Source organism: Paraburkholderia sp. 2C (assembly GCF_054589215.1).
Genome location: NZ_BAAILL010000037.1, coordinates 61,620 through 113,030 on the forward strand (window position 1 = coordinate 61,620; position 51,411 = coordinate 113,030).

Below are 51,411 nucleotides of genomic sequence, written 5' to 3' on the forward strand. Positions count from 1 at the left end.
TGTCGCTGTCGCTGTCGCCGCTGCTGCTGCTGCTGCCGCTGCCGCTGCCGCGCGGATAGCAGCCGGCATCGGTGATGATCGCGTCGAGCGGCAGATCATGAGGCTCGCGCGGCAACCCATCCGTCTTGCACGCTTCATATGCGACGCCGATCGCGACCGGCGCCACACCGGCCGCGCGCCATCCCGCGAGCGTGCGGTCGTAATAGCCGCCGCCGTAACCGAGCCGGTAGCCATCCTCATCGAAGCCGACACACGGCACGAAGACGAGATCGGGCATCACGTCGCGCGCCGTGGCCGGCACAGGAATGCGATGCTCGCCGATTGCCATCGGCATGTCGGGCGTCCAGGCGTGAAACGCGAGCGGCGTATGGCGTTCGAGGACGACTGGAACACATGCTTCACGCGCGGCTTCGAGCGCGAGCCATGTCGCGATCGCGGCGCGCGCGTCGAATTCGCCTTCGAGCGGCCAGTAAAAACCGACGCGCCGCGGCGCATGCTTGCGCAACATATCGAGCACGCGCCGGTTCAGCGCGGCGCTGACGCCCGGGTCGCGGCTCGCATGCAGCCGAGCCTCGAACAACATGCGACGCAGTCCCTTTTTCGATGATTTGGCGTCAGGGTTGCATGCTATGCTTTCGTTCAATTCGCGCTCCAGAAACAACGATGTCCACACGCCTTTTCCGAGTATATCGCGCGGTCGGTCTGGCACTTGCCGCGGCGGCGCTCGTCGCTTGCAGCACGGCGTCCGCCGTGAAGCCTATCCCGCTTTCCCAGCTCACCAACGACGACCAGATCTTCGTCCAGTTGCGCGAAGCCGCGCGCAATAACGACCCGGTGCGCGCCGCGCAACTGGCCGCGATGATTCCGGATTACCCGGCGCCGTCGTATCTCGAATACTTCCAGTTGAAGCCGCAACTGTTCGATTCGTCGGGGCATGCGCGCATCGACGCGCCCGATGCGCCGGTGCTCGCGTTTCTGCAGAAGTACGACGGCCAGGCGATCGCGGACCGCATGCGCAACGACTACCTGACCGTGCTCGGCGCGCGGCACGACTGGCGCAACTTCGACGATCAATACGCGCGCTTCGTGCTCAACGACGACACGCAGGTGAAGTGCTACGCGCTCGAATCGCGCGCGGCGCACGGCGAGAATGTCGCCGATGCGGCGCGTGCGCTGCTCGTCGAGCCGCGCTACTACGGCGACGGCTGCGTCGATCTGATCACGGCGCTTGCGATCAACCAGCAGTTCACGAGCGACGACGTCTGGCAGCAGATCCGCCTCGCCTACGAGCAGAACCAGACGAACACCGGCGCGAAGCTCGTCGATGCGCTCGGCAACCAGCGGCCCGACCCGAACCTCTTCAACCAGGCGACCACCACGCCGCCGCTCCTGATCGCGCGCGGCGTCGGCGCCGATCCGCAGTCGCATCAGCTCGCGCTGCTCGCCATCACGCGCATGGCGCGCAACGATCCGGCCATGACGGCGGCCACGTTCACGTCGATTGCGCAGTCGCTCACCACACCCGAGCGCGCGATCGGCTGGGGCACGATCGCCTATCAGGCGGCGTCCAGGCAGATGCCGGGCGCGGTCGACTGGTACCGGCTGTCGGCGAATGCGCCGCTGTCGAATCCCGCTTACGAATGGCGCACGCGCACGGCGCTGCTGGCCGGCGACTGGACCATGGTGCGCTGGTCGATCGAGCAGATGCCCGCCGCACTGCGCAGTCAGCCCGCGTGGGTGTACTGGCATGGGCGCGCGCTGAAGCAGGCCGGCGACACGGCGCAGGCGAACGAGGAATTCGAGCAGATCGCGGCGGGCTTCAACTTCTACGGTCAGCTCGCCAGCGAAGAACTGGGCCGCAAGATCACGGTGCCGCCGAAGACGACGGTGTCCGACGCCGAAGTGCAGCAAGCGGCGAACACACCGGGCTTTGCGCTGGCGCAGCGTTTCTACCAGCTGAATCTGCGGCTCGAAGGCAACCGCGAGTGGAACTGGCCGCTGCGCACGATGAGCGACCGGCAACTGCTGGCGGCGGCCGAGTACGCGCGCCGCATCGAGCTGTACGACCGCACGGTGAACACCGCGGACCGCACGAAAACCGACCACGACTTCTCGCTGCGCTATCTGTCGCCGTTCCGCGATATCGTCGAGCGCGACGCGCAGTCGAACGGGCTCGACATCGAATGGGCTTACGGCCTGATTCGCCAGGAGTCGCGTTTTATCCTGAACGCACGCTCGGAAGTCGGCGCGAGCGGCCTCATGCAATTGATGCCCGGCACCGCGCAACTGGTGGCGAAAAAGATCGGTCTGGGTCCGATCTCGCGCGAGCAGATGAACGACATCAACACGAATATCCTGCTCGGCACGAACTATCTGTCGATGATCTACAATGAATTCGACGGGTCGGCCGTGCTCGCCACCGCCGGTTACAACGCGGGTCCCGGCCGCCCGCGCAACTGGCGCCAGTCGCTGCAGCATCCGGTCGAAGGGGCGATTTTCGCGGAAGCGATTCCCTTCCAGGAAACACGCGACTATGTGAAAAACGTGTTGTCCAACACGGTCTACTACGCGGCGTTGTTCGAAGGCCGTCCGCAATCGCTGAAGGCGCGTTTGGGTTACATCGCACCGTAACAGCGCCATACCCGCCGCGCCACATGCGATTCATGCGCGCGGCGCGGTTTCAGTTTCAGCCATTGCCGCGGCTTCCCTGCTGAATGCGAGCCATCAGCTTGCACAGATTAGTGGAGGTCGGAAATGCGACATCAAACCATCGCGGTGATCGGCGGTTCCGGTTTCGTCGGCAGTCATCTCATCAATGCGCTCGTCGAGCTCGGCAAGACGGTGCGCCTCGCGACCCGCCGCCGCTATAACGCGCGACATCTGACGCTGTTGCCGATCGACGTGCTCGAAGTCGACGTGTTCGATCCCGTGCAGCTCGCGCGCTTTGTCGAGAATGCCGATGCGGTGATCAATCTGGTCGGCACGCTGCATGGCCACCGCGGCAATCCGTACGGCCCGGAGTTCGCGAAGCTCCATGTCGAACTGCCGACCAGGATCGTCGCCGCGTGCGAAGGCAAGGGCGTGCATCGGCTCGTCCATATGAGCGCGCTCGGCGCCGATCCGAACGGCCCAAGCATGTACACGCGTTCGAAAGGCGATGGCGAGAAAGCGGTGCGCGCGTCGTCGATGCTGGCCACAACCATTTTTCGCCCGTCGGTGATATTCGGTCCCGAAGACGCATTGCTGAACAAGTTCGCGTTTCTGCAGCGCATGTTTCCGGTTATTCCGCTTGCGATGCCCGATGCGAAGTTCCAGCCCGTGTTTGTCGGCGATGTCGCGAAGGCGATCGTCAACGTGCTCGATCTCGATGCGGCGAGCGGCCGTGTCTACGAACTTGGCGGGCCGGCCGTCTATACGCTCGAGCAGCTCGTCGAATACTGCGGCGCCGTGATCGGCCGGCAGGCGCGCATCATACGGCTACCCGAAGCATTCGCACGGCTGCAGGCGCTGACCTTCGAAATGGCGCCCGGCGAACCCGTCATTTCGCGCGACAATCTCGATTCGATGAAAGTCGACAACGTGCTGACGGGGCCGCTTGCGCCGGAACTCGATATCGAACCGGCGAGCATCGAGACGATCGCACCCGTGTACCTGACGGGCGCGTCGCTGCGTTCGCGTTTCAATACGTTTCGCGCGAGCGCGGGCCGTTGAAGATCGAAGTCGATGCGGCAAACAAGGTGAGCCTGAGAAGCTCCAACCATAACCAGCCTCTTTCCTGGGACAAGGCATGAAACTCGTTATCGGTGACAAGAACTATTCGTCGTGGTCGATGCGCCCGTGGGTGCTGATGAAGCATTTCGGCATTCCGTTCGAAGAAGTGGCGGTGCGGCTCGGGGAGCCGGACACGCGCGCGTCGATCCTCAAACATTCGCCGTCGGGCAAAGTGCCGTGCCTGATGCTGGACAACGGCGCATCGGTATGGGAATCGGTGGCGATCCTCGAGACGCTCGCCGAGCATTTCCCCGACGTGCCGATGTGGCCGCGCGATGCGGCCGCGCGCGCGCATGCGCGCAGTATCAGCGCGGAAATGCACGCGGGCTTCGCCGAACTTCGCACGAACATGTGGATGAACATCCACGCATCGTTTCCGGGCAAAGGCGCGACGCCCGGCGCGCTCGCCGATGTCGCGCGCGTCGATGCGCTGTGGAGCGCCTGTCTCGACCAGTACGGCGGTCCGTTCCTGTTCGGCGAGTTCGGCATTGCCGACGCGATGTATGCGCCCGTGGTGATGCGCTTCAACACATGGCAGCCGGCCTTGTCCGAAGCGGCTGCCGCTTACGCGCGGCGCCTGACCGATGCGCCCGCGGTGCAGGCCTGGATTGCCGACGCGATGCGCGAAACGCACATCATCGACTACTACGAAACCCCTGCATGAAGATCTACGCAGTCGGCGGCGCCATTCGCGACAAGTTGCTCGGATTGCCGGTGCAGGACCGCGACTACGTAGTGGTCGGCGCGACGCCCGAGCAGATGGCCGCGCAGGGCTTCAGGCCGGTCGGCAAGGACTTTCCGGTGTTCCTGCATCCGGTCACGCACGAGGAGTACGCGCTTGCGCGGACCGAGCGCAAGACCGCGGCCGGCTATCACGGCTTCCAGTTCTTCTATTCGCCGGACGTGACGCTCGAAGAAGACCTCGAGCGCCGCGACCTGACGATCAACGCGATGGCGCAGGAAGTGAGCCCGGACGGCGCGCTGACCGGGCCGATCGTCGATCCGTTCAACGGCCAGGCGGACCTCGAGGCGCGCGTGTTCCGCCATGTCGGCGATGCGTTTGTCGAAGACCCGGTGCGCATTCTGCGTGTCGCGCGTTTCGCCGCGCGCTTTGCCGATTTCACGCTCGCGCCCGAAACGCTCGCGCTGATTCGCTCGATGGTCGCGGCCGGTGAAGTCGATGCGCTCGTGCCCGAGCGCGTCTGGCAGGAAGTGTCGCGCGGCTTGATGGAACAGAAGCCCTCGCGGATGTTCGGCCTGTTGCGCGAAGGCGGTGCGCTGGCGCGCGTGCTGCCGGAAATCGACGCGCTGTACGGTGTGCCGCAGCGCGCCGACTATCACCCCGAGGTGGACACGGGCGTGCATGTGATGATGGTGGTCGACTATGCGGCGAAGCGCGGTTATTCGTTGCCCGTGCGATTCGCGGCGCTCACGCACGATCTCGGCAAGGCGACGACGCCTGATCACGTGTTGCCGCGCCATATCGGTCACGAAGGCCGCAGCGTCGATCTGTTGAAGCCGCTATGCGAGCGGCTGCGCGTGCCGAACGAGTGCCGCGACCTCGCGGTGCTCGTCGCACGCGAGCACGGCAATATTCATCGTGTGATGGAGATGGGGGCGGCCGCGCTCGTGCGGCTTTTCGAGCGCAGCGACGCGTTGCGCAAGCCCGCGCGCTTCGCGGAGGCGCTGCAGGCCTGCGAAGCCGACGCGCGCGGACGGCTCGACTTCGAGACGCGCGACTATCCGCAGGCCGAGCGGCTGCGCGATGCGCTGGTGGCGGCGCGCGGCGTCGATGCGGGCGCGATTGCCGGCGCGCTCGGCGACAAACGCGCAGACAAGCCCACGGCGATCAAGGATGCCGTGCATCGCGCGCGCGTGCGGGCGGTCGCGCAGGCGATCGGTGAGAAAGACGGTGAGAAAGACGAAGAGAAGGACGGCGACTGAAGCAAAGCCGCCATGCAAGACCGCCATGCAAGACCGCCACTAAAGCCGCCACCTCTTACAGAAACCGCGCGATCAACGACAACAGCATCGACAGCACGAGCGTCGACATAAACGGAAACGGGTACTCGCGCCCAAAGATCCGCAACGTGACGTCGCCGGGCATGCGTCCGATGCCGATCTTGCGCAGCCACGGCCAGCATGCCGAGAGCACCGCAACGGCGACGAACGTGGTGAGCAGCCAGCGGATCATCGTTGGTCCTTGGTTCGGAACGTGTCAGAGCGTGTGAGAGCGGTCGCCGCTTGCGAACGCATCGAGCGTGTCGTCGATGCCGCGCGAGAACGCGATCACCTTGAACAGCTCGCCCATTTCCGCTTCGGATAACAGCTTCTGCACCGCGTTTGCCGCCGGCAAAAAGCGCGCGGCATCGGTCGGGTCGAGTGCCGCGAGCGCTTCGGTCATGCCCGCATTCATCAGAAAGCGCGCTTGCGACGTATAGCCGAGCAGATCGGCGCCGGTATCGGTGCCCGCTTCCGCGATGCCGGTGAATTCGACATGCGCGGTGATGTCCTGCAGCCCCGGATACAGAAACGGATCGCCATGCGCGCGATGCCGGTAGTGGCACATCAGCGTGCCTTGCGCGCGCTGCGCATGGTAGTACTCGTGACGCGGAAAGCCGTAGTCGATCAGGAACGCGGCGCCGCGCGTGAGCATTCTGCAGATCGTGCGCGTGAACGCGCATGCGGCTTCGTGCGTTTCGGTCACGTAGTCGCCGCCGTCGGCTTCGATTTCAGCGAGGAAAGCGGCATCGTGCGTGGACTGCAGCGCGCGGTCTTCGAACGCGAAGGCATCGCCGCGATACACGACGCCGCGTTCGCGCCACTCGCCATTCGCGTGCGCGAAGAGGCGCACCGGCATCGCGTCGAGCACTTCGTTGCCGATCACGACGCCCGCGAATTCGTCGGGCAATGCGTCGAGCCACCGCACACGCGCGGCGAGCGCGGGCGCCTGCGCTTCGAGCATCGTCTGCTGGCGCGCGCGCAGTTCGCCGGACAGATCGACGATCGAATAGCTGTCGAGCGGCGCGCCGAGCGCATCGAGCGCATTGAGCAGACCGGCCGCGAGCCGCCCCGTGCCCGCGCCGAATTCGATCACGTCGCGTGTGCCGCTTGCTTCGAGCGCCTGGGCGACGGGCCGCGCGAGTGTCGCCGCGAACAGCGGCGACAGTTCGGGCGCGGTGACGAAGTCGCTGCCGTCTTCGGCGCGCCGGCCGAATTTGATGGCGCCGCCGCTGTAGTAGCCAAGGCGCGGCGCATAGAGCGCGCGGTCCATATAACGGTCGAACGGCAGCCAGCCGCCGCCCGCGTCGATGTCGGCGCGAATCAGCTCGACGAGCGCGGCCGATTGGGCGAGCGCCGCAGCGTCGGGAGCAGGTAAACTATCGGGTTCGTGAGCCTTCGGATTCATTCCCGCATTGTAAATGAGCGACCGTTCCGACAATTCGTCAGCCAGCGAACCAGGCAAGGCCGAGACCGGCGGCGTTGAAGCCGGCCATATCGGCGACCGTGGCGACAAGCACGCCGCACGAGCGGCGCGCGTCGTGCTGATCACCGGCGCCGCGCGCCGCATCGGGCGCGCACTCGCGCTGGGTTTCGCCGCGCACGGCTGGGACGTCGCCGTGCACTACGGCGCATCGCGCACGGAAGCCGATGAACTGGTCGCCGAGATCGAGGCGCTCGGCCGCCGGACCATCGCGTTGCATGCGGATCTGGCCAACGAAGCGGAAGTCGCGCGCCTGATCCCCGCTTGCACGGCCGCGCTCGGGCGCCCGGTCTGCATCGTCAACAACGCATCGCGCTTCGACGAAGACACGGCGCGCGACGTCGCGTACGACAAGCTGCTGCACATGATGTCGATCAACGTCGGCGCGCCGCTCGTGCTGGCGCGGATGCTGCACGACGCCACGCCCGATATCGCGCGGGAAGACGAAACGCAGCGCAGCGTCGTGATCAATATGCTCGACCAGAAGCTGCACAACATGAATCCGGACTACCTGTCGTACACGCTGTCGAAAGCGGCGCTCGAAGCCGCGACAGTGGCGCTCGCCCAGGCGCTCGCGCCGAAGTTGCGGGTAGTCGGACTTTCGCCGGGCCTGACGCTGCAGTCGGCCGAACAGACGCCGGCGAGCTTCGCCGCCGCGCACCGGATGACGCCGCTTGGCCGCGCGTCGCGTCCGGAAGACCTCGTTGCCGCCGCGCTGTATCTGGCCGATGCCGCGGGCGTGACGGGCACGACGCTCGTCGTCGACGGCGGCCAGCACCTCGTGCCGCTGCCGCGCGACGTGATGTTCCTGACCGGCAGCTAACGCGGGCAGCACCTTATTCGGCGTGTTTGCCGCACGCTTATCATCAGATCAGGGACGACCATGCACTCCGCCTTCTTTCATCCGAACCTCGCCGACTGCCGCCGGCTTTTTCTGCGCAACTACGAGGTCTTCATCAACATCGGCGTGCACGATTTCGAAAAGCGCGGCGAACAGCGCGTTGTCATCAACGTCGATCTGTTCGTTCCGCTCGCGCTGTCGACGCCCGTCGAAGACAAATTGCGCGAAGTGGTCGACTACGATTTCATGCGCGCGACGATTGCGCGCCGCGTCGAGCAGGGGCATATCCACCTGCAGGAAACGCTGTGCGACGACCTCGTGAAAATTATGCTCGCGCATCCGCACGTGCGTGCGGCGCGCGTGTCGACGGAAAAGCCCGATGTCTACCCCGACTGCGACGCGGTCGGCGTCGAGGTGTTCCGCATCAAGGACGCGTGAAGGCGGCCCCGGCTTCAGCCAGAGGGCAGGCGGTTCTGCGCGTGGGCTGATGAGAGGCGCGCAGCGGTGGCCGGCCGTTTTCGAGGGCCGCGTTGACGGCAGCATGCGCGCGCACGAGACGCCGCTCCAGCTCGTCCGTCGTCAGGCCCCAGGCCCACGCCGCCTCGCTTGGCGTCAGGCGCTCCGCTTCGATCAGGATGATCGCGATGCGCTGCTCGTCGGGCAGCATCGCCACGACCTGCAGCAGGCGGCGGCTCGTTTCCGAATTCGCTTCGATGCGCGCGGCGGCGCGGGCCGCGCAAGCTTCCGGTCGGCGCACTTTCTGTTGCCAGCGCCGCAACATCGTCGACATCACGTTGACACGCAGCGACATATACGGCGCGCAGTCATAGGTGCCGGCCTCGATGCCGTGACACACGTTATCGAGCAGTTTTTCCGCGTCTTCAGGTGTCGATGCAAGACGCAATGCGAATGTCCATAAATCAGGCAGTAATGCCTGCAATGCCGCGATCGTTCTTCGGCCGCTTCCCATGTTGTAATTCCTTTGACGCTATTGAGCGACTACAAGCGGCGCGACTTGATCAGGGGTAAGAGAGGTAGCGCCGGTACAGCTCGCGTCAAGGTTGCCCGGGTGGGGCAGGGAAAGCCTGGCTATTCGATGGTGAAATGAAAGCAGTCAGGACGGCGCGAGTGCTTCGCCTGTTACTGTATTCAGTGGATACGCCGAAGGGAACCGATTTTTTTCAATGCACCCGATCAGCAATAACAATGGTGCCATTAGGCGCAATCTACATGCGCGGATCGCTCCAATTGATCATGCTGCGGACCGGCAAGGGACAGCCAGTCGCTCAAGGCTTGCATATCACGCAAGGAACGATTGCGCGAATAGATATGCGATTGTGCGGGACTTCGGTGGCTCGGAAGCGTGTCATCACGACTTCATAAGCTCGACGTAAGCCGTTTGTGTGCGCGTCCGCGTTCGGATCGAACATGCATCAAATGTGCATCAAGCGCCAGGGTCCAGGCGCTAGTCACAAGCGCCAGGCTCAAGCGCTGGCCGCACGCTCCGACGGACGGATAAATTCGATCCGGTTTTCGCTCGAATGCGAGAACACGAGCGCCGCCTGGGTGTACGACGAATCGCCGAACAGCGACTCCTCGTCGACCTTCGCGAGACCGGTGGCGAGCCCGCGGAAGTCGAACAGGTTCGTGTCCACCAGATGCGACGGCACGACATCCGATAGCGCGCGGAACACATTGTCGACGCGGCCCGGCGTTTCGCGTTCCCACTGGCGCAGCATGTCCTTCACCTTCTTGCGCTGCAGGTTTTCCTGCGAGCCGCACAGGTCGCACGGGATGATCGGGTATTCCATATCGCGCGCGTAGCTCGCGATATCGCTTTCCTTGCAGTAAGCAAGCGGCCGGATCACGACGTGCGCGCCGTCGTCGGTGGCGAGCTTCGGCGGCATCGCCTTCATCTTGCCGCCGAAGAACAGGTTCAGGAAAAACGTTTCGACGATGTCGTCGCGATGATGGCCGAGCGCGATCTTGTTCGCGCCCAGTTCCTTCGCGGTGCGATAGATGACGCCGCGGCGCAGCCGCGAGCATAGCGAGCACGTGGTTTTGCCCTCGGGCACCTTCTCCTTGACGATCGAATGCGTGTCCGCTTCGACGATGCGGTAGTCGACGCCGATCGATTCGAGGTAGCGCGGCAGCACTTCTTCAGGGAAACCGGGGTGTTTCTGGTCGAGATTCATCGCGATGATCTCGAATTTGACGGGTGCACGCTTTTGCAGTGCCATCAGCACGGAAAGCATCGTGTACGAATCTTTTCCGCCGCTCATGCATGCGAGGATCCGATCGCCGTCCTCGATCATGTTGAAGTCGTGAATGGCCTTGCCGACTTGCGACTGCAGACGGGTTTCGAGGCGGAAAAAGTTGTTTGACGCTTTCATGGCGGGGCTGACACGGAAATCGAATGGCGCGCCGCGTGCGGTAAAAGCGACGGATGACGCGGCGGCTCGTGGGATCAAGCCACGATGATACAACCAAACATGCCACCCAACGCCGGCCGGCCCGGCGCGTCAGGCCGGGAGTTTGACGGTTTGCGGGCGGCTGCTTGGCAGCGCGTGCGTGCCACTCGGGCGGCGCTCGGGCGGCGCTCGGGCGGCGTTCGGGTGGCGTTCGGGTGGCGTTCGGGTGGCGTTCGGGTGGCGTTCGGGTGGCGTTCGGGTAGCGCTCAGCGCTTGCGCGGCTTGAGCCGGAACATCGCCGGCCGGTCGGGCAGCGTCGTCGCGCGGCCGATCGGCCGCACCGGCTCGTCGCTTGCAAGCTGCGTGTCGAACGCCTGCACGAGGCGCGCGAGCGCGAGCGTCGTCTCCGCGAGCGTGAACTGCGCGCCGACGCATACGCGCGGTCCGGTGCCGAACGGCAGATAGGTGAAGCGGGCCGGCGGCGGCGCGCCCGGCAGAAAACGCGTCGGGTCGAAGGCGTCGGGGTTCTGCCAGAAGCCGCGGTGATGATGGAGCACCCACGGGCTGATCATCATCTGCGTGCCGCGCGTGACGGCCAGCCCTTCGAGCGCGTCGGGCTCGACGCAGTGACGCAGGATCACCCATGCGGGCGGATAAACGCGCAACGTCTCATCGATCACGGCACGCGTGTAGGGCAGCGCTTTGAGCGCATCGGCGGCCCGTTCGGGACTCAGATCGACGTCGCGCACTTCGTCGGCGAGCGCGGCCTGCGCATCAGGCGTGTTCGCCAGCAGATACAGCGCCCACAGCAGCGTCAGGCCGCTCGGCTCGTGGCCCGCGACAATCATGGTGCCGACCTGGTCGGCGAGTTCGACGCGGCTGAATGCGGTGCCGGTTTCCGGATCGCGCGCGGCCAGCAGCGCGTCGAAGAGGTCGCGCGGGCCATCTGCGGCGGGCTGGCGTTCGCGCGCATCGATGATGCGCTCGACGAGTGCGTGCCAGCGCCGGCGAAAGCCGTTGCGCGGAATGTCGCGCGGCGTCGGCACCCAGTACGGCAGCACGAGTTCGGCGAGGCTCGCGCGCGTGTGGCGCAGCATGAATTCCTGCACGGCGGCGCGCACGTCCGCGCCGAATTCGTGGATTTCGAGCGAGAACATTGAACGCGCGGCGATCTTCAGCGCAAGCAGGCGCATGACCGGCAGCAAATCGACGGGCGCGCCGTCGAGCGCGGCCAGCGCGTGCACTTCGTCTTCGGTGCACGCGGCGACATGACGCGCAAGCACCGGCAGCATCTTCGGCGCGAGCGTCGGCGTGATCGTGCGGCGCTGATGCTTCCATTGCTCGCCGGTCGCGAGCATCACGCTGTAGCGTCCGATCGGACGGATCAGGCGAACCGCATAGTCGGTGCGCGGGTAATTGCCGGCGTTTTCGACCAGCACGCGGTGAATCATCTCGGGCTTGTTGACAAGCACGCGCTTCTGGTGGAACAGGCGCTCCTCGACGTAATCGGCCTCGTAGGCGTCGCGGGTCCAGAGCCGAAGGCCGTCGTTGCGCATCGCATGAACGAAGCCCGCCGCCGACACCCGCTGCGCCGGCAACTCGGGCATCGGCGGGGTGAATAACGGGGCGCCACGGGAGCCGATGTCGGCCGGCGAGGTCAGCGTGCTACGCGATGGCGCTTGCAAAGGGATTTCTCCGTCAGCGGTTCGGTCGGCCTGGTGAGAGCCAGGGGTACAACCCGAAAGAACGCTCCGCGCGGAGGGTTATTCCAGCGCCTCGAATGAACTCTGCGCGGCAACTGCGCGCTGCGCGGAGTCGGGCGATATGCTTACCTGCGTGTTTAACGTTTGCGATACCGCGGTTGAGCATCGGCAAGACGCGAAGACGTGTTCACGAACACATCGGCACCGCGCATTTGCACACGTCATTTTTTGTCAGAAGGCCCACATAAAACCGCTGTTTTGCCCTTGTTGGCCGTGCTTTTGCGGCGAAGCAACATGTTAGAATTGCGCACCTCAAACTCGACCAACGCCCACGACATGAACATCGTGATTCTGGCGGCAGGCACGGGCAAGCGGATGCGTTCCGCACTGCCCAAAGTGCTACACCCACTGGCCGGTCGGCCACTTCTCTCGCATGTGATCAGCACGGCCCGCACGCTCGAACCGACGCGTCTTGTCGTCGTGATCGGCCATGGCGCGCAAGCGGTGCGCGAGGCGGTCGCCGCCCCCGATGTGCAGTTCGCCGTGCAGGAGCAGCAGCTCGGCACCGGGCACGCGGTGCAGCAGGCGTTGCCGTTGCTCGATCCGTCGGTACCGACGCTCGTGCTGTACGGCGACGTGCCGCTCACGCGCGCGAGCACGCTGCGGCGCCTGTGCGACGGCGCCGGCCAGAACGGCTACGGTGTCCTGACGGTTACGCTGGACGACCCGCAAGGCTACGGCCGCATGGTGCGCAACGCGGCGGGCAAGGTCGAACGCATCGTCGAACAGAAAGATGCGACGCCCGAGCAGCAGAACATTCGCGAGATCAACACGGGCATCGTGGTGATGCCTACCGCGCGTCTGCAGGCGTGGCTCGCCGCGCTGAAGAACGACAACTCGCAAGGTGAGTTCTATCTGACCGACGTCGTCGAACTTGCGATCGAAGCGGGCCTTGAAATCGTCACGGCGCAGCCCGATGAAGAATGGGAGACGCTTGGCGTCAATAGCAAGCAGCAACTCGCCGAGCTCGAGCGGATTCATCAGCGCAACGTTGCCGATGCGTTGCTCGTTGCGGGCGTGACGCTGGCGGACCCGGCGCGCATCGATGTGCGCGGCTCGCTCGACTGCGGGCGCGACGTGTCGATCGATATCAACTGCGTGTTCGAAGGGCAGGTGAAGCTGGCCGACAACGTCACGATCGGCCCGAACTGCGTGATCCGCAACGCGACGATCGGCGCGGGCACGCGAGTCGATGCATTCACGCATATCGAAGGCGCCGAGATCGGCGCGCAGGCCGTGGTGGGGCCCTATGCGCGGCTGCGGCCCGGCGCGGCGCTGGCGGATGAAGTGCATATCGGCAACTTCGTCGAAGTGAAGAACGCGGCGATCGGCCGCGGCTCGAAGGCGAACCATCTGAGCTACGTGGGCGATTCCGATGTCGGCACGCGCGTGAATATCGGCGCCGGCACGATTACCTGCAACTACGATGGCGCGAACAAGCTGCGCACCGTGATCGAAGACGACGTGTTCGTCGGCTCCGATACGCAACTCGTGGCACCTGTGCGCGTCGGTCGCGGCGCGACGATCGCGGCCGGCACGACGGTATGGAAGGACGTCGAAGCTGGCGTTCTCGTGCTTAACGACAAGACACAGACGGGCAAGCAAGGCTATGTGCGCCCGACCAAAAAGAAAAGCTGACCCAGGCTAGCGTATCGACGCAATGCGTCGGCGAAGCGCGTCGGCAAGCGCCTTTCGCTAACGGCGCGGCGTTCAATATGCCGCGCCACTGAACTCAGCAACCCAACTCTGCAAAAAGGATCATCGCTATGTGCGGTATTGTCGGCGCGGTTGCGCAACGTAACATCGTTCCGGTTCTGATCGAAGGGCTGCGGCGGCTCGAATACCGCGGCTACGATTCATGCGGCGTCGCCGTGCTGGCCAATGGCGAGCCGCGCCGCGCGCGCAGCGTCGCCCGCGTTGCCGATCTCGACGATCAGGTACGCGAAACGAAGCTCGGCGGCGAAACGGGTATCGCGCATACGCGCTGGGCGACGCACGGCGCGCCGGTGACGGACAACGCCCATCCGATCTTTTCGCGCGACACGCTCGCGATCGTGCACAACGGCATTATCGAAAACTACGAGACGCTGCGCGAGATGCTGCGCGGCAAGGGTTACGAGTTTGTCTCGCAGACCGATACCGAAGTGATTGCGCATCTGATCCACAGCCTCTATCGAGGCGACCTGTTCGCGGCAGTGCGCGAAACCGTGCAGCAATTGCACGGCGCGTATGCGATCGCGGTGCTGCACAAGGATCAGCCGCATACGGTGGTCGGTGCGCGGCAAGGTTCGCCGCTCGTCGTCGGCCTGGGCGAGGGCGAGAACTTCCTCGCGTCCGATGCGCTTGCGCTTGCGGGCAGCACCGATCGCTTTATCTTCCTTGAGGAAGGCGACGTCTGCGAGCTGCGCCTGGACGGCGTGCGGATTGTCGATCGCGACGGCCAGGCGGCGCCGCGCGACGTGCGGCAGGTGGCGGCGTACGGCGGCGCGGTCGAACTGGGCCCGTATCGCCACTTTATGCAGAAGGAAATCTTCGAGCAGCCGCGCGCGATCAGCGACACGATTCCGGTGGCCGATTCGATCGATGCGACGCTCTTCGGCGAGAACGCGCCGCAGGTGTTCGCGAAGATCGACAGCCTGCTGATTCTCGCGTGCGGCACGAGCTACTACTCGGGGCTTACGGCGAAATACTGGCTCGAATCGATCGCTAAGATTCCGACGCAAGTCGAGATTGCGAGCGAGTACCGGTATCGCGATTCGGTGCCGAACCCGAATGCGCTGGTGGTTGTGATCTCGCAGTCGGGCGAAACGGCCGATACGCTCGCCGCGCTCAAGCATGCGCAGTCGCTCGGCCACCACCATACGCTTGCGATCTGCAACGTCGGCACGAGCGCGATGGTGCGGCAGACCGAATTCGCGTTCCTGACGCATGCGGGGCGCGAGATCGGCGTGGCGTCGACGAAGGCGTTTACGACGCAGCTCGTTTCCCTATTCGTGCTCGCGGTGACCCTGGGCAAACTGCGCGGGCATCTCGGTGCGTCGCAGGAAAGCAACTACATCAAGCAACTGCGGCACCTGCCGGCCGCGTTGAACAGCGTGCTGGCGCTCGAGCCGCAGATTATCGCGTGGTCGGACGAGTTTTCGCGCAAGGAAAATGCGCTGTTCCTTGGCCGCGGGCTGCATTACCCGATCGCACTTGAAGGCGCGCTGAAGCTCAAGGAAATCTCTTATATCCACGCGGAAGCTTATCCCGCCGGCGAGCTGAAGCACGGGCCGCTTGCGCTCGTTACCGAAGCGATGCCGGTCGTGACGGTGGCGCCGAACGATGCGCTGCTTGAGAAGCTCAAGTCGAATATTCAGGAAGTGCGCGCGCGCGGCGGGCAGCTTTATGTGTTTGCCGATGCGGATACACGCATCGTCAATGCCGAAGGGTTGCATGTGATCCGGATGCCTGAACACTACGGCGTGCTTTCGCCGATTCTGCACGTTGTGCCACTGCAGTTGCTGGCGTATCACACGGCGTGTGCGCGTGGGACGGATGTGGATAAGCCGCGGAATCTGGCGAAGTCGGTGACGGTGGAGTGATCTCAAGAGCCCGTTCCGGTCAATTGCACCAACGGCCGAACGGGCATCAACCCCTCCCTAAGCTGCTGCGCCAGCTCCAGCGCAGCCGGCGAATCCTGTCCCTTCGACAGATGCAGGTTGACGGCGAAACTCGGCAATTCCGGCAGCCCGCTTTGCGGCGGCAGCACCTCGAGGCCAGCCGGGACCGTCGACTCCAAAAAAGCCCCGATGGCCAGATCGGATCGCACCGTGGCGATAGTCGCATCGATGCTTCCATTCTCGAACACGGTGCGCCACGCTATGTCATGTTTTCGAAGCGTATCGAGCACCGGCCGCCGGAACACACACGTCTCCACAACCAGCGATATCGGCAGCGGACTCATCTGATGCGCGGTTCCCCCTTTCGCGCCGACCCACACCAAACGGTCGACCGCAAGACATTCACCGCGGGAGGAACCGGGCGGTTCTTCGATCAGCGCGATATCGATTTTGCCTTCCTTGAGCGTACGCAATAGCTCAGGCGACGCGGCACAGACAAGCGACAGCTCCACTTGCGGATGTGCTTGCGTAAAAGCCTTCAAGATCGAGCCGAGATGCGTTCCGACCATATCCGGCGGAGCGCCGAGGCTAATCTTGCCTTCCAGCACGCCGGCCGTCATCTCCGCGAGCATCCCGTCGTGAAGTGCCAACAGGCGCCTCGCCTGTCCCAGCATCCGCTCGCCAAGCGGAGTCAACCGCATGTCGCGATGGTCGCGGAAAAATAACGGGCCGGACACGGCCTCGAGTTTCGCCACCCGCTGGCTGATCGCACCTTGCGTCAGATGAAGCGTGTGCGCGGCCGCCGTCATGCTTCCACGGTCCGCAATGGCGACGAATGCACGCAGTAAGCTGATCTCAAGAGTGCGCGTCATGTTGACATTAGCGAGGCTAATTAAAGGGATCAAAAACTTTCGCTATTGTGATCCAGGTCGGGCAGGTAAGGTACAGCTTCACTTCTACCTCATCAGCGAAGGAAACGCGGCGCTCCACGGCTATCTGCCACGTGTTCCGCGTACCCGGAGATTTCAATGCAAGCTCAAGCTAGCGATGCCGGGCGACGCCCACGGTTCGGCGTCGCCGCGATTCTCGCCGTCGTGTTTATATGGTCCGGCTGGATCATCGTTTCAAGCTGGGGCGTCCATCAGACGCTGACCGCGTGGGACATCAGCTTTTTACGGTTTACCTCGGCCGCGCTGGTCACGTTACCGCTGTTGCTCAGAAAGAGACTTCAGCTTCGCACGGTTTTTAACTGGCGGACATTGGTGTGCAGCCTCGGATGCGGCTTCCCCTATACGATGTTGAGCTTTATCGGGCTTGAACACTCGCCCGCAAGCAACGCGGGCGTCGTGGTCAACGGCCTGATGCCGATACTCGTCGCCTGCCTGTCTTTCGTGCTGCTCAGACAACGCATCGCGCGCGCGAAACTGCTTGGCATTGCGCTGATTGCGATCGCAAACGGCCTGATCCTCGTAGACGGTGGATTGCACCACTTCTTCGGTATGCTGTGTTTTCTGCTGGCGGCTGTCTGCCTCGCGACTTATACGGTCTTCATGAGACGCTGGAACATCACAACCGACGTGATGATCGTCTCCGTACCCTGGATCAACGCGATTCTGTTCTTTCCCGTCTGGCTCTTTCTCGCGCCGTCGACATTGCACGAAGCGGGCGCCCAGGAAATCGTGCTTCAGGTGCTGTTTCAAGGCGTATTGGTGAGCGTCATCGCGCTTTACCTGATGACCCACGCGATCCATGCCTTGGGTTCCGTGACCGCGTCGACGTTCATGGGGCTGGTGCCCGTCGTCGCGGCGGGTCTCGCGCTTGTCGTTCTGCATGAGCCGATCAGTGCGCTGACTATCGTCGCCGTGATCATGTGTTCCGTCGGCATCGTGTTTTACAACCTGTGGGGCACGCGGTTCTCCGGTGCGCCCGCGAGGCCCGGTCAGTCCAGCGCGTGCCGTATCGCCAGTGGACAGGCGTGCAGTGAGTAGCAGCCCGAACCGGACGATCCAGTGCATCTAGCCCACCGGCGATTCCGTTTGTGGCGCGGGGTGCGCGCCCGTCGCCGCGTCGCCGTCCGCATCGACGGCCGCCGCAGGCACTTGCCGCGGAAACACGAGCGTAAATCGCGTCACGCCCTCATCGCTTTGCGCCAGCCAGCGTCCGCCATGCAATTGCATGATGCTGCGCACGATCGAAAGCCCCAGCCCGCTCGATTCCGACGACCGCTGCCGCGACGCATCGGCGCGATAAAACCGGTCGAAGAGCCGCTCGAGATGATGCGGCGGAATTGTCGGGCCGCGGTTTTCCACCTGTAGCGCCACGCTGTCCGCGTGCGTTTCGGCCTTCATCGAAATCGCCGTGCCCGGCTCCGCATAGCGAACCGCGTTGGCGAGCAGATTGCCGAGCGCGCGCCGCAGCAGCAGCGGATCGGCGAACACCGTGCCTTCGCCGTGCGATTCGATGCGCACGCCGCGATCGTCGGCGAGGTCTTCGAAGTATTCGACGATGCGCATGAACTCTTCGGCGACGGGCAGCGCCTTGCGCTCGATGGCGTGGTCGGCATGCTCGGCGCGCGCAAGGAACAGCATGTTGTCGATCATCTTCGACATCCGCTGCAGTTCCTCGAAATTCGAGCCAAGCAGCCGCTGGTAGTACGCGGTGTCGCGCGTCTGGCTCAGTCCCACTTCGGTTTGCCCGAGCAGGTTGCCGATCGGCGTGCGCAGGTCGTGCGCCATATCGGCCGATACCTGCTTCAACTGCGTGAAGCCGCGTTCGAGCCGGTCGAGCATCGCGTTGAACGCGCCGATCAGCGCGTCGAGTTCGGGCGGCGCGTCGCGCTGTTCGATGCGCGTCGACAGATTGCCGATGCCGATCGACGCGGTTTGCGCCGCGAGGCGCCGCAGCGGATTCATGCCGCGCCGCGCGAGGCCGTACGCGAGCAGGGCGGCCAGTATCGCCGCGAGCGACGCGAAGAGCAGGATCTGATCGCGATAGTCGGCCAGCATTTTCGTGCGCTCGGCCATGAGCCGCCCCGAAATGATCTGCAGATCGCGTTGCCCGGTCACGCCCTGCGCCGCGGCCGCGACATAGATGAACGGCGTGCCGTCGTCCTGCGTCGTGTGATGCACCGCCGAAAGCGACAAGGCGGCACTGGCGGGCACCGGCGCGACGTTGGGTACGGGCGTGTGGCCCGGATTGACCGTGATGAGCGGCGTGCCGTCCTGCATGCGCACGACCAGCAGCGACTCGGTATTGCCCAGCATGTTCGCGAAGAGTTGCGGCTTCTCGCGGATCAGATCGCGCACGTCGACGTCGTGCATCAACGTGCGGATCTGGTCGACGCGCGTGACAAGCGCGCCGTCGTCGCGCACCACGAGTTGCGCTTCGAGCTGCCGGTACAGCACGAAGCCGACGATCGCCATCGCGCCGAACGCGATCAGCGCGAACAGCAGCGCAAGCCGTGTGGTCAACGAGAGGCGTTTCACGATTCGTCCTCGCAGCGATAGCCGACGCCATGCACGGTGTGAATCAGGCGCTTCTCGAACGGCTCGTCGATTTTTTGCCGCAGCCGCCGCACCGCGACGTCCACGACGTTGCTGTCGCTATCGAAGTTCATGTCCCACACGCGCGACGCGATCAGCGCGCGCGAAAGCACCTGCCCCTGGTTCTGCATGAAGAACTGCAGCAGGTTGAATTCCTTATTGGTGAGCGAGATGCGCGTGCCGTTGCGTTCGACGCGGCGCTTCGGCACGTCGACGCGCAGATCGCCGAGCGTGAGCACTTCATCCTGCTTCAGCGGCTGCCCGCGCCGCAGAATGATGCGAATGCGGGCGAGCAGCTCGGCAAACGAAAACGGCTTGACGAGGTAGTCGTCGGCGCCGAGGTCGAGGCCCTTCAGGCGGTCTTCGAGCGTGCCGCGCGCACTGAGAAACAGCACGGGCGTATCGGTGCGCGCGCCGAGCTTCTTCATGACGGTCCAGCCGTCCATCTCCGGCATCATCACGTCGAGCAGAATCAGGTCGTAGCGCATTTCCTGCGCGAGATGCAGGCCGTCGATGCCGTTGTTCGCCACGTCGACCACGTACCCGGCTTCGGTGAGTCCGTTCTGCAGATAATCGCCGGTTTTCGTTTCGTCTTCGATGACCAGAATTCGCATATCGCCTACCGTCGATGTTCCGCCTGAATCATGTGTTTGTGCCGCGCGCGCGTCGTAGCTTCCGGCTGACGGCTACGACGCGCGCCGCGGGCAATTACTGCCCCGACTGCTGCGCCGCCTGCTCGATCAGCGCGGCCACTTCCTTCGGATGCGATTCATACACCGAATGGCTCGCGCCGTCGATTTCAACCGTATGCGCATGCGCACGGGCCGCGTACATCCGCTCGAGGTCCGGATTGATGATCTTGTCCGCCTTCGCGACCATATACCACACCGGCTTGTTCTTCCACGCCGGATCGGGAATCTCCGCGGTGAAAACGGCAGCCGCTGTCGGCATCTGCGAGTGCGCTTCGAATTCCGCTTGCGCGCGCGGCAGATCGGCAGCGAAGTCCGACGGAAAGTCGGCCGGGTTCAGATACAGGAAACCGTCTGGCGTCTTGACGACGGCCTTCGTCGAGTTCGGGTACTTCTTGCCGTTGCTCGCCTCGGTTTCGCCGACGTCGAGCGCGTGCGCGGCAATATAGACGAGCGACTTCACGTGCTCGTCGTTGCCCGCTTCCGTGATGATCGCGCCGCCGTAGCTGTGTCCGACCAGCACGACCGGACCGTCGATGCCGTCGATCACGCGCTTCGTTGCGGTGACGTCTTCCTGGAACGAGGTCAGCGGTTCCTGCACGAGCGTCACGTTGTAGCCGTCCTTCGTCAGGATATCGTAGACGGGGCGCCACCCGCTGCCGCCGACGAACGCACCGTGCACAAGCACGATGTTCTTGATGGGCGCGGCGAAGGCCGGCGTGGCGGCCGCGCCGAACAGGCAGACAGCGGCGGCTGCGCCGACCGTGACGGAACGGGAAACTGAGCGAACGAATGAGCTGAACGAGGGGATACGCATGGCTGCTCCTTTGAACCGGATCACGTTGTCGGAAAGGGGTGAAACGTGATGCCAGTCTAGGGAGCCGCCACAAACGGGGCCGTTACCCGATCATTACGAAAAAATGACGAGGCTGTTCGCGCGGCCGGTAAGCAGCCGGTAGGCGGCCGGTAAAAGCGAGGGCGCCTGTGTAAAGGCGCCCTCGCTGCCGTTGGGACCGTGTTTCGGGCCGTCAAGGCCCGATCAGGCCCAGTCAGGCCCATCGGACCTTAGTGCTTGTGCTTCTGGGAATCCTTGACGGCTTCCTTCATGTCGCCGACGTCCTTGCGGGTCTGGCCGACTTCCTGTTGCACATCGCCCTTCAGCTCGCGGGCCGGGTTGTTCGTCGCGCGGCCCACTGCTTCGTTGGCCTTGCCCTTCACCTTCTCGACGGTGCCCTTCACCTGATCCTTATTCATGATGACCTCCTTAAAGACGACAAGGCGTCGCCAGCGTCACTGCAGCATGAAGCGAGCCTGACAGGATGTTGCGCACCGAGCGCGCATTGTGCACAGCAGCAGACGCGATGCGAACACGGCGCGATAGCGAGCCGATACGCGATGCCACGCAAGGACGCATAAAAACTGTCGCGATTGGAATAGCACTTGCTAAAATTCGAAATAGTACGGAGGGCAATATGGCAGACATCCTTATTGTCGATGCCGATGCAGGCGTGCTGAGTACCCTCGGCCTGCTGATCGCCGCGGAGGGCTATGTCGTCCGCACGGCCACCAACGGCAATGACGCGCTCGATCTCGCGCGCGCGAGCCGTCCCGACGTGCTGATTTCCGACACGCGCATGCCGGGCCTTTCCGGCCCCGCGCTCGTGCGAGAAATGCGCAAAGACCCTGTACTCGCTACCGTGCCGGTCATCCTCGCTTTCAACGGCGCCTTGCCGCCGCGTATTCGCGTCTTCAGTTTTTTGCGCAAGCCATTACGGTATGCCAGGCTTCTGAAAGTGCTGCATCGCGCCGAGCGCGCCCGCGCACGACGCGACGCGCGCCATTCGCCGGCGAACTGGAGAGTCGCCCGGCGCCATCTGAAGGGCGAGCCGAAACCGGGCTAACGGGGTTCAGGCGCGTTGAATCAATGCCGCGCTTCCGGCAGGGAAAGCAGCAAAGCGGGCACGCTCATATCTTCGTCGAGCTCAGGCCAATACAACTGCTGACGGTCCAGCGAAATCGCGAAGTGCTCGCGTTCGTCGGTTGTCGCCGCTTCCAGCACCGGAAACCAGCGCAGCGGAAACTCGATATCCCGCCCGTCGGATAGCCGCAAAAACAGGTGCGCGCTATCGAAGCTCACATCGACTGCATCGGCATACATGGCTCACTCCTGAACGAAGACCGCTACACGCCCTCTACACGATAGGTGGCGCGGCAGTCGCGTTCAAGGGAGCTTCGCGCGGCCATGGCGCGCGACGTTCTGCGCGCAAGCGTGGGCGTATGCGCGTGCGTATCCGTTTGCGCAATCGTTTTCCCGGCGTACATGCAACACGCGCGCGTCGCGTTGCACCGGGTTTGTCTTGTTCCGGGCCGCATGCCGACAGTTCCCGATACAATCCCCTGACGAATCGCCAGCGCCCGCATGCATTGCGGGTGTGCCGCTTCGACGCGTCCGTGCCGTCCAAGGCTGTCAAGTCAGTCGTTCGTCGAGCCGTAAACGTAAGGATCAGCGTGCGCAGTAGCCGCATCGATCGGGCTGTTCGACCCACCGCAGGCAGCCGATGCGGAGACAGCGCGGTGACTTCATGCCAGCCAGGCCGTCTATGTTCAATTTTCTTCTCGATACACCGACATCGGGCAACGGTCAGGTAACAGCGTCGATACGCGCGTCGCTGCTGTCCACGCTATTCGAGAACACGCGCCCGCTGCTGATGTCGGGGCTCTCGAGTGCCTTTGTCGCCGTAGTGGCCTGCTTTCGCGTGCATCATGCGTGGGCGCCGTTGTGGCTAGTCGCCGAACTCGTCTTGCTCAGCGCGCGCATGACCATCGCGCACCGGTACGTCGCGCGTAACCGCGCGCGCCCGGTTCATCCGGAACGGTCGGCCTCGCGCTATGCGCCGGTGTCGCTGCTCGCGTGTCTGACCTTCGGCCTCGGCACGATGGCGTCGATCATTTCCGGCGACATGGAGCTGGCCTCGCTTGCGCTGATGGTGACGGCCGGCATACTCGGCGGCATCGCGTCGCGCAACGCCGCGCTGCCGCGCCTCGCGATCATGCAGATTTTTTGCGGCACGATTCCGATCGGCGTCGGCGCGCTGCTCGCGCCGCGCAGCGCGTCATGGATACTCGTGCCGCCGCTTTTCGCTTATCTCGTCGCGATGGTGTCGGTCGTGCGGCGCCATTACGAAGGCCTGGTCGCGCTGATGACCGCCGAGCAACGCCATGCGGAACTGGCGGCTCGCTTCGATGCGGCGCTGACGCATATGCCGCACGGCCTGTGCACGATCGACGGCAGCGGCCGCGTGATCGTCGCGAACCGGCGCGCGGCGGAGTTGTTCGGTGCGACCGTCGAAATGCTGCGTCTGAACGTGCCGTTGCCCGAATTTATCGGGCAGGTGGGCGTGGCGAAGTTCGGCGAGACATTGCGCAAGCAACTCGTCGAGCGCTGCACCGCATGGCTCTCGGACGAGCGCCGGCCGCTCGATCTCGAACTCGGCGACGGGCGCCAGCTCGAAATGACACGCAACCCCGTGCCCGACGGCAGCGCCGTGATCATCATCGAAGACGTCACCGAACGCCGTCAGTCCGAAGCGAAAATCCTGCATCTCGCGCGGCACGATCCGCTGACCGGCTTGCCGAACCGGCGCGATCTGTACGAGCGGCTCGAGCGGATTCTCGCGAGGTCGACGGGCAGCCGCGAACCCGAAGTCGCGCTCATGTATCTCGATCTGGACGGCTTCAAGCAGGTCAACGACCGGCTCGGCCACCATGCCGGCGACGAAGTGCTGACGGCGGTTGCCGGGCGCCTGAAGGAATTGCTGTGGACCGGCGAATTCGTCGCGCGTCTGGGCGGCGACGAATTCGCGGTCGTCGTCGAAAACAGTATGTGTGCGGCGAGCGAGGCGCTTGCGCCGCGCATCATCCGCGAGATCGCCAAGCCGTACATGCTGTCGACGGGCGAAGCGATCAGTATCGGCACGAGTATCGGCATTGCATTCGCCACGCACGGCGAATCGATCGAACAGCTGTTGAAGCGCGCGGACGTCGCGCTGTACGACGCGAAGGAAGCGGGCAAAGGGACCTTCCGCTTCTCGGTGCCGGACGGCAGCCGCAAGGACGGCGCGGTCAGCGAGCCGCGCTGGCCGGCGTCATAGCGGCGGCAGCGGCGGCGGTCGTTGGGGCCGTCGTTGTAGCCGTCGTGACCGGGCTCGCCGAGGTGACGCCAAGGGGCGCATCGGCATCTGCATCTACATCTGCGTTCGCGTTCGCGCCGCGCGGCTCGATGCGGTCCGTCAATCGATAGCCGCGGCCGCGCACGGTTTCGATCAGCTTGTCGTGGCCGAGCGCGCGCAACGCCTTCCTCAAATAGAACACGTGATGATCGACGCTGCGATCGTCGAGGCGGCAGGCCTCGCGACCGTACAGTTCGCCGATGATTTCCCTGCGGCTGTACACGCGGTGGCCATGAGTCAGAAAGAAGTGCAGCAACTGGCATTCGAACGGGCCCAGCGGCAAGGCGGATTCGCCGCAGTCCGCGTCGCTCTCGACGCGCATGGCGGCAAGATCGAGCGTCAAGCCCTTCACCGAAATCCGCATGGAGGTCTGGGCGCGCGGCGTCGGCCGCAGCAGCACGCGCAGGCGCGCCAGCAGTTCGCGCGGCGAGAACGGCTTGCGTACGAAGTCGTCGGCGCCGGCGTCGAGCGCGCGCACGCAGTCGTCCGCATCGTCGCGCGCGCTCAGCATGATGACGGGCAGACGTTCGGTGCGCGAGTCCGCTCGCAAATCGAGCAGAAACGACAGCCCCGAACGGTCGGGCAACGACCAGTCGACGACGAGCGCAAGCGGCGCGCGCGCTGCGATCAGCGCGTCGGCGTCCTGCGCAGTGGGCGCGACGCACGGTAGATAGCCCGCGCCCTGGAACAGCGCCCACAGCGTTTCGCAGACGCGCAGGTCCGCGTCGACAATCAGAATTTCTTTTTCGACGCGGCGCACGCTTTCGCCCGATGCGCGGCTGTGGGCCGTCAGAGGGTTCATTGCGCCGCGACCGGCTGTGCCGTCGGCGAGGCGGTGGCCGCGTGTTGGCCTGGCGGTGTGCCGGGTTGCGCACCTCGTGACGTGCTTGTCGATCCGGCCGGCCGGTAACCGTCGGTCAAGGTGTTCAGGAATGCGATCACATCGGCGATTTCCGCCTCGTTCAACGCCGGCGTCTGGCCCGGTTTGCGATCGAGCGGCGCATCGACGACATCGATATTCGCGCGGTATTGCGGCGGCAGATCGTCGTACTTCTGCACTACGCCGCGACGGTCCGCCGGATACCACTTGCGCGGGTTCGTGTCGCGTTCGACGTACCAGTGCAGCACGTCGTCGAGCGTATGAAAAACGCCATTGTGAAAGAACACCTGGCGCGTCGCGACGTTGCGCAGTGTCGGCGTCTTGAAGAGGCCGCAGTAGTTCTTCTGGTTCCGATAGTCGGCGCGCGCCGGGCCGCAGAGCCCGAGATCGAAGTGGTGCGGATCGCGATTGTGCGCAAGCGCCCGGTTGCGCGGCACACCGAGCGCTTCGAACTGGTAGTCGGTGAAGGCGGCCGGAAAGACGCCGTCGCGCGACGGCTTGTCGATATGGCAGGCCGCGCAGTTGCCTTTGGCCGGGTCTTCGAACAGCTTGAGGCCGTGCATTTCCTGCGCGCTCAACTGCGCCTTGCCGGCGAGATACCAGTCGTATTTGCTGTCGTACGGATGAAACGACACCTCTTCGGCCTGATAGCGGCCGAGCGCGAACAGCGCCTCGCCGATCAGCTGTCCGGAGTTGTTCAGCACATTGGGCCCGAACAGGTCGGTGAAGCGCTTCGCGTAGCGTGCATGGCGCAGTTTGTCCGTCACGACATCGAGATTGCGGTTCGCCATTTCGTGTGCATCGAGGAGCGGGCCGACCGCCTGTTCCTGCAGCGTGTTCGCGCGGCCGTCCCAGTCGAAGCCGCCTTGCGGGACAGGGACGGGCGGCGGCGCCGCTGCCAGCTGCGCGCCGCTTTTCGCGGTGGCCGCCACGGTGCCGCTGACCGCGGCGGGCGGCACGGCGGGCGCATCGGTGTCGGGCATGATGCTCGGCGCGCCGATCGTAAACGTCGGGTTGTGATCGAGATAGCGCAGCGACGGCACCGCACGCGCGCCTTCAAGGTTCATATTGATGCCGCCGAACTGCACGGGGTGACCATCGGGCGGACCGTATGCATGCTCGGGGCTATGGCACGACGCGCACGACTGGCGCCCCGAAGCGGACAGACTTCGATCGAAGAAGATGTCCCTGCCGAGCTGCGCCATTGCCGAGAGCGGCGGGTGATGGCGCGCGGCGGGGTCGACGGCGGCCAGCGGTCGCGCGGCGGCGGCGAGAGGCGAGGCCGGTGACGCGGGTTGCGTGGCGGCACGCGAGCCGTGGGTGCCTGGAGCGGGCGTGCGTGAGCCGGTGAGCCCATCAGTGGGGCCATGCCGCCCGGGCGTCCATGCATCGTCGTGCAAAAGGTGAGCGCCTGACCATCGCCAGGCGCCGACGTGCGGCCTGTCATGACTGAACCAGGCGAGCCCGGCAAACGCGGCAGCCGTCATCACCGCGATCGTCACGCACAGTCTGAAATCGGACCGCGAACTCAATGCTTTCATGTCTTCTGCCAAACGGGTTGCTTCGGTGGCGCTCGTTGCACGAGAAGCGAGCGAGCGCGCGGCCACGAGCGTTACGGCTTGCCCGGCGCCGCGCGCGGCCACAGTGAGGCGCTGCCCTCACTTGCCCTCGAGAGCGGCTTGCGCGCCCGGCAATGCGCCGGAGTTCGGATCGAGAATCAGCGTCGGCGTATTCAACGTGAAGTCGAACAGGTTCGTGAGCGGACCCGACAGCGCGTCGAACGAGCCCTGGCCGATCCGTTGCCCGCTGAGCCAGTTGTCTTCGATGAAGTGAATCAGCGAGGTCTGGTCGGCCAGCGTGTGATCGACGAAGTTCTGCTTCGCGAACGGCGAGATCGCGATCAGCGGCAGGCGCGGGCCGTAGCCGCAGCGCCCGTTTGCGGGCTGGCCGCTGACGCCCGGCAGCGGCGTGGTTGCGCCGCCCGCGACGGTCACGAGGCAGGTATTCGTGCCGCTCAGCGCATCGGACCCCGAACTCGACGGATTGATCACGTGGGACATGTGGTCGTACCAGCCGTCCGAGTCGTCGTACGTGATGAATACCGCGGTGTTCTTCCAGTCCGGCTGCTGCTCGAGGAAGTTCACGGTATTGACGAGGAAGGTCTGCTCGCTGAGCGGATCGGAGGTCGACGAGTGGCCGCTTTGCCACGACGGCGCCTTCAGGAAACTGACCGACGGGAAGTTGCCGGCCGTCACCGCCGCGAAAAAGTCGTCCGTGTCGTACTGGTGATTGGCGCCGCCGTCGTTGTTCGTGCCGATCGCCATCACCGACGACGGCCGCGTGTGCTGCGGATTGCGCGTCGACGCGTAGTACTGGAACGGCGCGTGTTCGGCGTCGTAGTCGGGGATATAGCCGCCGACGACTTCCGAGAAGCTCGAGCGCAGACAGCCGGTCGTGCCGTTCGGGTTCGTCTGCGTCAGATCGAAGCCGCCCTGGAACCAGCCCCACGTGACACCGGCCGTGTTCAGCAGGTCGCCGATGTTTTTGCTCGTCATCGAGCCCGTCGTGCCGGACGGCGAGCAGACGTCGCCGGTCGGGAAGATGTCGCTCATCAGCGTGAACGTATTGGTGCCGCTGCCGTCATCCATCGCGGCGCCGGTGGTGGCGGTCGCGACGACCCCGTTCGTTTGCCCAGACACGAGATTGATCGCGCCTTGCGTCGACGAACCGAACGTGGTGCCGAAGAAGTTGTCGCTCATCGCGAAGCTTTGCGCGTAGTTCCACAGCGCGGTCACCGTGTTGCCGTCGAAGTAGCCCAACACGAGGCCGTTCGTGAAGAACGGTCCGGTGCCGGTCGACAGCGTGACGCCCTTGCCCGTGAATTTGGGGAACAGGTCCATGAGGGGTATGGTCGGGTTGGCGAGCGCATCGAATGCTTCCTGCTCGTTCTTGTAGCCGTGGCTCTGATCGGCAGTCAGCGCCTGCGTGCGATCGAGACGGAAAGGATTGACATTGCCTGGGCTGTTTGCCGTATTGGTCGAATTCGGATTGTCGATCAATAACGGGCTGGTCTTGATGGTGAAGCCCGAACTCGTTTCCAGCAGATTGTTGATATCCGTCGGCGTATTCTTGGCGGCAATGAATGGTAATTCGGCCGGACTACCCGGATTTCCCGCAACCGGATACGTGCCGAAATAGTGATCGAAGGAAACGTTTTCCTGATAAATAATCACGATGTGCTTGATCGGCGTCGCCGTGGCAATCGAGTCCTGCACGCTGGTGGTGGAGGTCGTGGCGGGCGGAGGAGGCGTACTTCCCGACGCCGACGAGGAGCTTCCGGAAGAGTCCGACCCGCCGCAGCCGCTCAGCAGCAGGGTCGCGCCGACGATCGCGCCGGCGAACACGTTGCGTATCATTTAAACCGATCCTTTTATTTCGAAGACCAAACTGGTACGCAGTCTGGAGTACTGGGGGTGAGCAAGCGGCGAGAATGCCAGCCCGATATTCCTTACGGATGACAGTTATTTTTTCTGAAATCCGTTTTGGGCTTTCGAATATATAAAAGGAGGGATTCAGTTATTGGAGTGAGATGGAAACAAAATAAAAGATTAAAAAATTCCTTAGAAATTGATGAAAACAGGCTGATGACGGGCTTGTCGAGCCGGTCCAATCCGGCAAAATGGCGGGCAAAAAACAAAAACGGCGGCCCTGAGGCCGCCGCATGGGCTGGACGCTACGTCATGCTTACCTGATGCGTCCGATTGAACGCAGCGTCCAGTTACATGTTGCGCGCGATCACATCTGCGCGCCGATCATCCACGGCACGAACTCTTCGTTGCCGATGCCGAGCGCTTCGCTCTTCGACTGCTCGCCCGACGCGACGCTGACGATCGCGCGGAAGATCTCCTCGCCTTTCTGCTCGACGGTCGCGGTGCCGTCCATGATTTCCCCGCAGTTGATGTCCATGTCGTCGCGCATCCGGTGGTACATCTTCGAGTTGGTCGCGACCTTGATCGACGGCGCGGGCTTCGCGCCGAAGCACGAGCCGCGGCCCGTCGTGAACACCACGAGGTTCGCGCCGCTCGCGATCTGGCCGGTCGCGCCCATCGGGTCGTAGCCCGGCGCATCCATAAACACGAGGCCGTGCTTGTCGACGGGCTCCGCATACTTGTAGACGTCGACGAGCGGCGTCGACCCGCTCTTCGCGACCGCGCCGAGCGACTTTTCGAGAATCGTCGTCAGGCCGCCCGCCTTGTTGCCAGGCGTCGGGTTGTTGTCGATGCTGCCCTTTTCGCGCTCCGCGTAGCCTTCCCACCAGCGGATCCGTTCGACCACTTTCTCGCCGACTTCACGCGAGACCGCGCGGCGCGTCAGCAGGTGTTCGGCACCGTAAATTTCGGGCGTTTCAGTCAGGATCGCGGTGCCGCCGTGCTTGACGAGCAGGTCGACCGCCGCGCCGAGGGCCGGGTTGGCGGTGATGCCCGAGTGGCCGTCCGAGCCGCCGCATTGCAGCGCGACGCACAGGTGCGAGACCGGCGCGGGCTCGCGCTTCACGTCGTTCGCCACGGGCAGCATCTTGTCGATCGCGGCGATCACGGCTTCGACGGTTTTCTGCGTGCCGCCCAGTTCCTGCATGACGAACGGCACGACCATCGGCCCCGGCGCCACGCCTTCGGCGACGAATAGCGCGCCCATCTGGTTCGCTTCGCAGCCGAGGCCGACCACGACGATGCCCGCGAAATTCGCGTGGCGCGCGTAGCCGCCGATGGTGCGGCGCAATTGCTGGATGCCTTCGCCGTTGTGATCGATACAGCAGCCGAAGCTGTGCGACAGCGGCACGATGCCGTCGACGTTCGGGTACGCATCGAGCGCACCGGGCCGCGAAAAATGCTGCGCGGCCATTTTTGTCACGCTCGCCGAACAGTTCACCGTGCTGACGATGCCGATGTAGTTGCGCGTCGCGACGCGCCCGTCGGCGCGCTTGATGCCCATGAAAGTGAGCGGTTCGGCCGGGCGCTGCACGGCTTTCACTTCGCTGCTGAACGCGTAGTCGCGTTCGAAATCGCCCATTGCCACGTTATGCACGTGCACATGTTCGCCGGGCGCGATCGGCTGCGTCGCGAAGCCGATGATCTGGCCGTAGCGGCGCACGGGGCTGCCCTGCGCGACCGCGCGGATCGCCACCTTGTGCGCTTCGGGGATGTCGGCGAGCACGGTGAGCCCGTCCAGTTCGTCGAGCGTTGTACCGCTCGGGATGGCTTGCCGCGCGATCGCGACATCGTCGTCGGCATGCAGTTTGATGACCGCGGAAGCGGCTACGACATTGGTCATGGATATCTCCGTTTGTGTCGATCGGAGTTAGCGCTTTAGCGCTTACTCCGATCCCATGCTGACGTTGAACCTGGTAAGCGCTTCAGCGCTTACCAGGAGCCGACAGCGAGTCGACCGGAGTTAGCGCTTTAGCGCTTACTCCGGTCCCATGCTGACGTTGAACCTGGTAAGCGCTTCAGCGCCTACCAGGAGCCGACAGCGAGTCGACCGGAGTTAGCGCTTTAGCGCTTACTCCGATCCCATGCTGACGTTGAACCTGGTTAGCGCGTCAGCGCTTACCAGGAGCCGACAGCGAGTCGATCGGAGTTGGCGCTTCAGCGCTTACACCGGTCCCATGCCGCAGTGCTCCAGGCTAGCGCCTTTGCGCTTACCAGGAGCCGCGCGGCGATGGATGCATTCGTGCACGCGTTCGCCGCGTCGTGCATCATGTGGGGTGCATGCAGTATGCGAAGCCGCTCTGGCGGCCGCAAATTGGTCGGACCACATCGCGCCAGGAGACATCAGATGGGACAGCACAGCGAGCGAAACAGCGCGCTGGGTCATGTCATCAGACAGATCGAAAGCCAGTTGCTCGACCCGGACCTGAGGCCGGGCGCGCGGCTGCCGTCCGAGCGCGCCATGGCCGAATCGTTCGGCACCTCGCGCTCGACCGTCCGTGAAGCCGTTGCGCGGCTGGTCGCTCGCGGCGCGCTCGAAACCCGGCGCGGCGCCGGCGTGTTCGTCAGCGCCGCACCGCAGGCGATGCCTGATTCGCTATGGCTGCAGCGCAGCGGAGAAGGGGGACCGCAGCGCCGCGAAACGCTCGAATTCCGGGCGATTTTCGAATGCTGTGTCGCGCGCTTCGCCGCGGAGCGCGCGAGCGCCGACGAACGTCTGCGCCTTGCCAACGTGCTGCACGACATGACGCGCGCGGTGTCGGCCGGTGACGTCGAAGCCGAAGCGCGTGGCGACGCGAACTTTCATCTGACGCTTGCGGCGATGGCGCACAACTTCATGCTTACGCGTTTCTATACGACGGTGGTCGACCAGCTGCGCGATCACATCACGCGCAATACGTACGCGGCGATGCTCGATCTGCCGCATGCGAAAGAGCGCTCGATGGCGCGGCTTGCGCAGCATGAAAGCATCTATCAGGCGATCTGCGAGCATGCGCCCGATGGCGCGGCGCAAGCGATGGCGCAGCATCTCGCGTTTGTCGGCGAGCAGTTCAATGCGGGATAAGTGCGCAGGATAGAAGCGCGGGATAAAAGCGCGGGATAAAAGCGCGGGATAAAAGCGCACGATGAGCGCTTCGCGTTGGCCGCTCAGCCTTGTCGGCGCAACTGCAGCGCGTACGTAAACCGGTTCGCCGGAAACACGCTGACCGTGACCTCGAATACGGCCCCGTGCTGATCGACGTAATGGCGCGTGATTTCGAGCGCGTGACCGTCCGCTTCGACCGCCAGCGGTTTCGCGAGCCGCGCGGGCACGCCGATCGCGCGAATCTCCTGGCGCACTTCGCGCACGCTGCGCCCGAAGCGTTCTTCAACCATCCCGCAGATCAACCCCGAGCTTTTGCGCAGGTCGCGCCGGATGCCGGCGCCGATCGTCGGTTCGAGATAGACGTCGGTCCAGCAGATCGGCTCGTCCGGTTTCGCGGCATCGACGCGCAGCAGCTCGACGCGCAGCCAGCGCGACCCGGTTTCGACGCCGAGCTGAGCGGCCAGCGTCGGACTGGCCGACACTTCACCGATGGCCTGCACGTGCCGCTCGGTGACCACCGCAAACTGGATCAGATCTTCGACACTCGATAACGACCGCTCGTACGCGACCCGCGGCTTGCTCGCTTCGACGCGAATGCCCGCGCGCTTGCGCCGCGAGATGAGCCCGAGCTCCTGGACCCTTTCGAGCGCGGAGCGCACGGTGGCCCGGCTCACGCCGAATTGCGCGGAAAGATCGAGTTCGCTGGGCAGCGCCGCGCCGACTTCGAAGGTGCCATTGCCGATCGCCTCAATCAGTTGCTCCGCCAGTTCGGCGTATCGGGGTTTCATTGACAACGGTCCTTTATGGTTGAAGCGGGTTTCGCGGCGCCTGCGCCCGGCGCGCGCTAATGCTAGCCCGCGCGTGGCGCGCTGCCAAGTCAGGCGGGCGTGGCGGCACATGGGCCGCGAGCATACAGGTAAACCCGAGGTTGACCCGCGTTACATCGGGACAATATAGTCCGGACTTATTCTAAATGTCCGGACTTATTTTCGACTTGATCCGGATCGTTCCATCAGTCGCATAGTCCAGCGCGTGCGGGTGGCGTTGCCAGCAATAAGCGAGCAGCAAGGCAGGCGGCACGGCGGGCAACACCACGAACGGCACGGCAAACGGAGACGAGCATGGCTTTTCATACCGACACGGCGAACCCACGCAGCCCCGACGCGGAACGCACGGCGGCGCGCAGCAGGCCGCCGGTCTATGCGCGGCTTGGCGTGCAGATTGTCGCGGGCATCGCGGCCGGCATTGCGCTCGGCTTTATTGCGCCGAAGCTCGCGGTCGATATGAAGATTCTCGGCGACATCTTTCTGCGCCTGATCAAGATGATCGTCGCGCCGCTCGTGTTCCTGAACGTGGTGCTCGGCATCGCCGCGGCCGGCGACCTGAAGAACGTCGGCCGCATCGGCCTTCGCGCGCTGATCTACTTCGAGATCGTCTCGACGGTCGCGCTCGCGTTCAGCATGGTCGTGGCGAACCTGTCCGACGTCGGCGCGGGCATGCATCTGACGCAGAACGCCGCCGACGCCGCGGCCGCTCACGCGCAGTACGGCAAGGCCGCGCCCGTGTCGCTCGAGCATTTCATGCTGACGCTCTTTCCCGACAACTTCGTCGGCGCATTCGCGAACGGTTCGCTGTTGCAGGTGCTCGTGATTTCGATCGGCTTCGGCGCCGCGCTGCTGATGCTCAAGCGCGACACGCGCGGCAGCGTCGAACACGCCTTGACGCGCATGTCCGAAGTGTTCTTCAAGTTCGTCGACGTGATCATGAAGTTCGCGCCGCTCGGCGCGTTCGGCTCGATCGCGTTCGCGATCGGCAGCAGCGGCATGAACGCGGTGATCTCGCTCGGCTATCTGCTGATCGTGATGTACCTGTCGCTTGCGTTCTTTGTCGTCGCGGTGCTCGGTGTCGTGTTGCGGCTCTACGGCTTCAACGTGTTGCGCTTTCTGCGCTATTTCAAGGACGAAATCTTTCTGCTGTTCGCCACCGCGTCGTCGGAAAGCGCGCTGCCGCGTCTCTTCGAAAAGCTCGAGCGGCTCGGCTGCTCGCGGCAGTCCACGGGCCTCGTGCTGCCGACCGGTTATGCGTTCAACCTCGACGGCACGGCCGTCTATATGTCGCTGTGCGTGATGTTCGTCGCGAACGCGTACGGCATTCCGCTCAGCTTGCATCAGCAACTCGGGCTGCTGTTGCTGATGCTCGTCACGTCGAAGGGCGCCGCAACCGTGTCGGGCGGCACGTTCATCGTGTTCGCGGCGACGGTCACCGCATCGGGCATGTTGCCGATCGAAGCGCTGCCGATTCTGTTCGGCATCAACCGCTTCACGTCGCAGGCGGTGGCGATCTGCAACTCGATGGGCAATAGCGTCGCGACGCTCGTCATCGCGAAGTCGTCGGGCGAATTCGATCCGGATGCGGCGCGCGACGAGTATCAGCGCGTATTCGGCGCGCGGCCCGGCAAGGTCATCTGAGCATCGGATTCTGTTTCGTTCAAGGAAGGGTTATGCGTATCACTGCGGTCAGGGAGATGTCGGTTCCGCTCGAAGGCAATGTCGCGAATGCGCTCGTCAGTTTTGCGGAGCACGACGTGTCGCTCGTCGCGCTGCATACCGACGTGATCCGCAACGGCAAGCCGGTGATCGGCTATGCGTTCGATTCGATCGGGCGCTTCGCGCAAGGCGGCATTCTGCGCGACCGGATGATTCCGCGCTTGCTGGCCGCGCCGCCGGACAGCCTGCTCGATGCGAGCGGCGAATGCTTCGACCCGCAGAAGGTGCTGGGCACCATCTTGCGCAACGAGAAACCCGGCGGTCACGGCGACCGCGCCGCGGCCGCCGGCGCGCTCGAGCTCGCCGTGTGGGACCTCAACGCGAAGCTCTGCGACGAACCCGCGCATGTCACGATCGCGCGCCGTTACGGCCGGCGCGGCAAGACCGAAGGCGTCGACGTGTATGCGGCGGGCGGTTACTACTACGCGGAAGACAGCACGCAGCGCCTTGCCGACGAATTCAACGCGTATCGCGCGCAGGGCTTCGACGCATTCAAGATGAAGATCGGCGGCGCGAGCCTCGCGCAGGATCTCGCGCGCATCGAAGCAGCGCTTGGCGTGGCGGGCGAAGGTCAACGGCTGGCCGTCGACGCGAACGGCCGCTTCGATCCCGACACCGCGCTCGCGTACGCCAACGCCATCGCGCCGTACGACTTGCGCTGGTACGAAGAGATCGGCGACCCGCTCGACTTCGATCTGAACCGCCAGGTCGCCGAGGTCTACTCAGGCCGGATCGCGACCGGCGAAAACCTGTTCTCGCTTGCCGATGTGAAGAACCTGACGCGCTTCGGCGGCATGCGCGCGGGCCTCGATGTGTTCCAGATGGACGCGGGTCTTGCCTACGGGCTCACCGAATACGCGCGAATGATCGAGCTGATCGAAAGCCACGGCTTCGATCGCGCTCAGGCCTATCCGCATGGCGGCCATCTGATCAACCTGCATATCGCGGTCGGTCTTGAACTGGGCGGTTGCGAGGCGTATCCGGGCGTGTTTCAGCCATTCGGCGGCTATGCGGCCGGATGCGGCGTCGGCGGCGGCCTGGTGCGGCCGACCGCCGCGGCGGGATTCGGTCTCGAAGAAAAAGACGGGCTGCGCCCGTGGCTCGCGCGCCTCGCCGCGTAATGCGACCGCAGCGACTTCGACAGCCCCGGCAGCGTTGGCAGCCGCCCGATAAGGCTGCGACCGACGCAGCCGCAAACGATCAAGCAATGAAGCTCCAAGGAACCTGACGACGATGGCAACCACTGTTTTCGACTCCGCGCTGTTTCGCGACATGTTCGGCACGCCCGAGATGCGTGACGTGTTTTCCGATACCGCGTATCTCGCGCGCTGCATCGATGCGGAGACCGCGCTTGCGCGCGCGCAGGCGAAGGCCGGCCTGATTCCCGAGCAGGCCGCGCGCGACATCACCGGGCGCGCCGATTTCGCGAAACTCGATCTCGAGCAGTTGCGGCACGAGACGGAGATCGTCGGCTATCCGATCCTGCCGCTCGTCAAGCAGTTGAGCGACATGTGCGGCGAAGCGGGCCGCTATGTGCACTGGGGCGCAACGACGCAGGACATCATGGATACCGCGACGATGCTGCAATGCATGCGCGGCGTCGCGATCGTCGAGCGGCAGCTCGACGAAGTGCGCGATGCGTTGCGCGGTCTCGCGGACCAATACGCCGATACCGTGACGGCCGGCCGCACGCACTTGCAGCATGCGCTGCCGGTCACGTTCGGGTTTCGCGCGGGCGTCTGGCTGTCGTCGTTGCATCGGCATGCGGAGCGTTTGCAGCAGGCGAAGGCGCGCGTGCTGATGGCGCAGTTCGGCGGCGCGGCCGGCACGCTCGCGTCGCTCGGCGACCCGGTGCGCGCGCTCGAGACGCGGCGGCTCTTCGCGCAGGAACTCGGCCTGCGCAACCCGGAGATCACGTGGCATGTCGCGCGCGACGGTCTCTGTGAACTCGTGTCGCTGCTTGCGAGCATCGGCGGCTCGCTCGGCAAGATCGGCGTCGACGTGATGATAATGGCGGCATCCGAATTCGGCGAAGTCGCGGAGCCGTTCGTGCCGGGCCGCGGCGCAAGCTCGACGATGCCGCAAAAGCGCAATCCGATTTCGAGCGAGCTGATGTTCGCGGCGGCGAAGATGCTGCGCGAGCGCGCCGCGCTGATGCTCGACGGCATGATGCACGACTTCGAGCGCGCGACCGGGCCATGGCATCTCGAATGGAGCGCGGTGCCGGAAAGCTTCCTGCTCGTCGCGAGCGCGCTGCATCAGGCGAACTTCATGCTGCGCGGCCTGCACGTGGACCCGGCGAGGATGCGCAAGAACCTCGATCTGACGGGCGGCCTGATCGTTGCCGAAGCGGTGATGATGGGCCTTGCGCCCGCGCTCGGGCGTCAGCATGCGCACGATGTGGTGTACGACGCATGCCGCGTCGCGATCGAGGAGAGCCGCACGCTCTACGACGTGCTGTCGAAGCACGCGTCGATTCGCGAACGCTTCGACGATGCGCAACTGCGCGCATTGACCGATCCGTCGACGTATCTCGGCGCCGCATCGTTGATGGCGCGTTACGTCGCGCATGCACCGAGGGAGACGCGCTAGCCCCGCTAACCTCCTGTTACGAATGTGCGAGCGATGTATCACCTGTGTCAAACATCGGCTCCTACACTGCGAACCGGGTTCTCAGTCATGCACTCAACGTGCAAGGAGTCACAAAATGAACAAGAAGGTGCTTGGCGCGGTGGTTCTCGGTTTCGCGGCATGGGGCGTGTCGACGGCGGCGTCGGCGCATGTCGATGTGGCGGTCGGACTCGGTATTCCGGTGGCGCCGGTTTATGAAGCACCGCCGCCGCCGGTGGTCGTTGCGCAGGCGCCGGTCGTGGTCGGTTATGGCGGATACGGTCCCGACTGGCGTGAACGCCGTGAGTGGCGTGAGCGCGAATGGCGCCGCCGTGAATGGCGTGAGCATGAGTGGCGCGAACACCACGATCGCGGCTGGCACTAACGCGGTGTTATTCGTCGACGCTTCGCTGGGTTGAAACAGACCGGCCGCGCGGAGAGGGCGCAGCCGGTATCGCTTCGGCGGCAGGTGTGGGTTCGATGGCCGGGGATGGGGCCGCGTGTTTGGCGGGGCCGGGCTCAATGGCAGCGAGCCGGTTCTTCTCCCGCGCCGTCACTCTCATCTGCACGCTCGACAGATGCTCGCGCATCCGCTGTTCGGCGAGTTCGCTATCGCGCGCGATCATCGCCGCGACGATCGCCTGATGTTGTTCCGCGAAGCGTTTGCGTGTTTCCTGGTCGACGGTTTTTTCGCGCAGCGCGGGCTTTACGCGCACGCCGTTGATCGCTTCGAGCAGCGCGATGATGGCGGGATTGCGCGTGGCCTGCGCGAGCAGCAGGTGAAAGCGGTGATCCCACTGTTGCCATTCGTAGTCGTCTTTCGTTGACGCATTTTTTTTCGCGACCTTGTCGAGTTCCGCGAGATCGGCGGGGCTTGCTTTCATGGTTGCAAGCGCCACGAGCGCGGGCTCGATCATAAGCCGCATTTCGGCGACGTCCGATGGGCTCGTGCCGACGGAGAGGCCATTCAACGTCTGCGCAAACCTGAGCGGCCGCGCGCCGAGATAGGTGCCGCGGCCGACGCCGCGCCAGATGCGTCCGGCCGCTTCGAGCGATGCGAGCGCGTTGCGCAATTCGCGCCGGCTAATTGATAGATCTTCGGCGAGCTTGCGTTCCGCTGGGAGCAGATCGCCGTCGCGCAGTTCGTGCCGCGCGATGTAGTCGGCGATGCGGTCCAGCACCGAAATTTCGGACATGGTTTTGACCCCGAACCATTTATAAATTGGTTCGATATTAACATCGGTGGAAGCGTTTTCAATGTTTTTCTTGACGCCGAATTATTGGCCTTAAAATATGAAGTAAGTCCCAGATTCAAGTGGCGCGCTGGAATGAATCGACGGATGAACCAATAACGATTGGTTCGACTCCGCAGTCCCTCAACGCAGTCAAAGTTTCTTGCTAGTCGCTCATCACGAGATCGATTCAATGGCATTCACCACCCGTCCCGAACTGATCGGCACCTTCGGCATGGCCGCGTCGACGCATTGGCTGGCCACGGCGTCCGCGATGGCGGTGCTCGAAAAGGGCGGCAATGCATTCGATGCCGCGGCGGCGGCGGGTTTCGTGCTGCAGATCGTCGAGCCGCATCTGAACGGGCCCGGCGGCGAGTTGCCGGTGGTGTTCTATAGCGCGCGTGAAAAGCGCGTGCGGGTGCTGTGCGGGCAAGGCGTGACGCCGGCCACGATGACGATCGAACGGATGCGCGGCATGGGGCTCGACGTGGTGCCTGGCACCGGCCTGTTGCCGGCGGTCGTGCCCGGCGCGTTCGGCGCATGGATGACGTTGCTGCGCGATTACGGCGAATTGCCGTTGCACGATGTGCTCGGCTATGCGATCGGCTACGCGCAGAACGGCTATCCGGTGGTGCCGCGCATGGCGGCATCGATTCTCGCGATTCAGGATTTCTTCAAAGCCGAGTGGCCGACGTCCGCGCAGCAATGGCTGCGCGACGGCGAAGCGCCGCGGCCGAACCAGTTGTTCAGCAACCCGGCGCTGGCGGCGACCTACCGGCGCATTCTCGAAGAAGCCGGCAGCGGCGATCGCGCCGCGCAATGCGAACGCGCGCGGCACGCGTTCTATTCGGGCTTCGTCGCGGACGCAATCGATCGCTACTTCCGCGCAACGGCGGTGCTCGATACGTCGGGCCTGCGCAATCGCGGCTTGTTGACCGGCGAAGACCTCGCGCGCTGGACGCCGTCGTACGAAGAGCCGGTGTCGTACGACTATGCAGGCTTCACGGTGCACAAGACCGGCCCTTGGGGGCAAGGTCCGGTGTTCCTGCAGCAGCTCGCGCTATTGAAGGGCTTCGATCTCGCGAGCCTCGACCCGCTTGGGCCCGATTTCGTGCATACGGTCGTCGAGTGCGCCAAGCTCGCGTTCGCGGACCGCGAAGTGTTCTACGGTGATCCGCTGCACGCCGATGTTCCGCTCGACGCATTGCTGTCGGATCGCTATAACGATGTGCGCCGCAAGCTCGTCGACCCCGTGCGCGCCTCGCTCGAATTCCGCCCCGGCGAGCTCGATGACCAGCACGGCGACAGCCTCCTGCGCGCGCAAAAGATCGTCGCGAATGCAGGGCGCCAGCAGCCGGGCGGCTTCGGCCAGGGCGAGCCGACTTTCGCGCCGCTGCCGGAATTGCGCGGCGATACGGTGCACCTCGATATCGTCGACCGGTGGGGCAACATGGTGTCGGCAACCCCGTCGGGCGGCTGGCTCCAGGCGTCGCCTGCGGTGCCGGGTCTCGGCTTCAATGTGACGACGCGCGCGCAGATGTTCTGGATGGAAGCGGGCTTGCCGTCCTCGCTCGGCCCCGGCCGCCGGCCGCGCACCACCTTGTCGCCGACGCTTGTCACGCACGGCGGCGCGCCGTATGCGGCGTTCGGTTCGCCGGGCGGCGATCAGCAGGACCAGTGGTCGCTGCACATGTTCTTGCGGCATGTGCACGCGGGCATGGATCTGCAGGCCGCGATCGATGCGCCGTCGTTCCAGACCGCGCATTTTCCGGGGTCGTTTTATCCGCGTGCGATGCAGCTCGGCAAGATGTCGGCCGAAGCGGGTTTTCCGGCGCGCACGCTCGCCGAATTGCAAGCGCGAGGGCACGACCTGACCGTCGCGGAGCCGTGGGCGTTGGGGCGCGTGTGCGCAGTGGGACTGCGCGACGGCCTGATGCGCGGCGCGGCGACGCCGCGGCAGATGCAGGCCTATGCGATCGGGCGCTAAGTGCGCCTGATCGGGTTATTGCCGTGTGTCGGGTTCGCGTGTTGCGTGCGCGTGTCGATCATCGCGCGCGGGCGTTGTGTGTGTCACCAGGTTCCGGCATGACGTTTGCGCGTCACGCCGGGCTGCGAGGATCGAACATTTCGCGCGGTGCGTGCGCTTAACGCGTCATGTCACTCAAGCGTTTTCAGGGGGCAGGTTCATGTCTATCGTTGCGGCTCGACTCGAACGCTTGCCGTTATCGGGCTTTCATCGAAAGCTGCTGATGATCGGCGGACTCGGTTATCTGTTCGACGGCCTTGACTCGTCGTCGCTGGCGTTTCTGCTGCCGATCGTCAGCAAGCTGTGGCACCTGAGCAGCGCGCAGACGGGGCTGCTCGCGAGCAGCACGTATATCGGGTATTTCTTCGGCGCGTTCCTGTCGGGCGTGACCGCGGATGTGATCGGCCGGCGCCGCATCATGATGAGCGCGCTGTCCATCTATTGCGTCGCGTCGTTCGCAAGCGGTCTGGTCAGCGACTGGCACGCGTTCTTCGCGCTGCGGATGGTCGCGGGCTTCGGCTCGGGCGCCGAGGCCGTCGTGATCGCGCCGTTTCTCGCCGAATTCGTGCCGCGCCGCTATCGCGGCGTGTTCTGCGGCGCATTGGTCGGCTTCATGTCGTTCGGCTACCTGGCGTCGTCGATTCTCGGTTTTTCGGTCGTGCGCAATTTCGCGGACGGCTGGCGCTATGTCGCGATGCTGACCGCGCTGCCGGTCGTGATGCTGCTGTGGTGGCGGCGCGCGCTGCCCGAGTCGCCGCGCTGGCTCGAAAGCCGCGGGCGGCTGCAGGAAGCCGACGAAATCGTGACGGGCGTCGAAGACAGCTTTATCAAGCGCGGCATGACGCTCGCCCCTGTGCGCCGGGTCATGCTCGACGGGCCGCCGTTGCCGCGGCGCGGCGCGCGTGGCGGCGCACTGCGCAATATCGCCGCGCTCTGGTCGACGCGGCTGGCGGGTATGACCGCGATCAGCTGGGCGATGTGGTTCTCCGTCGCGTTCGCGTATTACTCGTTTTTTGCGTGGATTCCGAGCCTGCTCGTCAAACAGGGCTTTACGATGACGCAAAGCTTCGGCTACTCGATTGCGATCTACGCGTCGCAGATTCCCGGCTATTTCTCGGCCGCGTTTCTGAACGAGCGGATCGGCCGTAAGGCGGTGGTGTCGTCGTATATGTTGCTCGGCGCGGTGGCGGCGATCTGTCTCGCGCTCTCGCATGCGGAGCTCGAAATCATGGCCGCCGGCATGTGCCTGTCGTTCTTCATGAACGGCGCGTTCGCGGGCGTCTATGCTTATACGCCGGAAATTTTTCCGACGGCAGTGCGCACGACGGGCGTCGGTTCGTCGTCGTCGTTCGGGCGCATCGGCTCGGTCAGCGCGCCGATTCTGGTCGGCTTCGTCTATCCGGCGTTCGGCTTTACCGGCGTGTTCGGCATGACGACCGCGGTGCTCGTGGCCGGTGCGTCGATCGTGTTTTTCCTCGGTATCGAGACGCGCAACCGCTCGCTGGAAGACATCGAAAAACACGACCTGGCCGCGAGGCCGGACCTCGACGAACTACGCGGCTCGACGCGTATTCACGGCTGATCCATCGGCATCCATTACAGGAACCATCGGACCATCGATATGCAACATGCCCCCCGCCCGCTCGATCTGCTGGACGTCTCGCGGCTCGCGCGTGCTCTGCGCACCGCGCGTCAGCCCGACGCGATCTTTCGCGAGATCTACGCGGTCGCTTGCGAGACGCCAGGCTGCAAGCTCTTCACGATCATGTCGTTCGACGCCGAGCGGTACGAGGTCGAACGGCTGTACACGAATATGCCGACCGTCTATCCGCTAGGCGGCCGCAAGAAGAAACGCGGCAGCGCGTGGGCGGAACATACGCTCGAAAATTTGGTGCCGTTTCGCGCAACCGACGCGGTTGGCATCCGCGCGGCTTTCGACGACCATGCGGTGATCACCGGCATGGGATTGGGCTCGATCCTCAATATTCCGGTCGCATACGACGGGCAATGTGTCGGCACCATGAACCTGACGCATGTCGAAGGCTGGTACACGCAGGCGCACGAGGAAGCGGGGCTCGTGCTCGCGTCGTTTCTTGCCGCGCCGCTCGCGCTTTATCTGCGCAATGCGAAGCCGAAAACGACGCAGCAGGTGAAGGCCGGCTGCGCTTAAGAAAATCGCTCGGGCGAGCGCCGCGCCTCGAACGAGGGCGCGCTGCGCGCTCACCTGAAACGTCGTCAGCTCAAACGTAGATATCGACCTGCGAATCGGACGGCTTGTCCGTGTCGTCGGCGGACGTATCCGGCGACGCCGGCTGCGGCGGCTTATGCCCGCTCGTGGCGCCCGAATGATGCGGCACATGCGGCGTCGCATGTCCGGCCGTCTGATTCGGCGTCTGCCCGGACTGCGAGTCGGGCCAGAGTGCGTCGAACAGCGACGTCTTCCCGTCGTCCGCGCTGCCTTTGGTCGGGTCGCGCTGCTCTTCGCGCTTCTTCTGCACATCCGCTGCGATGCGCATCGTTTCGTAAACCTGCCGGCCTGCAATTCTCATGGCTGCTCCCTGTTTTCGATGTCGGCAAAAAATGGTCGGCCTTCGCCAAACCTTCCAGTTCGTTTACGACTCTTTTAAGGATTTCTTTACCCTTTTGCAAGCGAGCGTGCTGAAGGCCGCACGGCCGGCCACCGACGCCGAGGTCGTCGTCAGCACGAATCGCTTCGGGCTGGCAGAATTGCGTCTCTCGCCGCGAAGCGAAGAAGCTTCGCATCACCGTTCCCCCGCCATCGAATCTCACACGTCAAATGGCCGAATCGCGCAATTCCGGACGTGCGCTCGTCATTGCATCGGTCATGGCTTCGACAGCCATGATCGCGATCGAAATGACGATCGTCTCCACCGCCATGCCGCAAATCGCAACGCAGCTGGGCGGACTCGATCTCTATAGCTGGGTGTTTTCGTCATTTCTGCTTGCGCAGACGGCGATGACCGTCGTGTTCGGCAAGCTCGCCGATCTGTTCGGGCGCAAGCCCGTGATGCTGGTGGGCATTGCGATCTTTCTCGCGGGCTCGCTGCTCGCGGGCTTCGCGTGGTCGATGCCCGCGATGATCGCGTTCCGGCTGATCCAGGGCATCGGCGCCGGCGCTATCCAGCCGGTCGCGATGACGATCGTCGGCGACCTGTACCCGGCGCACGAGCGCGGCAAGGTGCAGGGTTATCTCGCGAGTGTCTGGGCGATCTCGGCCGTGGTCGGACCGGTGGTCGGCGGCTTTATCATCCATGCGCTGTCGTGGGCATGGATTTTCTGGATGAATGTGCCGATCGGGCTCGCCGCGATGGCCGGCTTTATCGCGTTCCTGCACGAAAAACCCGGGCATCAGCGGCCGTCGATCGATATTGCCGGAGCCGCGCTGTTCACCGTCGCGGTCGCCGCGCTGATGATCGCGCTGACCGATGCGGGCGCATCCGCGGGCCAGCATGCGCTCTATGCATGCGCGGTGTGCGCGATCGCGTCGGTGCTGTTCGTGATCCAGGAGCGGCGTGCCGCCGAGCCGATGATCTCGTTTGCGCTCTGGAGCCGCCGGCCGATCGCCGCGACCAATGCGTCGACATTATTGAGCGGCATGGTGCTGATGGGCGTGACGACGTTTCTGCCGATCTACGTGCAAGGCGTGCTGCAGCGCTCGCCGGTGGTGGCCGGCATGGCGCTGACGGTGATGATGGTCGGCTGGCCGGTCGGCGCGACGCTTTCCGCGCGGCTGTTCCGGCGCTATAACCTGCGCTCGATTCTGGTCGTCGGCAGCGTGTTTATTCCGGCCGGCGGCGTGATCTTCGCGCTGATGGGCGTCGACAGCGCGCCGCTCACCGCCGCGTTCGGCTCGCTCGTGATGGGCTTCGGCATGGGCTTGTCCGCCACGGCCGCGCTCGTGCTGATTCAGGAAATCGTCGAAGGCAATCAGCGCGGCAGCGCGACCGCGTCGAATCTGTTCTCGCGCAATCTGGGCAGTACGCTCGGCGCGACGGTGTTCGGCGCCGTGTTCAACTTCGGGCTGGCGCACGCGAAGCAGATCGGCGCGGTAACGCCCGATCAGCTGCGCGCCGCGCTCGATGCATCCACGCAGAAGCTCGGCGCCGTCGATATGGGCGTGCGGGCCGCGTTGCAGCAATCGCTGCATCTGACCTTCGCGGGCGTGCTCGGGGTATCGATCGCGCTGTTTCTGCTGGCGATGCTCGTACCGTCGGTGGTGATTCGTCACAAGCGCGAGGTGACGACGCCGGTTGCGCATTGAGCGCCTGCGCGCTCACCCATGCAGCGTATCGATGATCGCCTGCGTAATCCCCGGCCGGTCGTACGAGGCACGCTGAATCATCCCGACCGTGCGCAGCATCGGCGGATTTGAAATAGCGAGCACGCGCAGCGACGGATCGTTGCGCCAGTTGCCCCGGTGCAAGAGCGGCAGCACCGCGACGCCGACGTTCTCGCGCACGAGCGCGACGATCGTCTCGATCGAATTGAGTTCGAGATATTCGTTGACGGTGAGCCCCGCGTCGCGCAGCGCCTGATCGACGACGCGCCCGGTCCGCACGCGGCGGTCGAAACGCAGGAAGCCGTGACCGCGCAGAATGCGCTGCGGATCGCTGTCGACGAGCGCGCTGCTCACCACCAATACCAGCGGCTCGCTATACAGCGTGGTCCACTTCAGCGTGTCGGGCAGCGTCGCATCGGCGCGCGCGACCACGGCCGCGATATCGACGTCGCCGGCCTCGACCATTGCGGCGAGTTCATCGGAACGCGCCGACAGCAGCCGCACGTCGAGTTGCGGATGGTCGGTCTTCAAACGCGCGACCACCAGCGACAGTGCGCCGATGACGGAGACGACCGCGCCGATCGTCAGCGGCCCGACCATCGAATCGGCCGGGTCCGCATTGAGTTCGTCGAGCAGATCGAGAATCTGCTCGACCTTCGGCCAGATTTGCTGGCCGTCGCGCGTCAGCACGATCTGCCGTCCGCTGCGCGCGAAAAGCGGTCTGCCGAGCGCCTGCTCGAGCCCGCGCATCTGCAGGCTGACGGCAGCCTGCGTCAACGCGACTTTTTCCGCGGCGGCCGCGAACGACCCGGTTCGCGCGACGGCCCGAAAGGTTTTCAACATCCGCAGCGTGGGCATGAATGGCAGGAAGCTCAAGAAAAACTTAAGTATTGGCAAGAAATATTAATATTTTCTGTCGGGTTCCGCACCCCATAATCGTCGCTTCAAACGACGCTTGAAAGCGTTCCGAGGACGACCAGCCCGTGGGGAGTGTCACAGCATGAGCGATGGCGAGCGCCGACCGGTACTCGAGGTCAGCGGCTTTTCGTTGAAGTTTTCGCGCTCGGCCGCGATGCCGAATCTTGTCGACAACGTGTCGTTTGCGGTCGGCAGCGGCGAAACGCTGTGCATCGTCGGCGAGTCGGGCTGCGGCAAGAGCGTCACCTCGCTTGCCCTGATGGGGCTGCTCGCGAGCCCGCCCGCGCAACGCGTGGCGGGCACGGCGCACTTCGACGGCAAAGATCTTTTCACGCTTTCCGAGCGCGAGCTGGCCGATATTCGCGGCAACCGGCTGTCCATGATCTTTCAGGAGCCGATGACGTCGCTGAATCCGGCGTTTACGGTCGGCGAGCAGATCGGCGAAAGCATCCGCCGGCATCGCGGGTTGAGCCGCGGCGAAGCGCGCGAGCAGGCGCTCGAGATGCTGCGCCTTGTGCGGATTCCCGCCCCTGAAACGCGGCTCGATGCGTATCCGCATCAGCTGTCGGGCGGCATGCGTCAGCGCGTGATGATCGCGATGGCGCTCGCCAACCAGCCGCGTCTGCTGATCGCCGATGAACCGACCACCGCGCTCGACGTGACCATCCAGGCGCAGGTGTTGTCGCTGATCAAGAATCTGCAAGCCGAGACCGGCACGGCGATGGTGCTGATCACGCACGACCTCGGCGTCGTCGCGGAAGTCGCGGACCATGTCGCGGTGATGTACGCGGGACGGATCGTCGAATACGGCACGGTCGCCGATCTGTTCGACGATCCGCAGCATCCGTACACGATCGGCCTGATGGGCGCGATTCCGTCGACGGGCAAGCGCGAAGGATCGCTCGCGACGATTCGCGGTTCGGTGCCGTCGCCGGAACAGATGCCGAACGGCTGCCGTTTTGCGCCGCGCTGTCCGTTTGCGGAGCAGCGCTGTGTCGATGCGGCGCCGCCCGATCAGCCGGTTGCGGGTGTGCATCGCGTGGCGTGCTGGCTTGCGCCGGTCGAGCAGTCCGCTTACGCCGCCGGCGGGCAGCCGCAGCGCGCGCCGATGCGCAGGGAGGTCGCATGACGACCGGCACCGGCATCCGCACTGATCGTTCACAGGCTTCAGGTTCCGACAAAACCGCGCCGCGTACGCCGATCATCGAAGCGCGCGCGCTGACGAAACACTTCGGCGGCGACCGTCATCTGTTTACGCGCACGCCCACCGTTTATGCGGTCAACGATGTGTCGTTTTCGGTCGCCGCCGGCGAGACCTTCGCGATTGTCGGCGAATCGGGTTGCGGCAAGTCGACGCTCGGCCGCCTGCTGCTGCGCCTGATCGACTCGACGCAAGGCCGCGTGCTGTATCAGGGGCGGGACATCACGCATCTGCATGGCGCGCCGATGCAGCGGCTGCGGCGCGAGATGCAACTGATTTTCCAGGATCCGTTTGCGTCGCTGAATCCGGGCATGACGGTCGGGCAGATCGTCGGCGAGCCGATTGCGTTGCATCGGCTTGCGCGCCATGGCGCCGAGCGCCGCGAGCGCGTCGCGCAGTTGTTGCGCACGGTCGGCCTGCAGCCCGCCTACGCCGATCGCTATCCGCACGAGTTCTCGGGCGGCCAGCGGCAGCGCATCGGCATTGCGCGCGCCCTGGCGGGCGAACCGAAGCTGATTGTCGGCGACGAACCGGTGTCGGCGCTCGACGTGTCCGTGCAGGCGCAGGTGATCAATCTGCTCGAAACCTTGAAGCAGGACCTCGGGCTCACGCTGATCATGGTCGCGCACGACCTTGCGGTGATCCGCCATATGAGCGATCGCGTCGCCGTCATGTATCTCGGCGAGATCGTCGAGCTCGCCGATGTCGACGCATTGTTCGATGCGCCGCTGCATCCGTACACGCAGGCGCTGCTCGGCGCGATTCCGGTGAGCAGCCCGCACGAGCGGCGTGCGCGCGCCGCGCTGACCGGCGATTTGCCGAGTCCGACCGCGCCGCCGCCCGGTTGCCGTTTTCATCCGCGTTGTCCGCATGCGAAGCCGCTGTGTTCGCAGGAGCGGCCGGCGAGCGAAACGCTCGGCGACGGACGGCGCGTGGCATGCCATTTCTGGCGTGAGATTCAGAACGCGGGCGGCAGCGCGCCGCTCGCGACGCCTGCCAGCACGAAGCTCGGCGAACGCCTTGCGATCTATCGCCAGCGTCAGGCCGAGCAGGCCGCACAGGCGGGGCAGACGGCGCAAGCAGCACAAGCAGCGCAAGCAGCGCAAGCAGCACCGGCCGCGCAATAGGACAACCTGCATCACACCGCTTTATTGAACCGGGAAAGAAAAAGGAAAGACCGCATGCGAAGAATGTTGATGGCCGCGGCGCTCGCGCTCAGCGCGTCTGCCGCGATGGCGCAGACCAGCCAGATCCGGATCGGCTTGCAGGACGACATCGGCACGCTCGACCCTGCGCGCAGCGTGCAGTTCGCCGACCGCATCGTGTTCGCGTCGCTGTGCAATTCGCTCGTCGATATCACGCCGGACCTGAAGATCGTGCCGATGCTCGCGACCTCGTGGACCACGAGCGCCGACGGCAAGACGGTCACGTTCAAGCTGCGCCAGGGCGTGAAGTTCCAGGACGGCGAGCCGTTCAACGCGGCGGCCGTGAAGGCGAACATCGAGCGCGCGATGACGTTGCCGACCAGTAACCGCAAGAGCGAGCTCGCCTCGATCGATCATGTGGATGCGATCGACGCCAGCACGGTTGCGTTCGTGCTCAAGCAGCCTGACGCCGCGCTGCTCGCCACGCTGTCGGACCGCGCGGGCATGATGCTGTCGCCGAAGACGTTCGCCGACGCGGCGGGCGTGGCGACGCATCCGGTCTGCTCGGGCCCGTACAAGTTCGTGCAGCGCGTGCAGAACGACCGCGTCGTGCTCGAAAAATTCGACGGCTACTGGGACGCCGCGAAGTACCCGATCCAGCGCATCACGTTCCTGCCGATTCCCGATGCGACCGTGCGTCTCGCGAACCTGCGCTCGGGTTCGCTCGATATGCTCGAGCGCGTCGCGCCGTCGGACGTGAACGCGGTGAAGGGCGACGCGAACCTGAAGCTCGTGACCACGCCCGGCCTTGGCTACTACTACGTCACGTTCAACGTCAACAATGGTCCGCGCGGTAACTCCGTGCTGCGCGACAAGCGCGTGCGCGAAGCCTTCGATCTGTCGATCGATCGCGATGCGATCAACCAGGTGATCGGCGCGGGCATTTTCGCGCCGGCCAACCAGCCGCTGCCTAAATCGAGCCCGTACTACGACGCCGCATTGCCCGCGCCGCATCGCGACGTCGCGAAGGCGAAGGCGTTGCTGAAAGCGGCCGGCCACGAACATGTCGACATCGAGTTCACGTATCCGAACAACACGGTATCGAGCCAGATCGTGCAGATGCTGCAGGCGATGGTCGGGGAAACCGGCTTCACCCTGAAGCTGCGGCCGACCGATTACGCGGCGCAGCTCAATGCCGCGCATAGCGGCGACTTCCAGGCGATGTATCTCGGCTGGTCGGGCCGCGTCGATCCGGACGGCAATCTGCATCAATTCAACACGTGCGCGGGCAACCTGAATTACGGCAAGTACTGCAATGCCGACGTGGACAAGCTGCTCGACGCCGCGCGCGTGAAGCTGACTGTCGCGGACCGCAAGGCCCAGTATGACGCGGCCGCGAAGCTGCTCGCCGATGAAGACCCGAACGTCTACATCTATATCCAGCCGTGGCCGTACGTGCTGTCGAACAAGGTGCAGGGCTTTACGCCCTACCCGGACGGCCTGATTCGCTTGCGCGGCGTGAGCATCAAAGGCTGAACGGCATGCTCAGGATCATCGCCAATCGCCTGCTCGTCGCGGTGCCGACACTGATTCTCGTGTCGATGCTGATCTTCGGCCTGCAGAAGCTGTTGCCCGGCGACCCGGTGATGGCGATGGCCGGCGAAGACCAGGACCCGCAGCTGATTGCGTCGCTGCGCGCCAAGTATCACCTCGACGAGCCGGTGCCGACGCAGTACGTGCTGTGGGTCAAGGACGTGTTGCACGGCGATCTCGGCGTGTCGCTGCGCACCGATGTGCGGGTCACGTCGCTGATCGCGCAGAAGCTGCCCGTCACCATCCAGCTCGCGGTGATGGGGATGATCTTCGCGATCGGCATCGGCATTCCGGCCGGCGTGATTTCGGCGTCGAGCCGCGGCGGGCCGCTCGATTACGGCGCGAATATTCTCGCGCTCTCGGGCATGTCGATTCCGAATTTCTGGCTCGGCATCATGCTGATTTTTCTCGTGTCGGTGCGCTGGCATTTGCTGCCGTCGTCGGGGTATGTGCCGCCGGGTGAAGATTTCTGGCTCAGCATCAAGACGATGCTGATGCCCGCGTTCGTGCTCGGCGCCGCGCTCGGTGCGCAACTGATGCGGCATACGCGCAGCGCGATGCTTTCCGTGCTGCGCACCGATTACATCCGCACCGCGCGCGCGAAAGGGCTGCTGCGCGCGACGGTGGTGGTCAAGCATGGCTTTCGCAATGCGCTGATTCCGATCGTCACGGTGCTCGCGCTGCTGTTCGGCGAACTGCTCGCGGGCGCCGTGCTGACCGAGCAGGTGTTCACCATTCCCGGCTTCGGCAAGCTGATTGTCGATGCCGTGTTCAATCGCGACTATGCGGTCGTGCAAGGCGTTGTGCTCGTCACCGCGCTGTCGTTTATCGTCGTGAACCTGTTCGCCGATGTGCTTTATATCGTGCTCAATCCTCGTATGAGGCGCAGCTGATGGCCACTCCCGCGTCTCCTGTGCGTTCGCCTTCATCCGCTGCCGCCGGTGCAGCCGCTGCCGCGGCTTCCGTGGCTTCCGTGGCTTCCGATACGCTGCCGCGCCGCAAGCGCCGCGGTCTCACGAAGTTCATGCGCAATCGCGCCGCCGTGTTCGGCGCGGTGCTCGTGCTCCTTGTCGTGTTGATGGCCCTGTTCGCGCCGTGGCTCTCGCATTACGACCCGGTGCAGGCGAGCTTTCTCACCGTGCGTCAGCCGCCGTCCGCCGCGCACTGGTTCGGCACCGACGAACTCGGCCGCGATGTGTTCGCGCGGCTGCTCTATGGCGCGCGGGCGTCGTTGCTGGCCGGCGTGGTGTCCGTGTGTATCGCGGTCGTGGTCGGTTTGCCGCTCGGTTTGCTGGCCGGTTACTTCGGCAAGCTCGTCGATGGCGTGATTTCGCGCGTCGCCGATGCGCTGCTGTCCATTCCGTTTCTGATTCTCGCGATCGCGCTCGCCGCGTTTCTCGGCCCGAGCCTCACCAATGCGATGGCGGCGATCGGTATCTCGGCGATGCCGCGCTTCGTGCGCCTGACACGCGGCCAGGCGCTCGCGGTGAAGGCCGAGGAATATGTGGAAGGCGCGCGCGCCATTGGTCTCGGCCACGCACGGATTATCGTGCGCTATATCCTGCCGAACGTGCTGCCGCCGATCATCGTGCAGGCGAGCCTCACGATCGCGACCGCGATCATCGCCGAAGCGAGCCTGTCGTTTCTCGGGCTCGGGCAATTGCCGCCGTCGCCGTCGTGGGGATCGATGCTGAACACCGCGAAGGATTTCGTCAGTCAGGCGCCGTGGATGTCCGTGTTTCCGGGCGTCGCGATTTTCCTCGCTGTGCTAGGTTTCAATCTGCTCGGCGATGGATTGCGCGACGCGCTCGATCCACGCGAATCGTAGCGTTGCAAGGCTCGGCTTTATCGCATCGCTGCACGCTGGCTTCTTTCAATACTTTCACCCGTTTGAGTTTCACATGACACGTTTCAACTGGCAGAACCCTTATCCGACGCAGCGCCTGCCTGTGTTCGCGCGCAACATCGTTTCGACGTCGCACCCGCTTGCCGCGCAGGCCGGCCTGCGAATGCTGTGGAAAGGCGGCAATGCAGTCGACGCGGCGATCGCCGCGG

General features: G+C 64.5%; 45 protein-coding genes. 25 read left to right on the forward strand and 20 right to left on the reverse strand.

The features are described from left to right. Positions 1-655: 5-formyltetrahydrofolate cyclo-ligase (locus ACYPXD_RS16960; protein WP_459713659.1), on the reverse strand; the 655-nt coding region annotated here is incomplete at its 3' end. An 8-nt stretch (positions 656-663) separates the two neighbouring features. On the opposite strand from ACYPXD_RS16960, the gene ACYPXD_RS16965 reads away from it, so the two are divergent. From ACYPXD_RS16965 to ACYPXD_RS16980, 4 genes are all read left to right on the forward strand, one after another. Next, on the forward strand, positions 664-2,631 hold the full coding sequence (locus ACYPXD_RS16965; protein ID WP_459713524.1) for a lytic transglycosylase domain-containing protein: 1,968 nt from the start codon (positions 664-666) through the stop codon (positions 2,629-2,631). Between the two features lie 123 nt (positions 2,632-2,754). Continuing rightward, a complete protein-coding gene (locus tag ACYPXD_RS16970; RefSeq protein WP_459713527.1) occupies positions 2,755-3,711 on the forward strand; it encodes a complex I NDUFA9 subunit family protein in 957 nt (318 codons plus the stop codon). A gap of 76 nt (positions 3,712-3,787) precedes the next feature. Next, positions 3,788-4,435, forward strand: coding sequence for a glutathione S-transferase family protein (locus ACYPXD_RS16975; RefSeq protein ID WP_459713530.1), 648 nt, complete (start codon positions 3,788-3,790; stop codon positions 4,433-4,435). Further along, positions 4,432-5,715, forward strand: a complete 1,284-nt coding sequence (locus tag ACYPXD_RS16980; RefSeq protein ID WP_459713532.1) for a multifunctional CCA addition/repair protein — start codon at positions 4,432-4,434, stop codon at positions 5,713-5,715. Before ACYPXD_RS16975 ends, ACYPXD_RS16980 begins: the two co-directional genes overlap by 4 nt. A 55-nt stretch (positions 5,716-5,770) precedes the next feature. On the opposite strand, the gene ACYPXD_RS16985 is transcribed toward ACYPXD_RS16980, so the two are convergent. Continuing rightward, positions 5,771-5,965, reverse strand: a complete 195-nt coding sequence (locus ACYPXD_RS16985; protein ID WP_459713536.1) for a DUF2905 domain-containing protein — start codon at positions 5,963-5,965, stop codon at positions 5,771-5,773. Positions 5,966-5,989: 24 nt separating this feature from the next. Beyond that, entirely contained in the window at positions 5,990-7,180 is a 1,191-nt protein-coding gene (locus ACYPXD_RS16990) for a class I SAM-dependent methyltransferase (RefSeq protein ID WP_459713540.1), read from the reverse strand. Positions 7,181-7,193: 13 nt separating this feature from the next. Here ACYPXD_RS16990 and ACYPXD_RS16995 point away from each other — a divergent pair, with 13 nt between their 5' ends. Then, the gene (locus ACYPXD_RS16995; RefSeq protein WP_459713543.1) at positions 7,194-8,078 is read left to right on the forward strand and encodes an SDR family oxidoreductase; all 885 of its coding nucleotides are present in this window, start codon (positions 7,194-7,196) and stop codon (positions 8,076-8,078) included. Between the two features lie 60 nt (positions 8,079-8,138). Next, the gene (locus ACYPXD_RS17000) at positions 8,139-8,534 is read left to right on the forward strand and encodes a dihydroneopterin aldolase (protein ID WP_459713545.1); all 396 of its coding nucleotides are present in this window, start codon (positions 8,139-8,141) and stop codon (positions 8,532-8,534) included. Here ACYPXD_RS17000 and ACYPXD_RS17005 read toward each other — a convergent pair. The 3 genes from ACYPXD_RS17005 to ACYPXD_RS17015 all read right to left on the reverse strand — a co-directional run bounded on the left by ACYPXD_RS17005 (position 8,521) and on the right by ACYPXD_RS17015 (position 12,192). Further along, positions 8,521-9,066: an RNA polymerase sigma factor gene (locus tag ACYPXD_RS17005; RefSeq protein ID WP_459713548.1), complete on the reverse strand. Its 546-nt coding sequence runs from the start codon at positions 9,064-9,066 to the stop codon at positions 8,521-8,523. The two genes, ACYPXD_RS17000 and ACYPXD_RS17005, sit on opposite strands and share 14 nt — an antisense overlap. 514 nt (positions 9,067-9,580) lie before the next feature. Further along, positions 9,581-10,489 (reverse strand): tRNA 2-thiocytidine(32) synthetase TtcA, encoded by a 909-nt coding sequence (gene ttcA, locus ACYPXD_RS17010; RefSeq protein ID WP_459713551.1) that lies wholly within the window; start codon positions 10,487-10,489, stop codon positions 9,581-9,583. Between the two features lie 284 nt (positions 10,490-10,773). Further along, positions 10,774-12,192, reverse strand: coding sequence for a cytochrome P450 (locus tag ACYPXD_RS17015; RefSeq protein WP_459713554.1), 1,419 nt, complete (start codon positions 12,190-12,192; stop codon positions 10,774-10,776). Between the two features lie 354 nt (positions 12,193-12,546). On the opposite strand from ACYPXD_RS17015, the gene glmU reads away from it, so the two are divergent. After that, complete coding sequence (glmU, locus tag ACYPXD_RS17020; RefSeq protein WP_459713559.1) at positions 12,547-13,908, forward strand: bifunctional UDP-N-acetylglucosamine diphosphorylase/glucosamine-1-phosphate N-acetyltransferase GlmU; 1,362 nt, start codon at positions 12,547-12,549, stop codon at positions 13,906-13,908. Positions 13,909-14,036: 128 nt separating this feature from the next. Beyond that, positions 14,037-15,854 carry a glutamine--fructose-6-phosphate transaminase (isomerizing) gene (gene glmS / locus ACYPXD_RS17025; RefSeq protein ID WP_459713563.1) on the forward strand — a complete coding sequence of 606 codons (1,818 nt, stop codon included), beginning with the start codon at positions 14,037-14,039 and terminating at the stop codon, positions 15,852-15,854. Positions 15,855-15,856: 2 nt separating this feature from the next. Here the strand turns inward: glmS and ACYPXD_RS17030 are convergent, their stop codons facing one another. Next, on the reverse strand, positions 15,857-16,744 hold the full coding sequence (locus ACYPXD_RS17030) for a LysR family transcriptional regulator (protein WP_459713566.1): 888 nt from the start codon (positions 16,742-16,744) through the stop codon (positions 15,857-15,859). 156 nt (positions 16,745-16,900) lie between these two features. On the opposite strand from ACYPXD_RS17030, the gene ACYPXD_RS17035 reads away from it, so the two are divergent. Next, positions 16,901-17,860: a DMT family transporter gene (locus tag ACYPXD_RS17035; RefSeq protein ID WP_459713570.1), complete on the forward strand. Its 960-nt coding sequence runs from the start codon at positions 16,901-16,903 to the stop codon at positions 17,858-17,860. Positions 17,861-17,887: 27 nt separating this feature from the next. Here ACYPXD_RS17035 and ACYPXD_RS17040 read toward each other — a convergent pair whose 3' ends face one another. The 4 genes from ACYPXD_RS17040 to ACYPXD_RS17055 form a co-directional block, all read right to left on the reverse strand. Continuing rightward, complete coding sequence (locus tag ACYPXD_RS17040) at positions 17,888-19,357, reverse strand: heavy metal sensor histidine kinase (RefSeq protein ID WP_459713573.1); 1,470 nt, start codon at positions 19,355-19,357, stop codon at positions 17,888-17,890. Next, on the reverse strand, positions 19,354-20,028 hold the full coding sequence (locus tag ACYPXD_RS17045) for a heavy metal response regulator transcription factor (protein ID WP_459713576.1): 675 nt from the start codon (positions 20,026-20,028) through the stop codon (positions 19,354-19,356). Before ACYPXD_RS17045 ends, ACYPXD_RS17040 begins: the two co-directional genes overlap by 4 nt. Positions 20,029-20,122: 94 nt before the next feature. Beyond that, on the reverse strand, positions 20,123-20,920 hold the full coding sequence (locus ACYPXD_RS17050) for an alpha/beta fold hydrolase (protein ID WP_459713578.1): 798 nt from the start codon (positions 20,918-20,920) through the stop codon (positions 20,123-20,125). Positions 20,921-21,168: 248 nt separating this feature from the next. Continuing rightward, positions 21,169-21,357 carry a CsbD family protein gene (locus ACYPXD_RS17055; protein ID WP_459713581.1) on the reverse strand — a complete coding sequence of 63 codons (189 nt, stop codon included), beginning with the start codon at positions 21,355-21,357 and terminating at the stop codon, positions 21,169-21,171. A gap of 218 nt (positions 21,358-21,575) precedes the next feature. Here ACYPXD_RS17055 and ACYPXD_RS17060 point away from each other — a divergent pair, with 218 nt between their 5' ends. Continuing rightward, positions 21,576-22,004 carry a response regulator gene (locus ACYPXD_RS17060; protein WP_459713583.1) on the forward strand — a complete coding sequence of 143 codons (429 nt, stop codon included), beginning with the start codon at positions 21,576-21,578 and terminating at the stop codon, positions 22,002-22,004. Positions 22,005-22,024: 20 nt separating this feature from the next. Here the strand turns inward: ACYPXD_RS17060 and ACYPXD_RS17065 are convergent, their stop codons facing one another. Continuing rightward, positions 22,025-22,261: a DUF2442 domain-containing protein gene (locus ACYPXD_RS17065; RefSeq protein WP_459713586.1), complete on the reverse strand. Its 237-nt coding sequence runs from the start codon at positions 22,259-22,261 to the stop codon at positions 22,025-22,027. Between the two features lie 424 nt (positions 22,262-22,685). On the opposite strand from ACYPXD_RS17065, the gene ACYPXD_RS17070 reads away from it, so the two are divergent. Further along, positions 22,686-24,254, forward strand: coding sequence for a diguanylate cyclase domain-containing protein (locus ACYPXD_RS17070; protein WP_459713589.1), 1,569 nt, complete (start codon positions 22,686-22,688; stop codon positions 24,252-24,254). On the opposite strand, the gene ACYPXD_RS17075 is transcribed toward ACYPXD_RS17070, so the two are convergent. The 4 genes from ACYPXD_RS17075 to ACYPXD_RS17090 form a co-directional block, all read right to left on the reverse strand. Next, the gene (locus ACYPXD_RS17075) at positions 24,226-25,134 is read right to left on the reverse strand and encodes a response regulator (protein ID WP_459713592.1); all 909 of its coding nucleotides are present in this window, start codon (positions 25,132-25,134) and stop codon (positions 24,226-24,228) included. The two genes, ACYPXD_RS17070 and ACYPXD_RS17075, sit on opposite strands and share 29 nt — an antisense overlap. Then, positions 25,131-26,753: a cytochrome-c peroxidase gene (locus ACYPXD_RS17080; RefSeq protein WP_459713595.1), complete on the reverse strand. Its 1,623-nt coding sequence runs from the start codon at positions 26,751-26,753 to the stop codon at positions 25,131-25,133. The genes ACYPXD_RS17075 and ACYPXD_RS17080 overlap by 4 nt, the downstream gene beginning before the upstream one ends. Before the next feature lie 117 nt (positions 26,754-26,870). Beyond that, on the reverse strand, positions 26,871-28,628 hold the full coding sequence (locus ACYPXD_RS17085) for a phospholipase C (protein WP_459713598.1): 1,758 nt from the start codon (positions 28,626-28,628) through the stop codon (positions 26,871-26,873). 379 nt (positions 28,629-29,007) lie between these two features. Continuing rightward, entirely contained in the window at positions 29,008-30,543 is a 1,536-nt protein-coding gene (locus ACYPXD_RS17090; RefSeq protein WP_459713601.1) for a UxaA family hydrolase, read from the reverse strand. 504 nt (positions 30,544-31,047) lie between these two features. Here ACYPXD_RS17090 and ACYPXD_RS17095 point away from each other — a divergent pair. Further along, positions 31,048-31,764: a FadR/GntR family transcriptional regulator gene (locus ACYPXD_RS17095; protein ID WP_459713603.1), complete on the forward strand. Its 717-nt coding sequence runs from the start codon at positions 31,048-31,050 to the stop codon at positions 31,762-31,764. Positions 31,765-31,847: 83 nt separating this feature from the next. On the opposite strand, the gene ACYPXD_RS17100 is transcribed toward ACYPXD_RS17095, so the two are convergent. Continuing rightward, positions 31,848-32,573 carry a GntR family transcriptional regulator gene (locus ACYPXD_RS17100; protein ID WP_459713605.1) on the reverse strand — a complete coding sequence of 242 codons (726 nt, stop codon included), beginning with the start codon at positions 32,571-32,573 and terminating at the stop codon, positions 31,848-31,850. 333 nt (positions 32,574-32,906) lie between these two features. On the opposite strand from ACYPXD_RS17100, the gene ACYPXD_RS17105 reads away from it, so the two are divergent. The 4 genes from ACYPXD_RS17105 (at position 32,907) to ACYPXD_RS17120 (ending at position 37,326) form a co-directional block, all read left to right on the forward strand. Further along, entirely contained in the window at positions 32,907-34,253 is a 1,347-nt protein-coding gene (locus ACYPXD_RS17105) for a cation:dicarboxylate symporter family transporter (protein ID WP_459713608.1), read from the forward strand. Positions 34,254-34,285: 32 nt separating this feature from the next. After that, positions 34,286-35,452, forward strand: coding sequence for an enolase C-terminal domain-like protein (locus ACYPXD_RS17110; RefSeq protein WP_459713610.1), 1,167 nt, complete (start codon positions 34,286-34,288; stop codon positions 35,450-35,452). 112 nt (positions 35,453-35,564) lie between these two features. Further along, a complete protein-coding gene (locus ACYPXD_RS17115) occupies positions 35,565-36,923 on the forward strand; it encodes a class-II fumarase/aspartase family protein (RefSeq protein WP_459713612.1) in 1,359 nt (452 codons plus the stop codon). A gap of 115 nt (positions 36,924-37,038) precedes the next feature. Continuing rightward, entirely contained in the window at positions 37,039-37,326 is a 288-nt protein-coding gene (locus ACYPXD_RS17120) for a hypothetical protein (protein WP_459713615.1), read from the forward strand. Positions 37,327-37,333: 7 nt separating this feature from the next. Here ACYPXD_RS17120 and ACYPXD_RS17125 read toward each other — a convergent pair whose 3' ends face one another. Then, positions 37,334-38,137 carry a FadR/GntR family transcriptional regulator gene (locus ACYPXD_RS17125; RefSeq protein ID WP_459713618.1) on the reverse strand — a complete coding sequence of 268 codons (804 nt, stop codon included), beginning with the start codon at positions 38,135-38,137 and terminating at the stop codon, positions 37,334-37,336. Positions 38,138-38,366: 229 nt separating this feature from the next. Here ACYPXD_RS17125 and ACYPXD_RS17130 point away from each other — a divergent pair, with 229 nt between their 5' ends. The 3 genes from ACYPXD_RS17130 (at position 38,367) to ACYPXD_RS17140 (ending at position 42,369) form a co-directional block, all read left to right on the forward strand. Next, the gene (locus ACYPXD_RS17130; protein WP_459713622.1) at positions 38,367-40,160 is read left to right on the forward strand and encodes a gamma-glutamyltransferase family protein; all 1,794 of its coding nucleotides are present in this window, start codon (positions 38,367-38,369) and stop codon (positions 40,158-40,160) included. Between the two features lie 199 nt (positions 40,161-40,359). Further along, complete coding sequence (locus ACYPXD_RS17135; protein WP_459713625.1) at positions 40,360-41,781, forward strand: MFS transporter; 1,422 nt, start codon at positions 40,360-40,362, stop codon at positions 41,779-41,781. 39 nt (positions 41,782-41,820) lie between these two features. After that, on the forward strand, positions 41,821-42,369 hold the full coding sequence (locus ACYPXD_RS17140) for a GAF domain-containing protein (protein WP_459713629.1): 549 nt from the start codon (positions 41,821-41,823) through the stop codon (positions 42,367-42,369). Between the two features lie 70 nt (positions 42,370-42,439). Here the strand turns inward: ACYPXD_RS17140 and ACYPXD_RS17145 are convergent, their stop codons facing one another. After that, entirely contained in the window at positions 42,440-42,748 is a 309-nt protein-coding gene (locus ACYPXD_RS17145; protein ID WP_459713631.1) for a hypothetical protein, read from the reverse strand. A 248-nt stretch (positions 42,749-42,996) separates the two neighbouring features. Between ACYPXD_RS17145 and ACYPXD_RS17150 the strand changes: the two genes are divergently transcribed. Further along, the gene (locus ACYPXD_RS17150; RefSeq protein ID WP_459713635.1) at positions 42,997-44,481 is read left to right on the forward strand and encodes an MDR family MFS transporter; all 1,485 of its coding nucleotides are present in this window, start codon (positions 42,997-42,999) and stop codon (positions 44,479-44,481) included. Positions 44,482-44,493: 12 nt separating this feature from the next. Here the strand turns inward: ACYPXD_RS17150 and ACYPXD_RS17155 are convergent, their stop codons facing one another. Continuing rightward, positions 44,494-45,357 carry a LysR substrate-binding domain-containing protein gene (locus ACYPXD_RS17155; protein WP_459713661.1) on the reverse strand — a complete coding sequence of 288 codons (864 nt, stop codon included), beginning with the start codon at positions 45,355-45,357 and terminating at the stop codon, positions 44,494-44,496. Between the two features lie 142 nt (positions 45,358-45,499). Between ACYPXD_RS17155 and ACYPXD_RS17160 the strand changes: the two genes are divergently transcribed. From ACYPXD_RS17160 to ACYPXD_RS17180, 5 genes are read left to right on the forward strand one after another with little or no spacing between them, the layout of a single operon-like run. Continuing rightward, on the forward strand, positions 45,500-46,546 hold the full coding sequence (locus ACYPXD_RS17160) for an ABC transporter ATP-binding protein (protein WP_459713637.1): 1,047 nt from the start codon (positions 45,500-45,502) through the stop codon (positions 46,544-46,546). Beyond that, positions 46,543-47,745, forward strand: coding sequence for an ABC transporter ATP-binding protein (locus tag ACYPXD_RS17165; protein ID WP_459713639.1), 1,203 nt, complete (start codon positions 46,543-46,545; stop codon positions 47,743-47,745). Before ACYPXD_RS17160 ends, ACYPXD_RS17165 begins: the two co-directional genes overlap by 4 nt. A 54-nt stretch (positions 47,746-47,799) precedes the next feature. Further along, on the forward strand, positions 47,800-49,299 hold the full coding sequence (locus tag ACYPXD_RS17170; RefSeq protein ID WP_459713642.1) for an ABC transporter substrate-binding protein: 1,500 nt from the start codon (positions 47,800-47,802) through the stop codon (positions 49,297-49,299). Between the two features lie 5 nt (positions 49,300-49,304). After that, positions 49,305-50,249 (forward strand): ABC transporter permease, encoded by a 945-nt coding sequence (locus tag ACYPXD_RS17175; RefSeq protein WP_459713644.1) that lies wholly within the window; start codon positions 49,305-49,307, stop codon positions 50,247-50,249. After that, positions 50,249-51,184, forward strand: a complete 936-nt coding sequence (locus tag ACYPXD_RS17180) for an ABC transporter permease (RefSeq protein ID WP_459713646.1) — start codon at positions 50,249-50,251, stop codon at positions 51,182-51,184. The genes ACYPXD_RS17175 and ACYPXD_RS17180 overlap by 1 nt, the downstream gene beginning before the upstream one ends. Positions 51,185-51,411: the final 227 nt, after the last annotated feature.

Bases quoted from the DNA above. Each gene is read 5' to 3' on its own strand.
- ACYPXD_RS17065 (WP_459713586.1), bottom strand. From the start codon at position 22,261: ATGTATGCCGATGCAGTCGATGTGAGCTTCGATAGCGCGCACCTGTTT.
- ACYPXD_RS17055 (WP_459713581.1), bottom strand. From the start codon at position 21,357: ATGAATAAGGATCAGGTGAAGGGCACCGTCGAGAAGGTGAAGGGCAAG.
- ACYPXD_RS17125 (WP_459713618.1), bottom strand. From the start codon at position 38,137: ATGTCCGAAATTTCGGTGCTGGACCGCATCGCCGACTACATCGCGCGG.
- glmS (WP_459713563.1), top strand. From the start codon at position 14,037: ATGTGCGGTATTGTCGGCGCGGTTGCGCAACGTAACATCGTTCCGGTT.
- ACYPXD_RS16980 (WP_459713532.1), top strand. From the start codon at position 4,432: ATGAAGATCTACGCAGTCGGCGGCGCCATTCGCGACAAGTTGCTCGGA.
- ACYPXD_RS17035 (WP_459713570.1), top strand. From the start codon at position 16,901: ATGCAAGCTCAAGCTAGCGATGCCGGGCGACGCCCACGGTTCGGCGTC.
- ACYPXD_RS16965 (WP_459713524.1), top strand. From the start codon at position 664: ATGTCCACACGCCTTTTCCGAGTATATCGCGCGGTCGGTCTGGCACTT.
- ACYPXD_RS17145 (WP_459713631.1), bottom strand. From the start codon at position 42,748: ATGAGAATTGCAGGCCGGCAGGTTTACGAAACGATGCGCATCGCAGCG.
- ACYPXD_RS17075 (WP_459713592.1), bottom strand. From the start codon at position 25,134: ATGAACCCTCTGACGGCCCACAGCCGCGCATCGGGCGAAAGCGTGCGC.
- ACYPXD_RS16985 (WP_459713536.1), bottom strand. From the start codon at position 5,965: ATGATCCGCTGGCTGCTCACCACGTTCGTCGCCGTTGCGGTGCTCTCG.
- ACYPXD_RS17095 (WP_459713603.1), top strand. From the start codon at position 31,048: ATGGGACAGCACAGCGAGCGAAACAGCGCGCTGGGTCATGTCATCAGA.
- ttcA (WP_459713551.1), bottom strand. From the start codon at position 10,489: ATGAAAGCGTCAAACAACTTTTTCCGCCTCGAAACCCGTCTGCAGTCG.
- ACYPXD_RS17050 (WP_459713578.1), bottom strand. From the start codon at position 20,920: ATGCGTATCCCCTCGTTCAGCTCATTCGTTCGCTCAGTTTCCCGTTCC.
- ACYPXD_RS16970 (WP_459713527.1), top strand. From the start codon at position 2,755: ATGCGACATCAAACCATCGCGGTGATCGGCGGTTCCGGTTTCGTCGGC.
- ACYPXD_RS17085 (WP_459713598.1), bottom strand. From the start codon at position 28,628: ATGATACGCAACGTGTTCGCCGGCGCGATCGTCGGCGCGACCCTGCTG.
- ACYPXD_RS17175 (WP_459713644.1), top strand. From the start codon at position 49,305: ATGCTCAGGATCATCGCCAATCGCCTGCTCGTCGCGGTGCCGACACTG.
- ACYPXD_RS17140 (WP_459713629.1), top strand. From the start codon at position 41,821: ATGCAACATGCCCCCCGCCCGCTCGATCTGCTGGACGTCTCGCGGCTC.
- ACYPXD_RS17100 (WP_459713605.1), bottom strand. From the start codon at position 32,573: ATGAAACCCCGATACGCCGAACTGGCGGAGCAACTGATTGAGGCGATC.
- ACYPXD_RS17135 (WP_459713625.1), top strand. From the start codon at position 40,360: ATGTCTATCGTTGCGGCTCGACTCGAACGCTTGCCGTTATCGGGCTTT.
- ACYPXD_RS17170 (WP_459713642.1), top strand. From the start codon at position 47,800: ATGCGAAGAATGTTGATGGCCGCGGCGCTCGCGCTCAGCGCGTCTGCC.
- ACYPXD_RS16975 (WP_459713530.1), top strand. From the start codon at position 3,788: ATGAAACTCGTTATCGGTGACAAGAACTATTCGTCGTGGTCGATGCGC.
- ACYPXD_RS17120 (WP_459713615.1), top strand. From the start codon at position 37,039: ATGAACAAGAAGGTGCTTGGCGCGGTGGTTCTCGGTTTCGCGGCATGG.
- ACYPXD_RS17150 (WP_459713635.1), top strand. From the start codon at position 42,997: ATGGCCGAATCGCGCAATTCCGGACGTGCGCTCGTCATTGCATCGGTC.
- ACYPXD_RS16990 (WP_459713540.1), bottom strand. From the start codon at position 7,180: ATGAATCCGAAGGCTCACGAACCCGATAGTTTACCTGCTCCCGACGCT.
- ACYPXD_RS17070 (WP_459713589.1), top strand. From the start codon at position 22,686: ATGCCAGCCAGGCCGTCTATGTTCAATTTTCTTCTCGATACACCGACA.
- ACYPXD_RS17165 (WP_459713639.1), top strand. From the start codon at position 46,543: ATGACGACCGGCACCGGCATCCGCACTGATCGTTCACAGGCTTCAGGT.
- ACYPXD_RS17080 (WP_459713595.1), bottom strand. From the start codon at position 26,753: ATGAAAGCATTGAGTTCGCGGTCCGATTTCAGACTGTGCGTGACGATC.
- glmU (WP_459713559.1), top strand. From the start codon at position 12,547: ATGAACATCGTGATTCTGGCGGCAGGCACGGGCAAGCGGATGCGTTCC.
- ACYPXD_RS17005 (WP_459713548.1), bottom strand. From the start codon at position 9,066: ATGGGAAGCGGCCGAAGAACGATCGCGGCATTGCAGGCATTACTGCCT.
- ACYPXD_RS17060 (WP_459713583.1), top strand. From the start codon at position 21,576: ATGGCAGACATCCTTATTGTCGATGCCGATGCAGGCGTGCTGAGTACC.
- ACYPXD_RS17180 (WP_459713646.1), top strand. From the start codon at position 50,249: ATGGCCACTCCCGCGTCTCCTGTGCGTTCGCCTTCATCCGCTGCCGCC.
- ACYPXD_RS17110 (WP_459713610.1), top strand. From the start codon at position 34,286: ATGCGTATCACTGCGGTCAGGGAGATGTCGGTTCCGCTCGAAGGCAAT.
- ACYPXD_RS17045 (WP_459713576.1), bottom strand. From the start codon at position 20,028: ATGCGAATTCTGGTCATCGAAGACGAAACGAAAACCGGCGATTATCTG.
- ACYPXD_RS16995 (WP_459713543.1), top strand. From the start codon at position 7,194: ATGAGCGACCGTTCCGACAATTCGTCAGCCAGCGAACCAGGCAAGGCC.
- ACYPXD_RS17160 (WP_459713637.1), top strand. From the start codon at position 45,500: ATGAGCGATGGCGAGCGCCGACCGGTACTCGAGGTCAGCGGCTTTTCG.
- ACYPXD_RS17030 (WP_459713566.1), bottom strand. From the start codon at position 16,744: ATGACGCGCACTCTTGAGATCAGCTTACTGCGTGCATTCGTCGCCATT.
- ACYPXD_RS17105 (WP_459713608.1), top strand. From the start codon at position 32,907: ATGGCTTTTCATACCGACACGGCGAACCCACGCAGCCCCGACGCGGAA.
- ACYPXD_RS17155 (WP_459713661.1), bottom strand. From the start codon at position 45,357: ATGCCCACGCTGCGGATGTTGAAAACCTTTCGGGCCGTCGCGCGAACC.
- ACYPXD_RS17130 (WP_459713622.1), top strand. From the start codon at position 38,367: ATGGCATTCACCACCCGTCCCGAACTGATCGGCACCTTCGGCATGGCC.
- ACYPXD_RS17115 (WP_459713612.1), top strand. From the start codon at position 35,565: ATGGCAACCACTGTTTTCGACTCCGCGCTGTTTCGCGACATGTTCGGC.
- ACYPXD_RS17090 (WP_459713601.1), bottom strand. From the start codon at position 30,543: ATGACCAATGTCGTAGCCGCTTCCGCGGTCATCAAACTGCATGCCGAC.
- ACYPXD_RS17000 (WP_459713545.1), top strand. From the start codon at position 8,139: ATGCACTCCGCCTTCTTTCATCCGAACCTCGCCGACTGCCGCCGGCTT.